Source organism: Ralstonia sp. Ralssp135 (genome assembly GCF_047304345.1).
GTDB lineage: Bacteria > Pseudomonadota > Gammaproteobacteria > Burkholderiales > Burkholderiaceae > Ralstonia > Ralstonia chuxiongensis.
Map to the genome: position 1 here is coordinate 1 of NZ_JBGLYZ010000031.1, position 54,798 is coordinate 54,798.

The 54,798-nt window shown below is 65.2% G+C and carries 56 protein-coding genes (1 of these 56 only partly in view); 24 read left to right on the forward strand and 32 right to left on the reverse strand.

Features of this window, described 5'->3' with window-relative positions; translation table 11 throughout:
* A partial coding sequence (locus ACCD03_RS19020) for a lycopene cyclase family protein (RefSeq protein WP_413412544.1) occupies window positions 1-232 on the reverse strand: 232 nt, incomplete at its 3' end.
* A gap of 351 nt (window positions 233-583) precedes the next feature.
* Here ACCD03_RS19020 and ACCD03_RS19025 point away from each other — a divergent pair.
* Window positions 584-2,008: a coniferyl aldehyde dehydrogenase gene (locus ACCD03_RS19025; protein WP_413412545.1), complete on the forward strand. Its 1,425-nt coding sequence runs from the start codon at window positions 584-586 to the stop codon at window positions 2,006-2,008.
* A 26-nt stretch (window positions 2,009-2,034) separates the two neighbouring features.
* Here the strand turns inward: ACCD03_RS19025 and ACCD03_RS19030 are convergent, their stop codons facing one another.
* On the reverse strand, window positions 2,035-2,643 hold the full coding sequence (locus ACCD03_RS19030; protein ID WP_413412546.1) for a LysE family translocator: 609 nt from the start codon (window positions 2,641-2,643) through the stop codon (window positions 2,035-2,037).
* A gap of 105 nt (window positions 2,644-2,748) precedes the next feature.
* Between ACCD03_RS19030 and ACCD03_RS19035 the strand changes: the two genes are divergently transcribed.
* Window positions 2,749-3,633, forward strand: a complete 885-nt coding sequence (locus tag ACCD03_RS19035) for a LysR family transcriptional regulator (protein WP_413412547.1) — start codon at window positions 2,749-2,751, stop codon at window positions 3,631-3,633.
* Window positions 3,634-3,647: 14 nt separating this feature from the next.
* Here the strand turns inward: ACCD03_RS19035 and ACCD03_RS19040 are convergent, their stop codons facing one another.
* The 4 genes from ACCD03_RS19040 to ACCD03_RS19055 form a co-directional block, all read right to left on the reverse strand.
* Complete coding sequence (locus ACCD03_RS19040; RefSeq protein WP_413412548.1) at window positions 3,648-4,304, reverse strand: VOC family protein; 657 nt, start codon at window positions 4,302-4,304, stop codon at window positions 3,648-3,650.
* A 117-nt stretch (window positions 4,305-4,421) separates the two neighbouring features.
* A complete protein-coding gene (locus tag ACCD03_RS19045) occupies window positions 4,422-4,706 on the reverse strand; it encodes a hypothetical protein (RefSeq protein ID WP_015856032.1) in 285 nt (94 codons plus the stop codon).
* Between the two features lie 457 nt (window positions 4,707-5,163).
* Window positions 5,164-5,385 carry a hypothetical protein gene (locus ACCD03_RS19050; protein ID WP_413412549.1) on the reverse strand — a complete coding sequence of 74 codons (222 nt, stop codon included), beginning with the start codon at window positions 5,383-5,385 and terminating at the stop codon, window positions 5,164-5,166.
* Between the two features lie 109 nt (window positions 5,386-5,494).
* A complete protein-coding gene (locus ACCD03_RS19055; protein ID WP_413412550.1) occupies window positions 5,495-5,938 on the reverse strand; it encodes an acyl-CoA thioesterase in 444 nt (147 codons plus the stop codon).
* A 184-nt stretch (window positions 5,939-6,122) separates the two neighbouring features.
* On the opposite strand from ACCD03_RS19055, the gene ACCD03_RS19060 reads away from it, so the two are divergent.
* Window positions 6,123-6,557, forward strand: coding sequence for a universal stress protein (locus ACCD03_RS19060; RefSeq protein ID WP_252692177.1), 435 nt, complete (start codon window positions 6,123-6,125; stop codon window positions 6,555-6,557).
* A gap of 42 nt (window positions 6,558-6,599) precedes the next feature.
* On the opposite strand, the gene ACCD03_RS19065 is transcribed toward ACCD03_RS19060, so the two are convergent.
* On the reverse strand, window positions 6,600-7,394 hold the full coding sequence (locus ACCD03_RS19065) for an IclR family transcriptional regulator (RefSeq protein WP_413412551.1): 795 nt from the start codon (window positions 7,392-7,394) through the stop codon (window positions 6,600-6,602).
* A 195-nt stretch (window positions 7,395-7,589) separates the two neighbouring features.
* Here ACCD03_RS19065 and ACCD03_RS19070 point away from each other — a divergent pair, with 195 nt between their 5' ends.
* The 8 genes from ACCD03_RS19070 to ACCD03_RS19105 all read left to right on the forward strand — a co-directional run bounded on the left by ACCD03_RS19070 (window position 7,590) and on the right by ACCD03_RS19105 (window position 14,459).
* Entirely contained in the window at window positions 7,590-8,354 is a 765-nt protein-coding gene (locus tag ACCD03_RS19070) for an ABC transporter substrate-binding protein (protein ID WP_147218707.1), read from the forward strand.
* Between the two features lie 20 nt (window positions 8,355-8,374).
* The gene (gene ehuD / locus ACCD03_RS19075; protein ID WP_252692180.1) at window positions 8,375-9,046 is read left to right on the forward strand and encodes an ectoine/hydroxyectoine ABC transporter permease subunit EhuD; all 672 of its coding nucleotides are present in this window, start codon (window positions 8,375-8,377) and stop codon (window positions 9,044-9,046) included.
* A gap of 2 nt (window positions 9,047-9,048) precedes the next feature.
* A complete protein-coding gene (locus ACCD03_RS19080; RefSeq protein WP_252692508.1) occupies window positions 9,049-9,810 on the forward strand; it encodes an amino acid ABC transporter ATP-binding protein in 762 nt (253 codons plus the stop codon).
* Complete coding sequence (locus ACCD03_RS19085; RefSeq protein WP_413412552.1) at window positions 9,807-11,117, forward strand: NAD(P)/FAD-dependent oxidoreductase; 1,311 nt, start codon at window positions 9,807-9,809, stop codon at window positions 11,115-11,117. Before ACCD03_RS19080 ends, ACCD03_RS19085 begins: the two co-directional genes overlap by 4 nt.
* A gap of 75 nt (window positions 11,118-11,192) precedes the next feature.
* Window positions 11,193-11,582, forward strand: coding sequence for a hypothetical protein (locus ACCD03_RS19090; protein WP_413412553.1), 390 nt, complete (start codon window positions 11,193-11,195; stop codon window positions 11,580-11,582).
* Window positions 11,583-11,670: 88 nt separating this feature from the next.
* Window positions 11,671-12,459 (forward strand): hypothetical protein, encoded by a 789-nt coding sequence (locus ACCD03_RS19095; protein WP_413412554.1) that lies wholly within the window; start codon window positions 11,671-11,673, stop codon window positions 12,457-12,459.
* Between the two features lie 18 nt (window positions 12,460-12,477).
* Window positions 12,478-13,143 carry a response regulator transcription factor gene (locus ACCD03_RS19100; RefSeq protein WP_413412555.1) on the forward strand — a complete coding sequence of 222 codons (666 nt, stop codon included), beginning with the start codon at window positions 12,478-12,480 and terminating at the stop codon, window positions 13,141-13,143.
* The gene (locus tag ACCD03_RS19105) at window positions 13,119-14,459 is read left to right on the forward strand and encodes an ATP-binding protein (protein ID WP_413412556.1); all 1,341 of its coding nucleotides are present in this window, start codon (window positions 13,119-13,121) and stop codon (window positions 14,457-14,459) included. The genes ACCD03_RS19100 and ACCD03_RS19105 overlap by 25 nt, the downstream gene beginning before the upstream one ends.
* Before the next feature lie 18 nt (window positions 14,460-14,477).
* Here ACCD03_RS19105 and ACCD03_RS19110 read toward each other — a convergent pair whose 3' ends face one another.
* Together ACCD03_RS19110 and ACCD03_RS19115 are read right to left on the reverse strand one after the other, a co-directional pair.
* Complete coding sequence (locus tag ACCD03_RS19110) at window positions 14,478-15,341, reverse strand: DMT family transporter (protein WP_413412557.1); 864 nt, start codon at window positions 15,339-15,341, stop codon at window positions 14,478-14,480.
* 351 nt (window positions 15,342-15,692) lie between these two features.
* Window positions 15,693-15,965 (reverse strand): metal/formaldehyde-sensitive transcriptional repressor, encoded by a 273-nt coding sequence (locus ACCD03_RS19115; RefSeq protein WP_024977127.1) that lies wholly within the window; start codon window positions 15,963-15,965, stop codon window positions 15,693-15,695.
* Window positions 15,966-16,063: 98 nt separating this feature from the next.
* Between ACCD03_RS19115 and ACCD03_RS19120 the strand changes: the two genes are divergently transcribed.
* On the forward strand, window positions 16,064-17,179 hold the full coding sequence (locus tag ACCD03_RS19120) for a nickel/cobalt efflux protein RcnA (RefSeq protein ID WP_413412558.1): 1,116 nt from the start codon (window positions 16,064-16,066) through the stop codon (window positions 17,177-17,179).
* Between the two features lie 213 nt (window positions 17,180-17,392).
* Window positions 17,393-17,701: a hypothetical protein gene (locus tag ACCD03_RS19125; protein WP_045205343.1), complete on the forward strand. Its 309-nt coding sequence runs from the start codon at window positions 17,393-17,395 to the stop codon at window positions 17,699-17,701.
* 57 nt (window positions 17,702-17,758) lie between these two features.
* Here the strand turns inward: ACCD03_RS19125 and ACCD03_RS19130 are convergent, their stop codons facing one another.
* Window positions 17,759-18,655 (reverse strand): LysR family transcriptional regulator, encoded by an 897-nt coding sequence (locus tag ACCD03_RS19130; protein ID WP_413412559.1) that lies wholly within the window; start codon window positions 18,653-18,655, stop codon window positions 17,759-17,761.
* A gap of 95 nt (window positions 18,656-18,750) precedes the next feature.
* Between ACCD03_RS19130 and tam the strand changes: the two genes are divergently transcribed.
* Window positions 18,751-19,527 (forward strand): trans-aconitate 2-methyltransferase, encoded by a 777-nt coding sequence (gene tam, locus ACCD03_RS19135; protein ID WP_413412560.1) that lies wholly within the window; start codon window positions 18,751-18,753, stop codon window positions 19,525-19,527.
* Window positions 19,528-19,612: 85 nt separating this feature from the next.
* Here the strand turns inward: tam and ACCD03_RS19140 are convergent, their stop codons facing one another.
* Together ACCD03_RS19140 and argC are read right to left on the reverse strand one after the other, a co-directional pair.
* The gene (locus ACCD03_RS19140; RefSeq protein ID WP_413412561.1) at window positions 19,613-20,449 is read right to left on the reverse strand and encodes a bifunctional allantoicase/(S)-ureidoglycine aminohydrolase; all 837 of its coding nucleotides are present in this window, start codon (window positions 20,447-20,449) and stop codon (window positions 19,613-19,615) included.
* A gap of 165 nt (window positions 20,450-20,614) precedes the next feature.
* The gene (gene argC, locus ACCD03_RS19145; protein WP_413412562.1) at window positions 20,615-21,547 is read right to left on the reverse strand and encodes an N-acetyl-gamma-glutamyl-phosphate reductase; all 933 of its coding nucleotides are present in this window, start codon (window positions 21,545-21,547) and stop codon (window positions 20,615-20,617) included.
* A 118-nt stretch (window positions 21,548-21,665) separates the two neighbouring features.
* On the opposite strand from argC, the gene ACCD03_RS19150 reads away from it, so the two are divergent.
* Both ACCD03_RS19150 and ACCD03_RS19155 read left to right on the forward strand, forming a co-directional pair.
* On the forward strand, window positions 21,666-22,550 hold the full coding sequence (locus tag ACCD03_RS19150) for a LysR family transcriptional regulator (protein WP_413412563.1): 885 nt from the start codon (window positions 21,666-21,668) through the stop codon (window positions 22,548-22,550).
* A 176-nt stretch (window positions 22,551-22,726) separates the two neighbouring features.
* Window positions 22,727-24,028, forward strand: a complete 1,302-nt coding sequence (locus ACCD03_RS19155; protein ID WP_413412564.1) for an MFS transporter — start codon at window positions 22,727-22,729, stop codon at window positions 24,026-24,028.
* 4 nt (window positions 24,029-24,032) lie between these two features.
* On the opposite strand, the gene ACCD03_RS19160 is transcribed toward ACCD03_RS19155, so the two are convergent.
* The 5 genes from ACCD03_RS19160 to ACCD03_RS19180 form a co-directional block, all read right to left on the reverse strand.
* Window positions 24,033-24,464 carry a hypothetical protein gene (locus ACCD03_RS19160; protein WP_045205217.1) on the reverse strand — a complete coding sequence of 144 codons (432 nt, stop codon included), beginning with the start codon at window positions 24,462-24,464 and terminating at the stop codon, window positions 24,033-24,035.
* 48 nt (window positions 24,465-24,512) lie between these two features.
* Entirely contained in the window at window positions 24,513-24,950 is a 438-nt protein-coding gene (locus ACCD03_RS19165) for a carboxymuconolactone decarboxylase family protein (protein WP_413412565.1), read from the reverse strand.
* A gap of 79 nt (window positions 24,951-25,029) precedes the next feature.
* Window positions 25,030-26,487: a PLP-dependent aminotransferase family protein gene (locus tag ACCD03_RS19170; protein ID WP_413412566.1), complete on the reverse strand. Its 1,458-nt coding sequence runs from the start codon at window positions 26,485-26,487 to the stop codon at window positions 25,030-25,032.
* A gap of 73 nt (window positions 26,488-26,560) precedes the next feature.
* Window positions 26,561-27,775, reverse strand: a complete 1,215-nt coding sequence (locus tag ACCD03_RS19175; RefSeq protein WP_413412567.1) for an NnrS family protein — start codon at window positions 27,773-27,775, stop codon at window positions 26,561-26,563.
* Window positions 27,776-27,795: 20 nt separating this feature from the next.
* Window positions 27,796-29,001: a globin domain-containing protein gene (locus ACCD03_RS19180; RefSeq protein WP_413412568.1), complete on the reverse strand. Its 1,206-nt coding sequence runs from the start codon at window positions 28,999-29,001 to the stop codon at window positions 27,796-27,798.
* A 230-nt stretch (window positions 29,002-29,231) separates the two neighbouring features.
* Between ACCD03_RS19180 and ACCD03_RS19185 the strand changes: the two genes are divergently transcribed.
* The 3 genes from ACCD03_RS19185 to ACCD03_RS19195 all read left to right on the forward strand — a co-directional run bounded on the left by ACCD03_RS19185 (window position 29,232) and on the right by ACCD03_RS19195 (window position 32,079).
* Entirely contained in the window at window positions 29,232-29,711 is a 480-nt protein-coding gene (locus ACCD03_RS19185; RefSeq protein WP_325653872.1) for an Rrf2 family transcriptional regulator, read from the forward strand.
* A gap of 134 nt (window positions 29,712-29,845) precedes the next feature.
* Entirely contained in the window at window positions 29,846-30,172 is a 327-nt protein-coding gene (locus ACCD03_RS19190; RefSeq protein ID WP_325653870.1) for a DUF2795 domain-containing protein, read from the forward strand.
* Between the two features lie 245 nt (window positions 30,173-30,417).
* A complete protein-coding gene (locus ACCD03_RS19195) occupies window positions 30,418-32,079 on the forward strand; it encodes an S-layer protein (protein WP_325653868.1) in 1,662 nt (553 codons plus the stop codon).
* 30 nt (window positions 32,080-32,109) lie between these two features.
* Here ACCD03_RS19195 and ACCD03_RS19200 read toward each other — a convergent pair whose 3' ends face one another.
* Together ACCD03_RS19200 and ACCD03_RS19205 are read right to left on the reverse strand one after the other, a co-directional pair.
* A complete protein-coding gene (locus tag ACCD03_RS19200; protein ID WP_045205226.1) occupies window positions 32,110-33,561 on the reverse strand; it encodes a sensor histidine kinase in 1,452 nt (483 codons plus the stop codon).
* Window positions 33,539-34,219 (reverse strand): response regulator, encoded by a 681-nt coding sequence (locus ACCD03_RS19205; RefSeq protein WP_045205227.1) that lies wholly within the window; start codon window positions 34,217-34,219, stop codon window positions 33,539-33,541. Before ACCD03_RS19205 ends, ACCD03_RS19200 begins: the two co-directional genes overlap by 23 nt.
* 147 nt (window positions 34,220-34,366) lie before the next feature.
* Between ACCD03_RS19205 and ACCD03_RS19210 the strand changes: the two genes are divergently transcribed.
* On the forward strand, window positions 34,367-35,416 hold the full coding sequence (locus tag ACCD03_RS19210) for an ABC transporter substrate-binding protein (protein ID WP_413412569.1): 1,050 nt from the start codon (window positions 34,367-34,369) through the stop codon (window positions 35,414-35,416).
* 18 nt (window positions 35,417-35,434) lie between these two features.
* Here ACCD03_RS19210 and ACCD03_RS19215 read toward each other — a convergent pair whose 3' ends face one another.
* Entirely contained in the window at window positions 35,435-36,562 is a 1,128-nt protein-coding gene (locus ACCD03_RS19215) for a porin (protein ID WP_045205229.1), read from the reverse strand.
* Between the two features lie 291 nt (window positions 36,563-36,853).
* On the opposite strand from ACCD03_RS19215, the gene ACCD03_RS19220 reads away from it, so the two are divergent.
* Window positions 36,854-37,288, forward strand: a complete 435-nt coding sequence (locus ACCD03_RS19220; protein ID WP_045205230.1) for a PaaI family thioesterase — start codon at window positions 36,854-36,856, stop codon at window positions 37,286-37,288.
* Window positions 37,289-37,311: 23 nt separating this feature from the next.
* A complete protein-coding gene (locus tag ACCD03_RS19225; RefSeq protein ID WP_045205231.1) occupies window positions 37,312-37,911 on the forward strand; it encodes a hydrolase in 600 nt (199 codons plus the stop codon).
* Window positions 37,912-37,915: 4 nt separating this feature from the next.
* Here the strand turns inward: ACCD03_RS19225 and ACCD03_RS19230 are convergent, their stop codons facing one another.
* Complete coding sequence (locus ACCD03_RS19230; protein WP_045205232.1) at window positions 37,916-38,761, reverse strand: helix-turn-helix transcriptional regulator; 846 nt, start codon at window positions 38,759-38,761, stop codon at window positions 37,916-37,918.
* Window positions 38,762-38,886: 125 nt separating this feature from the next.
* Between ACCD03_RS19230 and ACCD03_RS19235 the strand changes: the two genes are divergently transcribed.
* Both ACCD03_RS19235 and ACCD03_RS19240 read left to right on the forward strand, forming a co-directional pair.
* On the forward strand, window positions 38,887-40,353 hold the full coding sequence (locus tag ACCD03_RS19235; RefSeq protein ID WP_413412570.1) for an MFS transporter: 1,467 nt from the start codon (window positions 38,887-38,889) through the stop codon (window positions 40,351-40,353).
* 131 nt (window positions 40,354-40,484) lie between these two features.
* Window positions 40,485-41,264, forward strand: a complete 780-nt coding sequence (locus tag ACCD03_RS19240) for an aquaporin (RefSeq protein ID WP_045205234.1) — start codon at window positions 40,485-40,487, stop codon at window positions 41,262-41,264.
* 10 nt (window positions 41,265-41,274) lie between these two features.
* Here ACCD03_RS19240 and ACCD03_RS19245 read toward each other — a convergent pair whose 3' ends face one another.
* The 11 genes from ACCD03_RS19245 to ACCD03_RS19295 all read right to left on the reverse strand — a co-directional run.
* Entirely contained in the window at window positions 41,275-41,922 is a 648-nt protein-coding gene (locus tag ACCD03_RS19245) for a response regulator (protein WP_413412571.1), read from the reverse strand.
* A 252-nt stretch (window positions 41,923-42,174) separates the two neighbouring features.
* Window positions 42,175-43,389: an EAL domain-containing protein gene (locus tag ACCD03_RS19250; RefSeq protein WP_413412590.1), complete on the reverse strand. Its 1,215-nt coding sequence runs from the start codon at window positions 43,387-43,389 to the stop codon at window positions 42,175-42,177.
* 943 nt (window positions 43,390-44,332) lie between these two features.
* Complete coding sequence (locus ACCD03_RS19255) at window positions 44,333-45,139, reverse strand: MetQ/NlpA family ABC transporter substrate-binding protein (protein WP_413412572.1); 807 nt, start codon at window positions 45,137-45,139, stop codon at window positions 44,333-44,335.
* A 132-nt stretch (window positions 45,140-45,271) separates the two neighbouring features.
* Entirely contained in the window at window positions 45,272-48,088 is a 2,817-nt protein-coding gene (locus tag ACCD03_RS19260; protein ID WP_413412573.1) for a DUF4118 domain-containing protein, read from the reverse strand.
* A gap of 648 nt (window positions 48,089-48,736) precedes the next feature.
* Window positions 48,737-49,351 (reverse strand): potassium-transporting ATPase subunit KdpC, encoded by a 615-nt coding sequence (gene kdpC, locus ACCD03_RS19265; protein ID WP_413412574.1) that lies wholly within the window; start codon window positions 49,349-49,351, stop codon window positions 48,737-48,739.
* 15 nt (window positions 49,352-49,366) lie between these two features.
* The gene (kdpB, locus tag ACCD03_RS19270) at window positions 49,367-51,583 is read right to left on the reverse strand and encodes a potassium-transporting ATPase subunit KdpB (RefSeq protein WP_413412575.1); all 2,217 of its coding nucleotides are present in this window, start codon (window positions 51,581-51,583) and stop codon (window positions 49,367-49,369) included.
* A 40-nt stretch (window positions 51,584-51,623) separates the two neighbouring features.
* Window positions 51,624-53,396: a potassium-transporting ATPase subunit KdpA gene (kdpA, locus tag ACCD03_RS19275; protein ID WP_413412576.1), complete on the reverse strand. Its 1,773-nt coding sequence runs from the start codon at window positions 53,394-53,396 to the stop codon at window positions 51,624-51,626.
* Between the two features lie 19 nt (window positions 53,397-53,415).
* On the reverse strand, window positions 53,416-53,505 hold the full coding sequence (gene kdpF, locus ACCD03_RS19280; RefSeq protein WP_004628487.1) for a K(+)-transporting ATPase subunit F: 90 nt from the start codon (window positions 53,503-53,505) through the stop codon (window positions 53,416-53,418).
* The gene (locus tag ACCD03_RS19285) at window positions 53,502-53,627 is read right to left on the reverse strand and encodes a hypothetical protein (RefSeq protein WP_004628489.1); all 126 of its coding nucleotides are present in this window, start codon (window positions 53,625-53,627) and stop codon (window positions 53,502-53,504) included. The genes kdpF and ACCD03_RS19285 overlap by 4 nt, the downstream gene beginning before the upstream one ends.
* Before the next feature lie 32 nt (window positions 53,628-53,659).
* Window positions 53,660-54,466, reverse strand: a complete 807-nt coding sequence (locus tag ACCD03_RS19290) for a TorF family putative porin (RefSeq protein WP_413412577.1) — start codon at window positions 54,464-54,466, stop codon at window positions 53,660-53,662.
* Window positions 54,467-54,696: 230 nt separating this feature from the next.
* Window positions 54,697-54,798 carry the end of an SGNH/GDSL hydrolase family protein gene (locus ACCD03_RS19295; RefSeq protein ID WP_413412578.1) on the reverse strand. It continues 918 nt past the right edge of the window, so only the last 102 of its 1,020 coding nucleotides appear in the window; its start codon lies off the right edge, out of view — the gene reads right to left on this strand; the stop codon is at window positions 54,697-54,699.

The window sequence follows — 54,798 nt, forward strand, 5'->3', positions numbered from 1 at the left end:
CTTGCGGCACGGTCTGGAACCCATAGTTGCGTTTGTTTTTGAACGGCAGCGACGCCGCGCATCCGGCTGGCACCCAGACGGAAAGATGATGATCGTGCGGCCCAGCTTCCAGCAGCGCGACGGTCACGTCCGGGTCTTCGGTCAGCCGACTGGCCAGCGCGCAACCGGCTGAGCCTGCGCCGACGATGACGTAGTCAAAAGTGAGCGCGGATGTCTGCGATTCGGTGGCCATGGGTGTCTCCGGATGGTTTTCTAATGGGCGAGCGACGCCGCCGGCTTATTGCCGGTCACGAACTCACATCCTAGGCGTGCCGGGTTGTTTCAAACGACCGGGCTTACCCGCATTAGAGGCATCGTTCGATGTCATGCAACAAGGCGACGGGAGGCAGCCCCCAAAACCTTAAGCCGACGCCAACGGCGGAATATTGCGGCGCAGCAATTCCACGCTGACATACGGTTGCGTGCGCCCACGCAGGCCGGGCATGCCGCACACGGCGAGGCCGTATCAGGCCGTCGCAAGGGCGGCTGGCGACCATACTGCTTTGCAATTGCGCCGATCCGCCAACCTTGCCAGGAGCCCCCCATGCAACCTGCCGATCTGCCTGCTCCGCACCTGCTTCGCATGCAGCAGACCTTTGAGGCCATGCGCGCTGCCCATCAGGCCGACATGCTGCCTGCCTGGCCTGTGCGCCGAGACCGCCTGATGCGCCTCAAGCGCCTCGTCATGGACAACCGCGACGCCATCGCCCAGGCCGTCAGCGCAGACTTCGGCAACCGCTCGCGGCAAGAGACTGACCTACTGGAGATCTTCCCGAGCGTGGACGGCATCAAGCACGCGCTGTCGCACGGCAAGCGCTGGATGCGCGTGCAGCGCCGGGGCGTGAGCCTGTGGTTCCGGCCCGCCAGCACGCGGCTGATTCCGCAACCGCTGGGCGTGGCGGGCATCGTCGTGCCCTGGAATTACCCGATCTATCTGACCATCGGGCCGCTGGTGTCTGCGCTGGCGGCAGGCAACCGCGCAATGGTCAAGCTGTCGGAATACACGCCGCGCTTTTCCGCCCTGTTTGCCGACCTGGTCGAGCGCAACTTTGCCGCCGATGAAGTGCGCGTCATCAATGGCGATGCGGCAGTGGCCGAGGCGTTCTCGCGGCTGCCGTTCGATCACTTGTTGTTCACCGGCTCCACCAACGTCGGCCACCACGTCATGCGCGCCGCGGCCGACAACCTCACGCCGGTCACGCTGGAGCTGGGCGGCAAATCGCCCACGATCATCGGGCCGGATGCGGATTTCGACCGCGCGGTGGAGCGCACGCTGGTCGGCAAGCTGCTCAATGCAGGGCAGACCTGCGTGGCGCCCGACTACGTATTGCTGCCCGCCGGCACCGAGCAGCGCTTCATCAATGCGGCGCGCAAGCTGGTCGGCAAGATGTACCCCGACATGGCGCGTAACCGCGACTACACGACGCTCATCAGCCCACGCCACTTCCAGCGCATGGCCGGCTTGGCCGACGAGGCGCGCGAGCAGGGCGCGCAGGTGCTGCCGCTGACCAACGCCGTGTCCGACGCAGGCACGCGCCAGTTCCCGCCTGCGCTCATCACGGGCGGCACCGAGGCAATGCGCGTGATGCAGGAAGAAATCTTCGGCCCGCTGCTGCCGCTGGTGCCGTATCGCACGCTGGACGAAGCGCTGGACTACATCAACGCCCGGCCACGGCCGCTGGCGCTGTACCTGTTCGAGCGCAACGGCGCCACGGTCGACCGCGTTATGTCCGGCACGATTGCCGGCGGCGTGTGCATCAACGAGACGCTACTGCACGTAGCGCAAGACGACCTGCCCTTTGGCGGCGTGGGCGCCAGTGGCATGGGCGCGTACCACGGCATCCACGGGTTCGAGCGGTTCTCGAAGATGAAGCCGGTGTTCCGGCAATCGGCCATCAACGGTCTGGGCCTGTTCCGTGCGCCGTACGGCAAGACGTTCGAGACGATGATGAAGCTCTTGGTGCGCTGATCGACCGGCACCCAATCACCACCCAATCACGGCTGCCACATCGGCATGATCGAGACGGCCAGGAGCACGCCCAGCACCGCATTGAGCACACGCCACTGGCGCGGCGTCTTCAACAGCCGCGCCAGCACGATCCCGGCCGCGCACCACAGCGACAGCGACGCCAGCGCAGCCAACCCAAATGTCGCGCCCAGCAGCGCCGCCAGTTGCAGCGGGCCGCTCGCCAGCATTGCGAACGAAGCCGCCGCACCCAACGCCATCGCCCAGCCCTTGGGGTTCAGCCACAGCAGGCAGGCACCGCCCAGCAGCGTGGTCGGCACCGTGGCGGCGGCATTGAGATTGGGCGGACCGCTACGCGCTACCTTCCACGCCAGCCACAGCAGATAGGCTGAACCCGCCGCCTTCATCACCAGCAGCAGCCCCGGCGCAGCCATCAGCAACCCGGCCAAGCCCGCTGCCGCACCCGCTGCCAACGAAGCCAGCCCGACGGCTATGCCCACCATGAGCGGAATCGAGCGCCGAAACCCAAATTGCGACCCCGAGGCTGTCGCCAGCGTCGTGGCCCCGCCCGGCGACACCGTAGACACCACGGCAAACAACACCAGCGGCGCGATGGAGGAAAACGCTTCGACGGCCATGGGCGGCACTCCTCGGTTGATGGCGGATGGCCCACTGTAGAGCGCGCAAAACCATTAGCAAATCGAAGGTTTTTGATGCAATCCATTAGCATCTAGAATGCCTCGATGGCCAAGAACCTCGACATCACCCTCGTCCGCACCTTCATTGCCGTGGCGGAAAACGCCAGCATGACGGTGGCCGCCAACGCGCTGCACCTCACGCAGGGCGCCATCAGCCAGCAGATCAAGCGGCTCGAAGATGCCTTCGAATGCCGCCTGTTCGAGCGCGACGGCCGGCGGCTGGAACTCACCCACGCGGGCGAACGGTTCCTAGGTCGCGCCAAACGCCTGCTCGCCCTCAACGACGAAATCTGGGCCGACATGGCCGCGCGTCCGCTGCAGGGCCCGGTGCGCCTGGGCGTGCCTTATGACTTGGTCGGCACCGTTTTCCCGCCGATCTTCAAAGCGTTTACCGAAGCGTGGCCGTCGGTGGAATTGACCATCGTGTGCGGGACGTCGCCCGAGCTGGCGGAGAGCATTGCGCGCGGTGAGCTGGACGTCGCCGTGGTCGAAGCGCCGGTGGATGAGGCCACGGGCGAATGCCTGTGCGTGGAGCGTCTTGTGTGGGTCGGCCCCCGCGGCGGCAACGTGCATGCGAAACGACCGCTGCCGCTATCGATGGTGGACGAGAGCTGCGCCTTCCGCGCCCGTGTGCTCAAGGCGCTCGGCGAGCAGGGCATTGAATGGCGCACGGTGTTCGAGAGCGGCAACATTGAAGCGACCACCGCCACGGTGCGCACCGGGCTTGCCGTCACGGCATGGCTGACGCCGACGGTGCCGGCGGACCTCGACATCCTCGGCCCCGAAGCCGGCCTGCCGGAACTGCCGATGTTTGCGATCAGCCTGCTGCTGCCTGCGCAAGGCGCGAGTGCGGCGGCGCTGGCATTGGCGCAGTGCGTGCGCGACGGGTTCTCTACGCGGCAGCGTGTGGCGGAGCGGCGCGCCGCCTGACCCATGGCTGGCGGTTACAGGCCGCCGCCTTCGATCTGCACCCGCCCTTTCGGCGTATCGAGCACGAGCGTCAATCCCGGCCGCGCCGCATCGGTCAATTTGACAGATCGGTTCTCCGGTTCGGAAGCATCCCACCCCAGCCCCTGAAGCTTTGCGCGGATGGCCTGCATCTCTGGATGTGCGATTTGGAATTGGTTCAGGCGCAGCCCCACGTCCTGCATCCGGTCGACCGGGCTTTGGCCGCCTGCCCAGTCGATGAGTGCAGGCCAGCATCCGCCCGCCTCCGCTTCACCGTCGCTGCGGTGAAAGAAGTGCCATCGCAAATCGCCACGCGTCACTTCAAGCAATTCGTGCTGCGGTGATTCGCTCGCGTTGCGCGCCAGATCAGGAACGCTCGCGACCCAGCCGAACAACCGGGGCGCCGCTTCCAATGAGCCTTCCCGCGTCAGGCGGTCCAGCGCAAACCAGCGCGTCCTGTTGGGCGGCGCAGCCTCTGGGTCGATGGCGATGAACTCCAGAAAGACGCCGGGCGCAATCCGCGTGACGAGGTTGTGCGTGCCCATCAAGGGATGCTTGCCGCCTGCGGGCAGCGCCACGCCAAACCGCTGCGCGGCATAGGCCTGCGCCTGCTCAAGTGTTTGCGCGACGAAGGCAATGTGATCGAGCTTCAAGATGGCTCCCGCTGTATCCGGCTCAAATGTGAGGGCCCAGCATGCCACAGCGCATTCCACGGCGTTGCAGCGTGGTGCCGGCATCCCCGCCCGTCTCGGGGATGGGTCCAACTGTTCTTATGCGGCGGAAACCCGCCGGCGCTCAATGGCGGCCAACACCTCCCACGTGTGCGGATCCACGTCGCTCCCCCCGAGCGACATCGACAGATACGCGTCGATGGCATCGATAAAGCCTTTCACGAATGCCGGCGGATACGCGTGTTCCGAAAAGTACGTGAGCTGCTCGCGCAGCCTGCCGGGCCGGCAATGGCCAGGGTCGCGCATGACGCTGTGCGTGCGGCACAGAAACGCGCGTGCTGACACCGCGCCATCCAAATAGAGGCGGTTTTTGGTCAGCGACATGCGGCACCTCCCGGTTGTGTGGGAAGCCTGCAGCGCCAAGGTGGAGGGGAAGGGTAAGACGCGGGGCGATGCCCGCTGAGTGCGGTAGCCATGTGGCCTCCGGGGATAGGTTGATGGAGGCTCGCCGCTCGCTGCTAAACGAGGGTGGCGGGCCTGACGACGGCGTTAGCAGACCGGCCCTATCCCAGCTACCGGCAGACCCGAAGGTCTCACCGCCCGGCCCGCCATAAAACACATAGGCGTGCACAAGCACCGGACACAAAAATGCCGCGCGGAGGCGGCTGTCCGTCTGGGAAAAAGGGGTGGGCTGCTAAACCCAGTCACCGTTGGTGCGGTGACGGTGGGGATTATATGTGCCCATATGGCGGCAAGGACTCGCCTCGAACGCACGGCACCAAAAAACAAAAACCCCGCCAACCGCCGGGGTCCCCCAAATCCTTTTGAGCCTGCAAGCCAATCAGGCCTGCGGCGCAGCCCCATCTTCAGGAGGTGCCTCGGCGCCTTCGGCCTTGGCTTCGTCCTTCTTCTCGATCATCTCTTCCAGCGCGCCCGCGCCCTTGAAACCGGCGACTGCGGCAACTGCCTTGGTCAGCAGGCCGGCATCCGGATCGACTTTCTCGGCGGCTTCAACGGCGGCGACGGCGCCGGCGATCTTGCCCACTTCATCCAACAGTCCCATGGTCACCTCCGCGTGATTGAACGGGAGAGCCATCTTCCCACCGGCAAGCGGTGGAAGTGCAATCAAAGTTAAAAATTTTCTGCGGGCGGACGTTTGCGTACAGCGCGCATCACTCCGCTTCTGCGCCGGCAGGGGCGGCGGTGAGCGCGGCAAGGCGTTGGCGGGCGCTGTCGGTAATGGGGCTCGATTGGCGCGTGGCAACGTCGATCTGCACGATCACCGATTGCGACGTGGCGGCGCAGCGGCCGTTCTGGAAGATGGCCTGCTCCAGCTTGACCGAGCTGCGCCCGACGCTTGCCACGCGCGTGCCGATCTGCACGGAGCCGGGCCAGAGAATCTCGCTGCGGAAGTCGAGCACAAGCTGCGCGATGACGAACTCGCAGCCGGGCGCGGCCAGCGGATTGTCGGGGGAGAACAGCATCTCTACGCGGCCGGTTTCCAGGTATGTGGCGAAGACGGCGTTGTTGATGTGGCCCTGGCGGTCGGTGTCGCCGTAGCGGAGCTTGTCGGTCGAGTGCAGCGGGTAATCGGAAAGGGAGGGCGTGGTCGTCATGTGGGGCGCGAAATCTGGGTCAACCTGCGCATTCTGCCTGCCTTCCTGTGCAAACGCTGACCGGGTGACCGCACCACAGCGCTTCCGTTGACTCGTATCAACGCGTGGCTTTCAGCAGCGCTTACGTTGGAAGCAGACGCCGGCCGCGCACGCTGCGCGGCCGCAGACATGGCAAGGAGGCCACATGAAGACCCTGGTACTGGCAACGGACGGATCGGCCTATTCCGATGCGGCAGCGCGCTGCATTGCCGATAAGACCCTCTTCGGCAGCGATGTGACGGTGCACGTCGTGCACTGCATGCCGGATCTCTCGGGCGACATCAAGTCGCTCGTCGGCAAGGCAGAGGTCGACGCTTGGTACGCGGAGGAAAGCACCGGCGCCATGGCATCGGTCTGCGCGATCCTGGGTGCGGCTGGCGTGCCGTTCGAGCGGCACGCACTGGTGGGCTTTCCGCCGGAGCGCATCGTGCAGCACGCACAAAATGCAGGAGCCGCGGCCATCGTCATGGGCTCGCACGGGCGCGGCGTGTTCGTCGAGGCGCTGATGGGCTCGGTGGCAGGGCGGGTGCTCGCGCATGCCGAATGCCCGGTGCTGCTGGTGAAGGCGCCCAAGGCTTGAAGGTGGCGGGCGGCGCGCTGCTCAACTCCGCCGCGCGCCGCGCTATCCCAGCGCCCGCACCGACGTGCTGATCGCCCGCGCGCATTGCAGCAGCGCGGGGCCCAGCTTCGTTTCCATCTCTTCCGCCGTCCACCGCCCGGTGGGCGCAACAAGGTGGATTGCCCCCAGCGGTCGCCCGTTGCTGCTGACGACGGGCGCGGCGATGGTCATATCGCCGAGGAACAGTTCTTCGCAGTTGGTGGCGTAGCCGCGCTGGCGCGCCAGGCGCAGCGTTTCCATGATGTCGGCCACGTCGGTGCGCGTGTGCATGGTGTGTGCCACGCGCTGCGACGCCTCGACGATGGCTTGCGCTTCGGGCATCGGCAGGGCGCTCAGGTAGGCCCGGCCCGACGCGGTGCAATACATCGGGATACGGCTGCCAATGGGCATATGCACCGGCACAAAGTGCGCACTCACAAAGCGGGCGACGTACACCATCTCGTCCTGATCAGGCTCGGTCAGGCACGAGGTTTCGGTGGTCATCTTGGTGAGTTCGGCCAGGAACGGATTGGCCACGTCGATGAGCGTGTCGGCGGCCAAGTAGTTGAAGCCGATCTTCATGACCGCCGGGGTGAGCTGGTAGCGGCGTGTCTGCGGATGCTTGCGCAGGTAACCAAGCTGCTCGAGCGTGTAGACCATGCGCTGCGCGGAGCTTTTGTTGATGCCGGCCGCAGCGGCCACGTCGGCAATCGTCATGGTGCGGCGCTGCGCGTTGAAGGCGCCCAGCACGGCCAGCCCTTTTTCCAACGACTGGTTGAACAGCAGGTCGGGGGCGTCGGCAGATTCAGCGTCGGTCATGACAAGTGGCGGCTCAGTGGCAAATCAATGGTCAAAGAATCGCATATCGATTCGTATACGTCGATTAGTGGTTTTCCATAGTTATTAATCGATTCGATACATTCGAATATTGGCACAAGCATTGCATTACGTTGAGCCATTCCCCGTGCATGCGCGTTCGGGGTGCGTCTTTTTTCCGTTGCCTGGAGGATTGCCATGTCTGTTGTCACCACCTTCCGTCGCGCTGCACTGGCGTTGTGCATGCTCGGCACCGCATCGTTTGCCTGGGCGCAGGGCGCGCCGGCCACCTACAACGTCGGCGCCACAGCCACGGGCGTGCCGTTCACGTTTCTGGACGTGAAGACGAATTCCATCCAGGGGATGATGGTCGACACCGTCACGGCCGTGGGCAAGGCGGGCGGCTTCAACGTGAACGTGCAGCAGACGGTGTTCTCGGCGCTCATTCCGTCGCTCACATCCAACAAGATCGACATCATCTCGGCGGCGATGCTCAAGACGCCGGCGCGTGCGCAGGTGGTGGATTTCTCCGACCCGGTCTACTCGTACGGCGAAGGCCTGATCGTCAAGGCTGACGACGCCAAGAACTACGCCACGCTCGATGACCTGAAAGGCGAGGTCGTGGGCGCGCAGGTCGGCACGGTGTTCCTCGACATGCTCAACAAGAAGGGCATCTTCAAGGAAGTGCGCAGCTACGACTCGGTGGCCGACATGACGCGCGACCTGGCGCTGGGCCGCATCAAGGCCGGCCTGGGCGACCAGCCGATCATCGCGTACCAGATTCGTCAGAACGCCTTCCAGGGCGTGAAGCTTGCTGCCGGCTACAAACCCGCCAACGTGGGCGATGTGTGCCTGGTGGTGCGCAAGGGCGATACCGAAACGCTCAACCGCCTCAACAAGGCCATCGCCAAGATCAAGGCAGACGGCACGCTGGATGCCATCGTGAAGAAGTGGGGCATCTGATTCCGAATCGGTGATGCGCCATGAGTGTTGCAACGTTTCTTGAGAACGCGCAGGACTTCCTGCCGATCCTGCTGAAAGGGGCGGTGGTCACGGTTGAGGTGACCGTGCTGTCGTTCCTGCTCAGCAGCGTGATCGGCCTGGGGCTCGCGCTGATGCGTCTGTCGCCCGTCAAGGCCGTGTCTACGGCCGGGGCGACCATCGTCAACATCATTCGCGGGCTGCCGATCATCGTGCAGCTCTTCTACATCTACTTCGTGCTGCCGGACATCGGCATTCAGCTCACGGCGTTCCAGGCGGGCGTGATCGGGCTGGGCATTGCGTATTCGGCGTATCAGGCCGAGAACTTCCGCGCCGGCATCGAAGCGGTCGACCCCGGCCAGCGTGAAGCGGCGCAAGCAATGGGCATGCGCGGCACGCTCATCATGCGGCGCGTGATCCTGCCGCAGGCGTTTCGCATTGCGCTGCCGCCGTACGGCAACACGCTGGTGATGATGCTCAAGGATTCTTCGCTGGTGTCCACCATCACGGTGGCGGAAATGACGCGTGCGGGGCAGCTCATCGCCTCGTCCACGTTCCAGAACATGACGGTCTACACGCTGGTGGCGCTTCTGTATCTGGTGATGAGCCTGCCGCTGGTGTTCGGCCTGCGCAAGCTTGAACATCGCCTGGGCGCAGGGAGGGCCAAACGATGAGCATGATCGAGATCCGCGATCTGCAGAAACACTTTGGCGAGCACCACGTGCTGCGCGGCGTGAGCCTGCATGTGGACAAGGGCGAGGTCGTCTGCCTGATCGGCCCGTCTGGGTCGGGCAAGTCGACCGTCCTGCGCTGCATCAACGGGCTGGAGTCGTACGACGGCGGCGAGATCCGGGCCTTTGGCGAACGCGTCGATCAACACAGCAAAACCATCCACACGCTGCGCAGCCGCATGGGCATGGTGTTCCAGCGTTTCAATCTGTTCCCGCATCGCAGCGTGCTGGAAAACGTGATGGAAGGTCCCGTCTACGTCAAGGGCGAACGCCCCGAAGCCGCGCGCGCCAAGGCGATGGCGCTGCTGGAGAAGGTGGGCCTCGCCGCCAAGGCGCAGGCGTATCCGGCGCAGCTCTCCGGCGGCCAGCAGCAGCGCGTGGCGATTGCGCGCGCGCTGGCGATGGAGCCCGAGGCGATGCTGTTTGACGAGCCCACATCTGCGCTCGACCCCGAACTTGTCGGCGATGTGCTGGAGGTGATGCGCGCCCTGGCCCGCGAAGGCATGACGATGATCGTCGTGACGCACGAGATGGGTTTTGCGCGCGAGGTGGCGGACCGCGTGTGCTTTTTGCACAGCGGCACCATCGTCGAGGAAGGCCCAGCCGCGCAGGTCCTGGGCGCCCCGCGTCAGCCGCGCACGCAGGACTTTCTGCGCCGCGTGCTGCACAAACCCGCCGATGCTCCAGCCGGAGACCTCGTGCCATGACGCAGCAGCAACTCGACATGGCTGCAAACGGCGAGCCGCTGCCGCCGTCGCTGTGGGCCGCCACGGCGCCGGCTGCGCCGCCCACGCCTGCGTTGATGGAATCGATCACCACCGATGTGCTCGTCATCGGCGGTGGATACACGGGGCTTTCTACCGCGCTGCATCTGGCCGAGCGCGGCACGCAGGTCACGGTGCTGGAGGCCAACGATCCGGGCTGGGGTGCCTCCGGGCGCAACGGCGGGCAGGTCAACCCGACGCTCAAGCATGACCCCGATGAATTGGTGAGCCTGTTCGGCGCGGCGCGTGCCGAACCGTTGATCGACGCCGTCTCGCGCTCCGCCGATCTGGTGTTCGATCTGATCGACCGGCACCGCATCGACTGCCAGCCCGTGCGTGCGGGTTGGCTGCAGCTTTCCTATTCGGACAAGGCCGTGCCGGCGCTGCATGCGCGCGCAAGGCAGTGGGAAAAGCGCGGCGTGCCGGTGGAAATGCTGGACCGCGCCGCCGTCGCGCGCCGGGTCGGCACCGAGGCATTTGCAGGCGCATGGCTCGACGGCCGCGCGGGCGGCATTCAGCCGATGGCGTATGCGCGCGGTTTGGTGCGCACCGCACAGCAAGCCGGCGCCGCCGTGCACGGGCAGACCGCCGTGACCGCGCTGGAGCGGCAGGGCGCGGAGTGGATCGCTGCCACCAGCACCGGCGCCGTGGTGCGTGCACAGCGCGTGGTAATCGCCACGAACGGCTACACCGGCCCGCTGTGGCCCGGCCTGGCACAGACGGTGCTTTCTGCCAACAGCTTCATCGTTGCGACCAAGCCGCTCAAGACGGCGGATGCACAAGCCATCCTGGCGCGCGGCGAAACGGCTTCCACATCGCAACGGCTGCTGCTGTATTTCCGCAAAGATGCAGCCGGGCGCCTGCTGATGGGTGGACGCGGCTTCTTTTCCGAGCCGCGCAACGCGCAGGATTTCGCACACCTCGAACGCTCACTGGAGCTGCTCTTTCCACAACTCGGCCCTCTGGAATACGAGTACCGCTGGGCGGGCCGCATCGCCATCACGCGCGATTTCATGCCGCACATCCACGAGCCCGCGCCTGGCGTCACGATGGCGTTGGGCTGCAACGGGCGCGGCATCGCGCTGTGCACCAGTCTTGGCCAGCACATCGCCGCGCGGCTTGCGGGCAGTGGAGAGGCGTTTCCGTATCCCGTGTCGCCCATCACGCCAATCCCGCTGCATGGGTTGCAGCGCTTCTACATTGCGGCGGGCGTGGCGTGGTACAGCCTGCTCGACAAGCTCGGCGGCTGAGCGCGCATTGCCGCCACAGGCCGATGCGGCATGGTCTAGGATGAAGAATCTTTTTCGTCACATCCTGGGGGACCCATGTCGCATCGCCGCCGTCTTGCACTCGCCTTCACGGGTGCTGCGCTGTTTGCTGCCGCCACGCCTTCCTTCGCCTATTTCCGTAACGTGCTGGCCAGCACCATCATCGGCTCGATGAGCCCGACGGAGTTGAAGTCGTTCACCAAGGCCATCGGCGATGTGCTGAAGAGCACCGCAGACAACACGCCTGCGCAATGGACATCACCCGCCAAAGGCAGGCAACCCGCCATTGACGCGACCATCACGCCGCTGGAATCCAAGACCGACGCAGGGCAATCGTGCCGCCGTTTGCAGAGCGAGCTGGCACGCGGCAGCAGCAAGGAACAGTGGACGGCATGGCTGTGCAAGCAGCCAAGCGGGGAATGGAAGTTGCGGCGGCTGGCGCAGTAAGGCATCGGCCACCGGGCGGCTATGGGTCCTCTAAGTCTGCCTCGGCAGACTGGTGCGGAATCTCCCTCCACCTCTCTGGAGAATCCGCATGACCCTCTCCACACATACGCATACGCGCGAGCCCGCCGCCTCGCGCAGCAAATTGCCCGAAATCACCCTGGCGTTCTGGATCATGAAGATCAGCGCCACCACGCTGGGGGAAACCGCGGGCGATCTGCTCTCGATGACGCTCAAGATCGGCTACGCCGCCAGCTCGGTGCTGCTGATCGGCGTCTTTCTCGTCACGCTGGGTGCGCAACTGCGGAGCAAGACGTATCACCCGCTGCTGTACTGGGCGGTGATCCTTGCCACCAGCACGGCGGGCACCACGCTGTCGGATTTCATGGACCGCACGTTGGGCCTGGGCTATGCCACCGGCGCCGCCATCCTCGCCAGCCTGCTGTGCGCAGTGCTCATCTACTGGAAGGTGACGCAGAAATCGTTGTCGGTCACGCATGTACGCAGCAGCGGGCAGGAATTGCTGTACTGGTGCGCCATCCTCGTGTCCAACACGCTGGGCACGGCGCTGGGCGACTTCCTGGCCGATTCGTCAGGGCTGGGTTTTGCGGGCGGTGCGCTGCTCATTGCGGGGGCGATTGCGCTGATTGCGGCGGCGTATTATCTGACCGGCATTTCGCGCGTGGCGCTGTTCTGGATGGCCTTTGTGCTGACCCGGCCCCTGGGCGCCACGGGCGGCGATTTGCTGACCAAACCCGTCAGCGCGGGCGGGCTGAACCTCGGCACGGCGGGCGCATCGGCCGTGCTCCTGGCGATCCTTCTCATCACGATTGCCATTACGAGTTGGCAGGCGCGGCGTGGCGCGCTGCAATCTGCCTGACCGTTCACCAGACACTGCATGCGAGTGCTCCTCGTTGAAGACGACCCGATGATTGGCGCGGCCGTGCAAGCCGCGCTGCAAGACGCCGCCTATGCGGTGGACTGGGTACGCAACGGCCAGACGGCGCTGGACGTGGCCGCGCATCAACACTACGACCTGCTGCTGCTCGATCTCGGCCTGCCAGGAAAGGACGGCCACGCGGTGCTCGGCAGCCTGCGCGCCCGCGACAACGCTGTGCCTGTGCTGATCCTGACCGCGCGCGATGCGGTGGATGAGCGCGTGCGCGGCCTCGACGGTGGCGCGGATGACTACATCCTCAAGCCCTTCGAGATGGTTGAGCTGCTCGCCCGCATGCGCGCCGTCCTGCGACGCAAGGGCGGAGCAGCGAGCCCCGTGCTCACCAATGGCGTGCTCACGCTCGACCCCGCCGCACACGAAGCGCGTATGGGCGATGCCGAGCCGATCCGCCTGTCCGCGCGCGAGTTCGCGTTGCTGCAGGCGCTCATGCTGCGGCCTGGCGCCATCCTCTCGCGCACGGAGCTGGAAGAGCGCATCTACGGCTGGGGCCATGAGGTGGCGAGCAACGCGGTCGAATTCCTTATCCACGCACTGCGCAAGAAACTCGGCCCGCAGGCCATCAAGAACGTCAGGGGAGTGGGATGGATGGTGCCCAAGGCGCAATGACAGCGACCGCGTCCACGGCAGCATCCGTGCAGCGGCGGCTGTCGGTGTGGCTGTCGGTGATCATCGTGGCGGTGGCCGTGCTGGCCGGCGGCTTTGCCTTTGCCTCGGCTTTTCGTGAAGCGTATGAATTGCAGGACGACGTCTTGCGCCAGGTGGGGGCGATGTTCGACCCCGCGCATCTGCCGGCCCCCGGCAACCCGGCCGATGCGCCCAAGGTCTCGGACAAGGAAGCCCGCGTGATCGTCCAGGTGTTGCCGCCGGCCGGCGTTGCGCCCGCGGCCAACTTGCCCGTGCTGGCAGACGGCATGCAGACCGCACGCCTGGGCAAGCGCGACTACCGCGTGTGGGTCCGCACACTCGCCAACGGCCAGCGTATCGCCGTGGCGCAGGAGACCGCGGTGCGCGACGAAACCGCCCGCGACAGCGCTCTGCGCACGTTGATGCCGTTCCTGATCCTCGTGCCGATCCTGCTGCTGGCCGTAGCCCACGTGCTGCGCAAGATGTTCGCGCCCATCAAGCGGCTCGCGCATGAGGTGGACCAACGTGACGAGCGGCAACTGCACGCGATTGCGCCCGAAGCGGTGCCCGATGAGGTGCGCCCGTTTGTGGTGGCCATCAACCGACTGCTTGCGCGCGTGCAACAGTCAATGGATGCACAGCACCGCTTTGTCGCCGATGCCGCGCACGAGTTGCGCACGCCGCTGTCCGCACTGTCGCTGCAGGCCGAACGGCTCGGCCAAGCCGCCATGTCGCCCGATGCGCAGGAGCGGCTCGGCACACTGCGCCAGGGCATCGAACGTAGCCGCGGGCTGCTCGAACAACTGCTGGCCCTGGCACGCGCGCAAGAGGCCACTGGCGTGCCGACGGCCACCGTCTCCGTCCAGCGCGTGTTCCGCAGCGTGCTCGAAGACCTCATGCCGCTGGCCGACGCCAAGCAGCTCGACGTGGGCGTCACCTCTGAAGCCGATGCGCACGTACATGCCAACGAACTCGATCTCTTCGTCGTGGTACGCAACCTCGTGGACAACGCCATCCGCTACACGCCGGAAGGCGGACGCATCGACCTGTCGGTGGCCAATGACGCGCGCGTTGTGTCGATTGCCGTGCAGGACACCGGCCCCGGCATCCCCACCGACGAGCACGCGCGCGTGTTTGACCCGTTCTACCGTGTGCTCGGCAACGAGGCGACCGGCTCGGGGCTTGGGTTGTCGATCGTGGGCACCGTGGTGCGACGACTCGGCGGAGAGGTCGAACTGGGCGAGGCCGATGGTGGTGTCAGCGGGTTGCGGGTGACGGTGCGGTTGCCGACCGCCTAGTGGCAACCGCACACCGATCTACCGCCGCGCCCGAAGCACCACCGCCAACCCCAGCAGAATCATGGCCATTCCCGCCATTGCAACGGGCGCAAGGCGATGCCCCAGCACAAGATCATCCAGCAGCGCCGTGACCACCGGCACGAGGTAGAACAGGCTTGTCACGTTGACGAGATTGCCGCGCTGCATGAGCCGGTAGAACAGCAACTGCGCCCCCACCGACATCACCACGCCCATCCACAACAAGGCCGCGATGCCCGGCAGGCTGGGCGTGAATGTTAGTGATTGCGCGGGCTGCGCGATGGCAAACCCCACGCACAGCACGAGGCTCACTGCGTTCTGCAGCGGCAGCGTATCGATGGGCGACTGGTTCAGCCTCTTCTGGCCGATGGCGCCAACCGTCATGCTAAGGAGGGCGGCCAGCGCATAGCCGAGACCGGCCAGCGGCACCTGCTGCGCATCGGCCCCGCCTACCACGAGCGATAGGCCGCCCAGCGCGAGCATCAGCCCCGCCATCCGGCGAGCAGACCACGTGCGCTCGGTCGCCAGCAGCGTGAGCAGCGGCTGCACGCCGAGCACTGTGGCCAGCAGCCCGGGCGTGAGGCCGCGGTCCAGCGCGAGCAGATAACAGATCGAATAGCCGCCGGTCAGCAACGCACCGGTGACCGCCACCTTCAGGCGTGACCCCGGCGCCGGCCACCACCGCCCCCGCCGGAGGCCAAGCCCCGCCAGCACCAAAGACGCGAGCGCAAAGCGCCCAACCAGAAACGCGAACGCCGGGACATGCTGCACCCCGATCTCCGCAAAGATTGCGCCGTTGCTCCACAGCAGCACGAATAGAACCGTCGCGCCGGACCCTGCTAGCGCGGCTTGCATGGAACGCATACCACTCACCTGTCGAAAAGAGATGTCGGGTTCCGGCGCGCAGGCGAGCGCCTGCCTCGGGCGTGTGCCCGAGCCCAGTTCAGGTCAACCGGAAACGAAGCGGCTGAGAATCAGCCGAGAGCGGGCGGAGGCGGCGGCGGCTGTGCGCCGATCGCGTCGTAGCCCCAAGACACGACAGGAGGAGGGAAGGGCCCGGGCTGCACGCACACGTCATCCACGCGGGCGCGATGGCCGGCGGCGAGGAGGGTGGCGAGAAGTCGGGACATGAAGACGAAGAATCGAAGAATCAGAATTGGCCGATGGCGTTCGAGCAGCGTATCGGCATCGCACGCGTGGCGCAAGGGCGGCGGGCTACTTCAGGTACGACTTGATCACTTGCATCACCGTGTCGAGATCTTCCTGGCGCTGCGCCTCGGCGGGCTCCTTCACCACGTGATCCGTCAGGTGGCCTTCGATGACCGCCGCCATCAGCCCGTTGACCGCGCCGCGAATGGCCGCAATCTGCTGCAGGATTGCCGTGCAATCGCCCTCTTCGGCGAGTTGTTTTTCCAACGCAGCGGCTTGCCCCTGGATACGCCGCACGCGCGCCAGCAGCTTGGCTTTGTCGCGAATCGTATGGGCCATGGATCGGGTATCGAGGTGGTGTGAATGACGCCGGAGGGTAGCATTACTATACTAGGGGGGAGTATATTTCGCCTACCCGAATTTATCGACTGCCATCCATGACCGCGTTCACCACCCTGCTGCAGCAAGGCAACGCTTGGCTGTTCGTTCCCAGTGCGATCCTGCTGGGTGCGCTTCACGGCCTGGAGCCTGGGCATTCCAAGACGATGATGGCGGCGTTCATCGTCGCCATCCGCGGCACGCTCACGCAGGCGGTCTTGCTGGGGCTGTCGGCCACCGTGTCGCACACGGCGGTGGTGTGGGCGGTGGCCATGGCAGGCCTGTACTTCGGCCGCAACTGGAACGCAGAAACCACCGAGCCGTATTTTCAGGTGGTGTCTGCCGTGCTGATCGTGGCCGTGGCAGCGTGGATGATGTGGCGCACCTGGCGCAGCACCCACGCGGCGCACGACCACGACCATCATCACCATGATCACGATCATGGCCATGACGAGGTTCAGCGCATCGACACCGGCCATGGCGTCGTGCAGTTGGCGATTTTCGAAGACGGCGTGCCGCCACGCTTTCGGCTAACGCGGGAAGGCACACGCGGCACCGCATGGTCGGCCGAGCAGGTGCAGATCGTGACCGAGCGCCCCGACGGCAGCCGGCAAACCTTCCGCTTCGTCCAGCGCGACGGCTTTCTGGAATCGGAGCAAGCCATTCCCGAGCCGCACGCATTTGTGGCGCGCCTGTCGCTTGGGCACGAACACCATCGGCATGACTACGACGTCACGTTCACCGAGCATGACCACGACCACGGCGGGCTCGATGTATCGTCGGCCGAACACCAGGACGCCCACGAACGCGCGCACGCCAACGACATCCGCCGCCGCTTCGCCAACCGTGAAGTGACCACGGGCCAAATCATCGTGTTCGGGCTCACCGGCGGGCTGATTCCATGCCCGGCGTCGATCACCGTGCTGCTGTTGTGCCTGCAGCTCAAGAAGATCACCTTGGGCGCAGCGCTGGTGCTGTGCTTCAGCATCGGGCTGGCGCTCACGCTGGTGGCCTCCGGCGCGCTGGCGGCGCTGAGCGTGAAACACGTCTCCCGCCGCTGGGGCGGCTTTGGTGAGTTCGCACGCAAGGCGCCGTACTTCTCGGGCGTGCTGATTGCCCTGGTGGGGCTGTATGTGGGGTGGCAGGGCGTGCACGGGCTGATGCAACTGCCGTAGCAGCGGCCACGCTTTTTTCGCAAGGGCTGCATCCATTGCCGCACGGGCTGCGTATCTGTAGGTACAGGCTGGTGCGGCAATTTTTTCGTCGATGCAGTGTCAGGTTTGCATGCGCACCGCGACCAACCTGTGGGATCCAGGCGGCCACGCTCCGCCAGCGATCCGATTGGGTTGCCGCCTCCGGCGGCACGTTCACCGCTCGAGGAGTTCATCATGCACACCCGCCGCATTTCCCTGGCCTTGCTTGCCACGCTTTCCGCTTCTGCCGCACTGTTCATCGCGCAGCCGGCCTCGGCCGCGCAGGCCAAGTACGATCCGTACACACAAGGCGCCGTCGACAAGACGGACCCGTTCACGCAAGGTGCAGACCGGCAGGCTGATACTTACGGCTATCTGTCGTGGAAGTACGATCGCTTCGATCCGTATGCGCAAGGCGCGGATCGGCAAGCCAGCGCACATGATGTGCTCGCATGGCGCGGCGATACGAGCTACCCCGGCGGCACGGACGGCGCACGCGCGTGAATGGCTGCGCATGGCATGAGAGGGCCGCTAAGAAACACGGCCCCTTCTGCGCCGGCATCACGTTGAGGGCGTTGCCCCCTCGACGATCCGGTCATATAGCGCACGCGCCGCAGGCGACAGTTGCGCCGCCTTGCGCGTAACGAGCACCAGCGTGCGCGACACTTCCGGCTCGACCAGTTCCACCGTGCGGATCATCGGATACGCATTCTTCTGAATCGCGAGCCGCGGCACCACCGCCGCGCCCAGCCCTTGCGCCACCAGCCCGAGCGCTGTTGAACTGCGCTGCACTTCGTAGAACGAATGCAGCGTCACGCCGCTCGCCTTGAGCGCGCCGTCGAGCAGGCTGCGGTTGCCGCTGACCTCGCCGGCAAAGATGAGCGGGTAGCGCTGCAAGGCTTGCCATCGGATGCGGCGGCGCTTGGCCAACGGATGATCGTCTCGGCAGACAAGGACATACGGATCGCTCGTCAGCGGCACGCTCACCAACTCTGGATGCTGGTCGCCCGCAATGCTGATGCCGAACTCGGCCTCACGACGCAGCACCGCTTGCAGCACAGACGCCGATGCATGGTCGAGAATCTTCACGCGATCGTGCGGGCGGTGCTCGGAGAACGCGCGCAAGATGCGCGGCAGATATTGCACGCCCACGGTCGGCACGCACGCGATCGTGATGTCGCCGCGCTGGCTCAGTCCGGTCTCGCGAATCTCCGTGAGCGCATCGGACAGCTCGTTGAGCAGACGCCGCGCCTGCGGCAGAAAGCGTTCACCGATTTCCGTCAGCTCGGTCCGGCGCGTGGTGCGCTCCACCAGCGCGACGCCCAGAAACGCCTCCAACTTGCGCAGGCGCTGCGTGATCGCAGTCTGCGTCACGTGCAGCGTTTCAGCGGCTTGCGTAAAGCTGCCGCACTCCGCAATCGCCACGAATGCCTGCACGCCCAGCGTATCGATTTTCATCAGCGTAGTGAATCAATCCGGAAATTGAATTCATTTTACTGATCGATCAGGAAGCCCGACACTCCGCGCATCGGCAAACAACAAAGGAGCGCGTCGTGACGACACACGATTGGTACGCAAAGCAGTACGTGCAATTTGAAGACGAGCGCACGCGACCCGTCCGGGACCTGCTGGCCGCTGTGCCGCCTACGCCCATCCATATCGCCATCGACATTGGCTGCGGGCCGGGCAATTCGACGGAAGCGCTGATGGCGCGTGCGCCCGCCGCAGCCGTTCGCGGCACCGACGCCTCGGCCGACATGATTCAGGCCGCACGCAAGCGCCTGCCCGAGGTACGCTTCGATGTCGCCGACATTGCTGCGTGGGATGAGCCCGGCGCGTACGACTTGATCCTCGCCAATGCGGTGCTGCAATGGCTGCCAGCGCATGAAACGCTGTTTCCGAAGCTCGTGGGCAAGCTTGCTGCGGGTGGCCACCTGGCCGTGCAGATGCCGGACAACCTCGATGAACCGGCGCACCGCCTGATGCGCGAAGTGGCCGCTGCGGGACCGTGGGCCGGCAAGCTCAAGGGTGTGGAGCGCACGGAGCGCTTCGATGCGCGCTGCTATTACGCGCTGCTCGCGCCGTTGTGCTCGCGCGTCGACGTGTGGCGCACCACGTACATGCACCCGCTGCAAGGCGGCGCGGACGCGGTGGTGGAATGGTTCAAGGGCAGCGCGTTGCGGCCGTTCCTGGCAGCGTTGAGCGAGGACGATCGCCCCGCGTTCCTATCGCGCTATCGCGATGCGATCGCCCAGGCCTATCCGGCGTTCGAGGATGACACGGTGCTGCTGCCGTTCCCGCGGCTGTTCATCGTCGCCACCCGCAAATAGGGGGAACCCCAAAACCGGAAACACCAGTCATGAAAAAAGCCCGCCGGTACCGCCAGCGGGCTTTTTTGTCCGACCTCTGGTTCGCTTAACGCGACGGGCTCAGGGTCAGGTTCATGTGACGGTTCACATCCTTGTACAGCAGATAACGGAAGCGGCCGGGGCCACCCGAATAACAGGCTTGCGGGCAGAACGCGCGCAGCCACATGAAATCACCGGCTTCCACCTCGACCCAGTCCTGGTTCAGGCGATAGACAGCCTTGCCTTCGAGCACATACAGGCCGTGTTCCATCACGTGGGTTTCGGCAAACGGAATCACGCCGCCCGGCTCAAACGTCACGATGTTTACGTGCATGTCGTGGCGCATGTCGCTCATGTCGACAAAGCGCGTCGTCACCCACGCGCCGTTGGTGCCCGGCATCGGGATCGGCTCGACGTCCTGTTCATTGGTGACGAAGGCTTCCGGCAGCGGAATGCCATCGACGACCTGGTAATGCTTGCGGATCCAGTGGAAGCGCACCGCGGCATCGCTGACGTTGTGCAGCGTCCAGTCGGCGCCCGGCGGAATGAACGCGTAGCCGCCCGGCGTGAGCGTGTGCTTCGTGCCCTGCAGCGTCAGCTCGGCCTCGCCTTCAACGATGAACAGCACGGCTTCGGCGTTCTTGTCCTGCTCGGGCTTGTCGCTGCCGCCGCCCGGGTTCACTTCGACGATGTACTGCGAGAAGGTCTCGGCAAAACCCGAGAGTGGGCGGGCGATCACCCACAGGCGCGTGTTGGTCCAGAACGGCAGCCAGCTCGTGACGATGTCGCGCATCACCCCCTTGGGGATCACCGCGTACGCCTCGGTGAACATCGCGCGATCGGTCAGCAGATCCGTCTGCGGCGGATGGCCGCCATGCGGCGCGTAATACGTGGTCTTAGACATATTGCATTCAGGCAATGGGTTGGTCCGGCCCCGGGCACAAACAGCATCGGGCAGTTCGTACACGAGCGGCGTTGACGATAGCGAAGTCGCTCACAATCGACCAATTAAATGTGGCGATGACTTCCATTCGATTTGCCACTACCCGCCGGACCTGCCATGCGCAAATCAGTGCGCCAGCATCAGGTCCAGGTTTTGTACCGCCGCGCCTGAGGCGCCCTTGCCAAGGTTGTCGAACACCGCCGTGAGCAAGACTTGATCGTGCTGGTTGGCGAACACACCCAGGCGCATGTCGTTGGTGCCGTTGAGCGCCTGGGGGTCCAGATGCGGCAAGGCGGACGACACCTGCAGCGGCATCACGTCCACATGCTGCGCGCCGGCGTAATGGTCGGCCAGACACGCGTGCAGCGCGGCCGCATCAATGCCAGCGTTGAGCAGGCGCAGTTCCAGCGGCACCGTCAGCACGATGCCCTGGCGATATGCACCGTAGGCCGGGACGAACATCGGCCGCTGCGTGAGCCCCGCGTGCAGCTGGATCTCCGGCGTGTGCTTGTGCGCCAAACCCAGCCCGTACACCTGGAACGGCAAGGCATTTGCTGCATCCGGCCCCTCGTAGGTTTCCACCGCCGCCCGGCCACCACCCGAATAGCCGGACACGGCATGAATGCTGATCGGGTAATCCGCCGGCACGAGGCCCGCCTGCACGAGCGGGCGCAGCAGCCCGATCGCGCCGGTCGGGTAGCAGCCGGGATTGGTCACGCGCGACGCTGTGGCAACACGTTGGGCTTGCCCTTCGCTGATCTCCGGAAAGCCGTACACCCAGCCCGGCGTGGTGCGATGCGCGGAGCTGGCGTCGATCACGCGCACGCTCGGGTTGACGACGGCCGCCACCGCCTCGCGCGCAGCCGCATCGGGCAGGCACAGGATGGCGATATCGCAGGCGTTGATGGCCTCGGCCCGGCGTTGCGCATCTTTGCGGGCCTCTGCGGGAAGCGTGAGCAGTTTCAGGTCCTGCCGCTCCACACGGCCACGCAGGCGCTCGTGAATCTGCAGACCAGTGGTGCCTTGGTCGCCATCAATGAAGACGAGGGGAGTGGACATGGCGGGGCGCTCCAATAGAAGAAAGAAGAGGGCGGTGAATGCGCCCCCCCATCTTCGAGCGCGACCTAGAATATGAAAAGTTGAATTTCCCAACCGTCACATTCAGCTTTTCTGAATCATGCGAGAAATCAGCCTGGACCGCCTGCGCACACTCGTGGAAGTGGCCGACCGCGGATCGTTTGCCGACGCGGCGCGGGCACTGCATCTGGCAGCGCCCACCGTGAGCCTGCACATCGCCGAGCTGGAAGATCGCGTAGGCGCGCAACTCCTCTCACGCAAACGCGGGCAGGTGCAGCCCACCGCCATTGGCGAGGTGATGGTGGAACGCGCGCGCAAGCTGCTCGCCGATGCCGAACAGGCGCTGGACGACATCCAGCGGCAGGTGCTGGGCCTGAGCGGGCGCGTGCGGCTGGGCGCTTCCACGGGCGCCATCGCACATCTGTTGCCACAGGCACTGGAGGCGCTGCGGCAAGACCACCCCGGCATCGACGTGCAGGTGGCGGTGCTCACCTCGCAGGAAACGCTGGTGGGGCTCGCCGATGGGGCCTTGGATATTGGCCTGGTGGCGCTGCCGCAATCGCAGGTGGCCGGCCTCGCCATCAAACCGTGGCGGCGCGACCCAGTCATGGCGTTCCTGCCGGCGCACTGGCCGAGCCCGGAACGCATCACGCCCGCGTGGCTGTCTGCACAACCGCTGATCCTGAACGACGCCACCACACGACTCTCGCGCCAGACGACAGAATGGTTCGCGGCGGCTGGTCATCACCCCGTGCCGCGCATCCAGCTCAACTACAACGACGCTATCAAGAGCTTGGTCGCCGCCGGTTATGGCGCAACGCTGCTGCCGCACGAGGCCTCGGCCGCGCTGTCGGATGCACGTATCACCATGCGGCCGCTCCGGCCCGCCTTGTGGCGAGAGCTTGGCATCGCGCACCGGGCCGGTCACGTAGAGCGATCGACCCAGCATGTGCTCGACGTGCTTTGGATGCTCCGGGCGAAATAGCCCATTGCTCGCCTCGAAACCGTGACGAGGCGGAGAATCCCGCTTGAATAAAGTTTGACTTCTTGTGTCGCGGCAACTATCTTAAGATATGTTTTATGACACAACACGGCGTGCCAGCCGGCCGAATCCGGCTCCAGCCTGCGCGCGCCGCCTCCTCCCTTTCTTCGCTCGCCCTCATGCCTTTACTTGATTCCTCGCGCGAGCGCCGGTTGCTCTGGCTGCTCGCGCTCACGCAGTTCACCGTCATCATGGATTTCATGGTGATGATGCCGCTTGGTCCGCAGATCATGCATACGTTTGGCATCGGTCCGGCGGCGTTCGCCACGGCCGTGTCGGTGTATTCGCTGTGCTCGGGTGCTTCCGGCCTGCTGGCCGCCACCTATGTCGACCGCTTTGACCGGCGCCGCCTGCTGCTGACCGTCTACGGCCTCTTCACGTTGGCCAACCTGGCCTGCGCGCTGTCGGGCAGCTACGGCATGCTGCTGTTTGCCCGCGCATTTGCGGGCGTCACGGGCGGCGTGCTTGGGTCGATCATCATGGCCGTGCTGTCAGACGTGGTGCCGCCCGCACGGCGCGGTGCCGCCACTGGTGTAGTGATGTCGTCGTTTGCGCTGGCAGCCATGGCGGGCGTGCCGGTGGGCATTGCCATTGGCGCACACTTCGGCTGGTCGGCGCCGTTCTTCCTGCTGACGGCGCTTACGGTACTGATCTGGCTGGGCGCACGGCAGACCATACCGCCGCTGGCCGAACATCTGGCAGGCAAGCGCAGCCAGACGTTGGGCGAGATCCTCTCCGGCCTGTGGCAATTGCTCACCAACCCGCGCCACCTGCGGGCCTTTGTGCTGACCTTCGTGATGATGGGCTCGCACATGATGGTGATTCCGTTCATCTCGCCGGTGCTGGTGGCCAACCACGGCGTGTCGCCCGAAAACCTGTCATGGCTGTATGTGGCCGGCGGCGCGGCGTCGTTCTTCAGCTCGCGCGCCGTGGGTAAGCTGGCCGACCGTTACGGCCGCCGCCGCGTGTTCGTGGGCGCCGCACTGCTGGCGTTCATCCCGGTGCTGGTGATGACGCATCTGCCTGACTGGCCCTTCATCGGCATGCTGCTGTTCTTCCCGTTCTTCATGGTGATCCTCTCCAGCCGCATGGTGCCGATGCAAGCGCTGATGACGACGGTGCCCGCCCCGCAGGTGCGCGGCGCGTTCCTGTCGGCCAACAGCGCAGTGATGTCGGTGGGTACCGGCGTAGGTGCGTGGGTCGGCGGGCTGCTGCTGTCCGGCGGCGCGGGTGGCCGCATCGAAGGCTATGGCCTCAACGGCTGGCTGGCAGTGGCGGCGGGGTTGTTCTGCGTGTTCTGGGTGAGCCAGGTGAAGGGATCGGATGCGCATGGCGACCCGTCGCTGGCTGCCTCTCCGGCATCCGCCGGAGCGTCCGGTCCGCAAACGGCGCCGCAAGCCCCGCAGGCGGAGAAGGCCTGAGCGGTTACTCGGCTTCCAGCACCATCTTCAGCTTCACCAGGTCACGCTGCACCCATTCGGCATCGGCGTCGAACTGTGCGTCGTCCATGTTCGGTTGCTGAAACAGCGTGAGCGAGACGGTCGTGCCCGCGCCGTTGCGCACCACGCGCAGCGGCACGTAGACGATTGACCCGTCCGGCAGGCGGACCCAGTGATCGGCAATGCCAAACTCGTTGGGCGGGCTGAAGCGGATGAACACGCTGCCTTCGTCGCTGTTGGGTGCGGCTTTCGCAATCCACTCGTCGGGGGCCGCGCCCGAACCCTGCGTGCCGGGCGCGAGCCCTTCCGACAGACCGGTCGCCCAGATCGGAAAGTTCAGCGGCTCGGCCAGGAACATGGCCACGTCATCGAAGTGACGCTCGACATTCACGCTTAAGGTGCGGACGTTGTGCAGCATGTGGCCTCCGTGTGCGGCGCGCGCCGTGCGAGGCAGTATATGCGGCGCTCAGGCGGGCAGCTTGCGAAAGCTGATGGCCAGGCGGTTCCACGTGTTGATGGTGCTCACCAGCAGCGTGAGGTCGACCAGCTCGGCATCGGAGAACAGCGCGCGCACGGCCTGCCAGACCTCATCGGGCACGCGCGTTTGTGCGACGAGGGTGACGGCTTCTGTCCACGCCAGCGCGGCGCGTTCGCGGTCGGTGAAGAACGGCGTTTCATGCCAGACGGACACGGTGGCCAGGCGGCGATCGTCTTCGCCGCCCTTGCGGGCATCGGCGGTGTGCAGGTCGACGCAGTAGGCGCAGCCGTTGATTTGCGAGGCCCGCAGGCGCACGAGTTCAGTCAGCGGTTTTTCCAGCGTGCTTTTGCCCAGCGCTTTTTCCAGGCCCATGACGGCCTGGATGGCGGCGGGATTGCTTTGGTAGAAGTCGAGGCGGGGTTCCATGAGATGGCTCCTGTGCTTGAAAACTGGAGCCAGTCTAGGTGTCGTAGTGGCACCTTGAAATCGCCAATCCCAGCGAATATCAGGTAGCCACTCTGACTAGCACTTCCGCCAGCTTGCCAAGGCCCGCGTCGATCTCCGCAACGTTTACATGGCCGTAGCCGATCAGCAATCCGGGCTGCGGCGGCCGCGCCACATGCATCCTGGCCGTGCCGTATAGCCCGACGCCCACGCTCTCCGCCAGCTTGACCAACTCGGCTTCTGCCAACGGCGCTTGCAACTGCGCTGCCATGTGAATGCCCGCCGCCGACGGCACGGGCGCCAGCCAAGGTGCCAGCGGGCCACGCAGATGCCGCAGCAGCGCATTGCGTCGTGCAGCGTATTCCTTGTGCATGCGGCGCAGATACTTGCCGAAATCGCCGTCGAGCATGAACTTGGCGAGCGCCGCCTGCATGAGCGATTCACTGTGCCAGTCGGCCACCTGCTTGGCGTGCCGCAGCGGCGCCACCAACGAAGCGGGCGGCACCACGTAGCCGATGCGCAGCTCCGGAAAGATCGTTTTGGAGAACGTGCCCACGTAAGCCACGCAACCGGCGACGTCCAGGCTCTTGAGCGATTCCATGGGACGGCCGTCGAAGCGGAATTCGCTGTCGTAATCGTCTTCGATGATCAGCGCGTCATGGCGCTGCGCCCAGTCGAGCAGTTGCGCGCGGCGCGCCAGGCTCATTGGCATGCCCAGCGGAAATTGGTGCGACGGCGTTACGTAGACGAGCTTGGCGTGCTTCGGCAGCGCATCGACGACCAGGCCTTCTGCGTCTACCGGCACCGGCACGACCTTGGCACCCAGCGCCTGCAGCGCAATGCGCGCGGGCGGGTAACCCGGGTCTTCGATCGCCACCGTATCCCCGGGGCGCACGAGCACCCGGGCGATGAGGTCAATGGCCTGCTGCGCGCCCTGCGTGACGACAATATCGGCCCACGCGCAAACCACCGCACGGCTGAATGCGAGATAGCGCGAAATGGCCAGACGCAACGCCTGGTCGCCCGCAGGATCCTGATAGCCGCCGCGCCCGCGCGCCTGCTGGCGCAGCGCATGCGAAACACAACGCCGCCACACGTCGAACGGAAACAGACGCTTCTCCGTCACGCCGCCCACAAAGTCGTAGACGAGGTTCGGGCGCGGCTGGGGCAGCACCCCCGGCATGTTGTTCCAGGGCGTGTCGAAGGTGCGCACGGCTGGCGTGGGCGAGGCGAGTTGCGCCGCAGGCGAGGCGGCCGGCGTGCGGGCGCGCAACCCTTCGGTGGCTTCGGCCACGAAGGTGCCAGAGCCGGCGCGCGGCTGTAGATAGCCCTCGGCGATGAGGCGTTCGAATACGTCGAGCGTGGTCTTGCGCGACACGCCAATCTGCAGCGCGAGGTCGCGCGTGGAGGGCAGGCGCTCGCCCGGCACGAGCCGACCATCGAGGATGGCGGTGCGGAGTTGTCGATAGAGCTGGCCGGCAAGGTCGTGCCGGCCGTGGATCGTCAAATGGACATCCATCGTGGGCGCAGTGTGCAAAGGGGCTGCGCCATTCTACGGAAGCCGCCGGGGGCGGAAAGGGCAGGGGTGAAGCTCAGCCTTCCCGGCCGTCAGCGCGCGGCGCCATCAGCCACGGCGTGTAGCGCCACAGGTACGCCACAAACGCCGCCACCCACAGCACGCTCGCGCCACCGATCCACACCTCGCGCGGCAGCAAGGCGGGGCCGGCCACACGCACGAGTGCAGCCAGCGCAACAGCGGCGTAGGCGAAATTCTCGGCCCGGCCCGTACGCAGCATCCGGCCGGTGTGGCCCAGCGCAGTGCGCGTGATCATTGCGATGATGGCGCCGCCGATGGCTCCTGCCGTGAGCGCATGCAGCGCGGTGGAACGGTCGCCCCAACCGAGCGCTGCGGCAGCCAACATGGCAAAGCCGATGGGCAGGAAGGCATACGCCACATGCAGGATGGAGACGATGGGCGTGCGCAGCGTGCGGCGCGTGTCCCAGCCGGCCCAGCGGACGGCCTGCACGACTGCTGCCGCCGCAAACACGATGGCCGGAACGATGCCTTGAAGCGGCGTCGCCAACATGGCAACGGCGAGCGCAGTCGCCGGCACGATAGCGCGCTCGGCCCAAACAACGCGGCGCACCTGCACGCCAGGGACGGCGTTGGACGTAAACATCGGGATGACGCGCCCGCCAATCACCGTGACGAACAAGCAGACCAGCCCAGCGGCCGCATCGAGGCAACGCAGTGCGGCCAGCGGCGCGTCCAGAGCCAGCGCCGCATGGAACGCCGCGTTGACGGCACCGAGCACCAGCAGCGCGATCGCCAGGCCGTAGTTGCGGGCGCTTTTTGCGCGCCGCAGAACGCGCAGGAACGCCACGCCGCACGCCGGCAGAAACGCCACATCCGCCGCCACGGCCAGCGGAACAGGGCCCGTCCACATCAGCACACGCGCAGCCAGCCACAGCGCAGCCAGCGCGGCGAGCTGCGCGCCTTGTGGCGTCTGCAGGCCCGTCCAGTTCTTGCCCGCTGTGAAAAGGAAACCGACCACCACCGCTGCCGCAAAGCCGAACACCATCTCGTGCGCATGCCAGAACAGCGGTGCCATGGTGGAAGGGCCCTGCGCCGACGGCAGCACGCCCAGCAGCAACGCTGCCCACAACGCCATGCCCAAGGCGGCAAAGGCGGCTGCAAGCAGGTAAAAGGGTCGGAAGCCGAGCGCGAAAACAGCCCGCCCCGTGTAAGGCAAACGGCTTGCCGGGTCGGGCTTGCCGATGGTGAGCAACGGGGCTTGGCGGGGCATGGTGATTTCCGTGGTTCAGGTCAGAGGATGTCGTCCAGCAGATCGGGGCCGAACACTTCGCGGTGGATGCGCTCCGACGGCACGCCGCTGGCGAGCAGCGCTGCACGCTGCGCCTGCATGAACGGCAGCGGGCCGCAGAGATAGAAGTCCGCTTCCGTGCCGTTGTCGCGCACGAACGTGTCGACCGTCATGCGGCCGGGCTGGGCCGGGCGCTGCGCGAATTCCGCGTCTTCGCCAGACTCCAGGAATACGTGCGCCTCGAATGCAGGCAGCGCTTGTGCAGCTCGCTCCAGATCGTCGGCGTGGGCAACATGCGAGGCCGTGCGACTGGCGTGGCTGAATACGATCTTGCGCGCGCTGTTCTGCTGCGCGAGCGTGTTGAGTGCCGAGATCATGGGCGTGATGCCAACACCGGCCGACATCAGCACGATCGGGTTGTCGGTTGCCAGTTGCGGCACGAAGTCGCCGTAGGGTTGGCTGACCAGCAGCACGTCGCCTTCGCGCGCATTGGCGTGCAGCCAGCTCGACACGGTGCCCGCCGGGCGATCGGCATCACCCGCATCGCGCTTGACCGAGATGCGCCAGGTGCGGCCATTCGGCGCGTCCGACAGGCTGTACTGACGCTGCTGCAGCGCGCCCGGCGCCAGCTCCACTTGCACCGAGATGTATTGACCTGGCAGGAAATCGGCCAGCGGTGCATCACCCACGGCTTCGAGCGTGAGCGAGACGACGTCTTCGGCCTGCTGACGGCGCTCCACAATACGCACCGGCTGACGATGGTCGGGGCCGCTGCCGGTGTGCTGATACAGGCGCGCTTCCGCCGCAATCAGCTCGGCCGCGAGCAGCCAATAGGCTTCGTCCCAGGCGGCAAGCAGGTCGGGCGTGGCGGCATCGCCCAGCACGTCGGCAATCGCACCCAACAGGTGACGCGCGACGATCGGGTAGTGGCTCGGCTTGATGCCCACAGCGGCATGCTTGTGCACGATGCGGTTGACCACGGGCGCCAGCGCCGCGTTGTTGCCATGGTTGGCGGCGTACGCAAACACCGCCGAAGCCAGCGACTGCTGCTGCGACCCATTGGCCTGGTTGCCCATGTTGAACACGTTGGTCAGCTCGGAGTGGCTGGCGAACATGTTGCGATAGAAGGTCTGGGTGATGGTCAAGCCGTGCTCGCGCAGCACCGGAACGCTGGCATCGATGTAGGGCTTGGACTTGTCGGACAGCATGCTGGACTCCAAATATGCGTGAAATATGCAACAAATAAGACGGGGGGCGCCGTCACGCTTTGTTCTGGATGGCCTGGGGCTCAGGCAACCGCTTGCATTGGATTCTATTAAACGTATATTTGTGATGCAACAAATTGACCTGCGGCAAACCGGCGCATCTTGTAGGCAACTTCCCGATAAGATGTTCCTCTTATGAATGTTTTTACCTGCGGCAAACCCGCACGCCCGCCATGCGACTGACCGACTACACCGACTACGCCCTGCGCACGCTGATCTACGTGGCCGTGCACCCGGACGAACTCGTCACGATCCAGCGCATTGCGGATGCCTTCGACATTCCCAAGAACCACCTCATCAAGATCGTCCAGCAGCTTGGGCAGGACGGCTTCCTGCACACCGTGCGGGGGCGCGCTGGCGGCATCACTCTTGGCCGCCCTGCGGCCGAAATCAACCTCGGCGATGTGGTGCGCGCCACCGAGCCCGACTTCCGCATGGTCGAGTGCTTCCACGGCGACGACAACCACTGCGTCATCACGCGCGTGTGCGGCTTGCGTGGCGTGCTGCACGCGGCGTTGCGGGCGTACTTTGAAGTGCTCGATGGCTACACGCTGGAGGATCTGGTCGACAAGCCGAACGCGGTCAGCCGGGCGTTGGGAGAGGCGCCGCTGCCGATGCCGCGCCCTCGCGCCAAGCTTGCATCGCGCACGTAGCCCGCGCGCCGCTTCTGACCCGCGTTTCTTTTTGCCTTCGTCGCACATTTGCGCAGGCATGTTCGCTGCTGCAAAACGGTTGCGGGCCGCGCCATTTCCGGTGACGGCCCAGTCAACCGACCAGCGGAGGTGTCATGAAACCGACTCGCGACAAGAGCAAGCACGCGTCGCACTCGAAATCGACGTCCCAAAGCAAGCGCAGCGGCGCATCCGACAAGGAGCGTGGCGGACACGCCAGCCACGGCAGCGCCGGCAAATCGTCTGAACGTGCCGGAGCCAAGTCGCACGAGCGCGGCGCACAGGGCGGCAGCGGGCGTGAACACGCAACGCATTCGCCGATCGGCATTCAAAAGGCCCTGAAGGGCGCGTCTTACCCCGCCAAGAAGCAGGAGTTGATGAAGACCGCGCAGGCCAACGGCGCAGACGACAGCACGCTCAAGACGCTGCGCGATACGCCCTGACGCCGAGACAAATCGCAATGAACGCGGCCCCTTTTTGGGGCCGTTTTCTTTGCGCGCTGTTTGCGTGCCCCACCGATTCGCTTTGGGCCACGCCGCTTCCTGTTTTCGTGCCGCTTCGTCACTAAATTTTCATGGTTTTTCGCCAAGATTCGGCCACGCAAACGTTTTAGTCGTGCAAGAGCCGCCCACATGCATGGGTGGCCGGAGGCGTTTGCCCGACCTCATCGAATCGACAGGAAACCACAATGCTTTCGACCAAGAAAACGCTGCTCGTGATTGCGGTGCCGGCATGCATGACCCTCGGCCTGTACGCGTGCGGCGGCAGTAACGACCCCGCGCCCACGAGCACAGCAGGCACCTCGCCGGCACCGACCACGCCCACGACGCCGACACAGCCCGCCAAGCCGCAAGGCATGTGGACGACGGGCGATCTGCACGTGCACACGGCAGAGTCCGTCGATGCCGTCACGCCGCTGTCCACGGTGCTCGACCACGCGTTCAACCTCAACAGCCTCGATTGGATGGCCGTATCGAACCACCTGCGCCCGTCGCCGCGCGACGCCACGGGCGCCACGCTCACGGGCGGCTCCATTGCCGCGTCCGCTGGGATCGCCAAGTACGAGATGCCGGCCATTGCGCAGGCGCAGGCGGCAGGCAAGTACGCCGGCAAGCTGATCTTCTCGGCTGCCGAATGGGACATGCCGACGCACGACCACCTGAACGTCGGCATCTTTGATGGCACCGACAAGCTGCAGACGTCGGCCAAGGGCCTGAACAAGTTCGAATACTTCTTCACGCAGCAGTCCGCATCGCTGTTTGACCCGAACGATGTGACCGCGTGGCAGCAGGAAGGCCCGCGCGCCGGCACCACGCATACCGATGTGGTCAATGCCTTCAAGTGGCTGAAGACGAATTACCCGAACACCAGCTACGGCCTGATCAACCACCCGTCGCGCAACCCGGGCAAGTACACGGTGGCGGACTTCCGCGAGTTCAACGACACCGCGCCCGACGTCATGTTCGGCATCGAAGGCATGGTCGGCAACCAGATGGAGCCCGACCGCGGCGGCTATACCAGCGCCTACATCGACGCCAACCTGAAGAACCGCACCTACGGCGGCGTCGACTACGTGGTCGCGCAGGTCGGCGGCATCTGGGATGCGCTGCTCGGCGAAGGCCGCCGCGTCTGGAACTTTGCCGATTCTGACCACCACTTTGAAGTGGACGCCACGCAGCAGTTCAGCAGCGGCTATTACCCCGGCGAATACGCCAAGACCTACATCTGGCTGCCGGGCACCAGCACCGACCTGAAGACGCTGCTGGCGGCCATGCGCTCGGGCAAGTCGTTCGGCGTGTTTGGCGACCTCATCAACGCGCTGGACTTCAGTGCGGGTACCGCGGCCGCGTCAGCCGACATGGGCGGCACGCTCTCGGCCAAGGCCGGCGACAAGGTGACGATCACCATCCGCTTCAAGAGCCCCGATCACAACAACTACGAGTACCCACTGGGCAGCGGCTTCAAGGTCAACATGCGCCCGGTGGTCGACCACGTTGATCTGATTGCGGGCGACGTGACGGGCAAGGCCGCATCGGGCACGCCAGCCTATGCCAAGGACACCAATGACTCCACCAAGGTCATCGCCACGTTCACGAAGGCAGACTGGAAGGTCGACGCTGACGGCTACAACAGCATCACGTACACCTACACAGCGGCCAAGAATCAGTACTTCCGCCTGCGCGGCACCAACCTCGGCATGAACGTGTCGGGCGAAACCAGCAACGGCAACCCGCTGCCCGACCAGAAGACCGTGGTGACGGAGAACGCCGCGCGCTTCAACGCCATCAACGATCGCAACTACAACGATCTGTGGTTCTACTCGAACCCGGTGTTTGTGTCGGTGCAATAAATGCCGAAGCAGTAAGGCAGGGGCGGTGACTTACGCTGCGGCGGGCGCACTCGTTCGCCGCAGCCAAACCGTCACCGCCAGCCCGGCGCCGCCCGGCCCGGGCGCCAGCGCAATCTGACCGCCCATGCGATCCACGATCTGACGCACGATCGCCAGACCCAGGCCGCTGCCCTGGGTCTGCGTGCCTTCCAGACGCGTGAAGCGCTCGAACACGCGTGTGTACGCCTCGGGCGGAATGCCGGGGCCGTTGTCGGTCACGGTCAGCATGGCCCAACCGTAGTCCGCCGACACCTGCACCGTCACGCGGCCGCCTTCCTGCGTGTAACGCACGGCGTTGTCGACCAGGTTGAACAGCAGGGCGGCGATCAGCGTTCGGTTGCCTGACGTCCAGACGGGCTGCTCGGCAGGCTCGATCCCCAGATCGATCCGACGGCCATCGGCCAGCAGCGCGAGGTCCTCCAACACGGTGCGCGCCACTTGCGAGAGGTCGACCGCCTCGCTCGTCGCGGCCGATGCTTCGGCCTGAGACAGCAGCAGCAAGTCGTTGATGAGATCCGCCAGGTTGCGTGTGCTGGTTCGCGCGGCCTTCAGGACTTCGTGCAGCGCAGCATCTGCGTTGGTTTGCGCCGCTACCTGCATCTGCGTATCGAGAATCGCCAGTGGCGTGCGCATCTGGTGCGCAGCATCGGCAATGAAGCGCTTCTGCGTGAGGGCGTTGTCGGCAATGCGCTGCAGATATTGGTTGAACGCCCCGGCAATCGGCTGCAGCTCGTGCTGCAAGCCAGCGGGATCTAGCGGCGCAAGGTCGGTAGGCGCACGTGCCGACACATTGCCGGCCAATCGCAAGATCGGCCGCAGCTCGAGCGTCAGGCCGATGAGGATCATCGCCAGCGCCAGTCCCACCAGCGCGAGCTGGCGCACGGTGCCAGGCCACCATAGCTGGCGGATCATCGCGTCACGACCGTTCATGGTTTGCGCGACGCGCGTGACGACGCGCTCGGTGCGGCCGGCGTCGTACATGGTGCGCACCACTGCGGCCACGTGCACGGGCTGGCCTTCCACGGTATCGGTGTAGGTGCCGGCATCGGCCAGGCCCGCCGCGTCAAATGCGGGGCGCGTGCCAAAGTCGAGCCGCCCGGCCAGCAGGCGCCCGTGCTCGGTGCTGACTTGGTACGCCACCTGGTCGCGCACCGGTGTTTCCGGCGCGGCAAACACGGCCAGCGCGGCCGGCGGCACCGACACACGCAGGCGGCCGTCATCCCATTCGATCTGGCCGCTGATCATCTGTGCGGCCGTGTCGAGCGCATGGAAGTGCACGAGATCGGCGTTATGGCGTGCGGCGGCCAAGTCGAGCCAGCCATCGGCCGCCACATAGACGACCAGCGGCAATGCCAGCCACAACACCAGCCGCGCACGCAGGCTGCGCGCCCGCGTCGGGGCGGACTGCGCTGGCGCTTGGTCAGGACTGCGCGGTGGAGGCATCGCGCAGCAGGTAACCGAGGCCGCGCAGCGTGACGATGGTGGCGGCGGAATGCTCCAGCTTCTTGCGCAGGCGGTGGATGTAGATCTCGATGGCCTCGGGGCTGGCTTCGTCGTCCATCCCGAACACGCCGTTCACCAGCGCCGGTTTGGACACCGTGCGCCCGAGCTTCAGCATCAGGATTTCAAGCACGGTGTGCTCACGTGCTGGCAGCACCAGCGGCTGCCCGGCAAGGTTGAAGGTGCGGCTGCCGGTGTGGTAAGTCAGGTCGCCACATTGCAGTTCGACGGACTGATCAGGCGCGCTGCGCCGCACCAGCACCTGGATGCGCGCAATCAGCTCGCGAATCTCGAACGGCTTGACGAGGTAGTCATCGGCGCCGGCGCCCAGGCAGGCAACCTTGTCGTCGATCCCGCCGCTGGCCGTGAGAATCAGCACCGGCACCGGGTTGCGCCGGCCGCGCAAACGTTGCAATACACCTTGCCCTGACAACGTGGGCAATTGCAGGTCGAGCAGCACCACATCGTAGTGTTGCGTAAGCAACAGCGTGTCGGCGGATTCGCCATCGGTGGCGTGATCCACGGTGAAATGGGCGCGGCGCAGGGCTTCAGAGAGCCAGTGCGCCAGCGGGGCGTTGTCTTCGATCAGGAGCAGCTTCATGCGAAAACAGCGCGTCCGAAAAATGAAAGCTATTTGTGGGTTGCCGCTTCCTAGAATGGTGGCGGCTGCCTACGCGCGCCGGAGGCGTCATTCACCAGATCCGGACCGCGCGATACTGATATCTACAAAAGAGCCGGAGACAACTCAATGGGTGTTTTTACCTGCAGGAGCGCTCGCGCACGCGGCGTCCGGGGCTGGGTCACGCCGTGGCTCGCTGCCCTTCTGGCCGTGGCAACTTCGCATGCCCTTGCACAAGACCCGGCGCACCTGACGCTCATGGTCAGCGGCACCGCCAAGATGATCTACCTGCCCGCTACGCTAGCGCAGCGCCTGGGCTATTTCCGTGACGAAGGGCTCGATGTGGAACTGGTCTCGCAGCCCGCCGGCGTCGATGCGGAGAGCGAACTGCTCACCGGCTTTGCGCAAGGCGTGGTCGGCTTTTATGACCACACCATCGACCTGCAGGCCAAGGGCAAGGAAGTGCGTGCCATTGTCGTATTCAGCCAAGTGCCGGGCGAAGCAGAAGTCGTGTCGACACGGTTGCCGGCGACAGTGCAATCGATGCATGACCTGCGTGGCCGCACGCTGGGCGTGACGGGCCTGGGCGCATCCACCAGCTTTCTCACGCGTTATCTGATGGCGCAGCAGGGGCTGTCGGCCGGCGACTACACCATGCTGCCAGTCGGCGCCGAACGCAGCTTCGTCACCGCGCTGCGCAGCGGCCGCATCGATGCCGGCATGACCACCGACCCGACGGTCTCACGCCTCGTGCACAGCGGCGAAGCGCGCGTGCTGCTCGACCTGCGCACGCTGGAGAGCACGCGTGCCGCGCTGGGCGGTTCGTATCCGGCCGCGTGTCTGTACTTGCAGACCGAATGGCTGGAAGCGCATCCGGACGTCGCCGCCAAACTGGCCCGCGCATTCGTGCACACCCTGCGCTACATGCGCACGCACGGTGCTGAAGACATTGCCGCCCGCATGCCGCCTGAATTCCGGCGCGATCATCCAGAGCTGTACACAAAAGCGCTTGCCGCCGCGTTGCCCACTTTCAGCACCGACGGACGCATGCCGGACGACGGCCCACCCACCGTCCTGCGCGTCCTCGCCGCCAGCAATGCCAACGCGCGCGACAAGCACATCGACCTCTCGCGCACCTACACCAACAAGTTTGTCGATCAGGTGCGCGAGCGCCGCTAGCTCAAACCAAACACTCGCTTAGAAGCGCGTGCGCATACCGACACCAAACTCCGTCTGGCTGTTGTGGCCGTTGGTGCCGCCCACGATGTACTGATCCTTGAGCTTCATGTAGTCCGCCGCCACGTAGAACTCCGTGCGCTTGGACACGTGGTAGAACACCGAGCCGTACAGCGTGTTCTTGCGGCCGCTGCCCGCTGCGGTGGCGCCCACCACGCTGGCGTACGCATTGAGCGTGTTGCCATCTGCGCTGAAGGCAGCGTTGTCAGCCTTCATGATCTGGTAGCCGATTTCATAGTCGAACGCGCCTTGAGGAGCGATCTTCAGCGACAGCGTGTAGGCGTCGTCCTTGCGATTGCCCAGCGCGGCTGGCTGCTCGCCGGTGTAGTGGAAGTAACCGGCGTTGACACGGAACATGCCCATGATCACGTTGCCGCCCAGCGAGTACGAACGGTCCATGAAGCCGCCCACCTTGGCCTGTTGCGCGAAGCCTGCCAGATGGAAGTTGTCGCCGTTGTAGCCCAGTGCGAGCGACTCGGTGGTGCCTTGCGTGAACTGGCCCGGCACTTCGCCAAACTGATAGCCCAGGGCCGTCAGGAAGCGGCCGCCCCACATCTTCTTCCACACCACGCCGTTGTTCATGCGCGTGCCGGTGGCGCTGCCTGCGTAGAAGATCAGCTGCTTGAAGTTGTTGGTGTTGGTGTAGCCACCTTCTTCCAGACCGACTTTCTCGCTGGTGTACGGGTCGCCGTAGATGGCAGAGATATCGCGCGCAATCGCGTTCTGGCGACCGAAGGTCAGCTTGCCCAGCGATTGGCTCGACAGGCCCACCCAAGCGTCACGATTGAACAGCACGCCCGGGGTGTCCATGTTGCCGGTCGGCGTTTCGTATTCCGACTCCAGTTTGAAGATGGCCGACGTGCCGCCGCCCAAGTCTTCCTTGCCGGTCAGGCCCCAGCGGCTGCCCGAGAACCAGGGAATCTGGAAGCCGGTGGTGCGCGCGCCTGAAGCGTTGGTGTTGTTGACGGTGCTGATGGTGGTGTCGATCAGGCCGTAGAGCGTCACGTTCGACTGGGCATGAGCGGCGCCGGTGGCCAGCGTGGCCGCTGCGGCTGCAGTTGCCGCAAGGGCAAACTTGATGCGGGACATTGAAGTCTCCTTCCTTTGTGGGTGATGGTGTCCGGTCGTGATGCCGGCTTCGGGAAACGCGCAACGGCAGTGGGTCAGACCGCCCGATGCAATCGCTGGGCGAGCGTAGAAGGGGGCACCTTTCTGGAGCCTTTCGCGTCGGTGTGCGCGCAACGCTAGGGTCTACCCGCATTGGGACGTGCGCAGAGGCGGGGGTTGTTGCGTCGTCCAGTGCAACGCATTGCAGCCCTGGCAATCGGGCTCGCGGTAGAGTGTCGAGTCACCTCACCTCAACGCCACCAGACTCCTCCCATGCATCCGTCCCAAATGACCGGCCTGCAATTGCTGCAGGCCATGTCGCACGGCGATCTGCCACGCGCATCCATCAGCGAGACCATCCCGATGACGATGGACCTCATCGAAGCGGGCACGGTGCACTTCGGTGCCCGAGCCGACAAACGCCACCTCAATCCGCTGGGCGGTGTGCATGGCGGCTTTGCGGCGACGGTGCTCGACTCCGTGACGGGCTGCGCCGTGCATTCGATGCTCGAAGCCGGCGTCGGCTACGGCACGGTCGATTTGAACGTAAAGATGGTGAAGGCAGTGCCGGTGGACACGCCACTGGTGGCCGTTGGACGCGTGCTGCATGTCTCGCGCACGATCGGCGTGTCGGAGGGCACGCTCAAAACGCAGGACGGCACATTGCTGGCGCACGCCACGGCAACGTGTGTCATCCGTCGTCCGTAACCCCGATTCGTCTGGAGCATTTGATGCCTGAACCGCTGCAAACCCTGTCTGCCTTGTCTGCGAAAACCACCGCGCTGGTGTTGATCGACCTGCAACGCGGCATCCTGCCGTTTGCCCAGGGGCCGCACTCGGCAGATCAGGTATTGGGCGCGTCTGCCAGGCTCGCCAAGCGCTTTCGCGAGCTGGGTGCACCCGTGGTGCTGGTGCGCGTGGGGTGGGCGCCAGACTACGCCGATGCGCCGCGCCAGCCTGTCGACCGCCCCGCGCCCACACAGCCCGGTGGCCTGCCGCCGCAATGGTGGGAACAACCCGCCGAGCTGGAAGTGGCGCCCACCGACATCCAGATCACCAAGCGCCAGTGGGGCGCGTTCTACGGTACCGAACTCGATCTGCAATTGCGCCGTCGCGGCATCGCCACCATCGTGCTGGGCGGCATCTCGACGCACGTGGGGGTGGAATCGACCGCGCGTGCCGCGTGGGAGCACGGCTACGCGCTGGTGCTGGCCGAAGACGCGATGAGTTCGAACGATGCGGCGATGCATCGATCCTCGGTGGAAAACGTGTTCCCGCGACTGGGCCGCGTGCGCGATACCGACACGATCCTCGCGGCGCTGACGGCCTGAACGTTCAGGCGCCGTCCTCGACCGGCACGTACAGCACCATACGCAGGCGCGGGTCTTCCATCACCGGCAGGCCAATGTAGTCGTAGCGGACGACCTTGCCGGCAGGCGTGCGGATCAGCTTGTGCTCCGCGCGCTGGGCGCGCACCTCGTGCTGCCGCCACCAGGTATCGAACTCGCGGCTGCTCGTGCGCAGCCGGTCGACCAACGCGACGAGCACCGGGTCGTCTGCGTGCGGGTCGTACACCGCGCGAAACTTCGCCAGCATGCGCCGCGCCTCGTTCTCCCACTCGACAAAACGCTCGCGCGCATTGGCGTACAAAAACATGTAGACCAGCGAGTTGCGGTCTTCCGGCGGCATCGTGCCGAAATCCATGAAGAGCTGCGAGGTCGCCTCGTTCCAGCACAGCAGCTCGGTGCGGTAGCTACGCACGTGGGCGGGCAAGACCATGCCGGCGACGGCCCGGCGCAAGACATCGGGCACCGCTTCGGCCGCCGAACGCCCGGGGGTCCCAACTCCGGGCCCCGTGAAAACCGATTCGGCACGCGCCAGGCCGCGCATGTGCGCCCGTTCATCTGAAGACAGCTTCAACGCACGCCCGATCGCCTCGATGGTCGCCACGGAAGGCCGCACGTCGCGCCCCTGCTCGATGCGCACATACCAATCGATGCTGATGTTGGCGAGCTGTGCGACTTCTTCCCGGCGCAGGCCGGCGGTGCGGCGGCGCCCGCTGCCCTCGGGCAGCCCCACGTCCTGCGGGCGCAGGTGGCTGCGGCGGCTGCGCAGGAACTCGCCCAGCTCGTTACGGGGCGCGGCAGGGAAGGAGGCAAGGTCGGCGGTGAAATCGTCCATGAGGGGCATTACACACGACAGCGCGTGAAGGTGGGAGGGACAACCCAATCCTAGGTTAATCCTAGCTCTGCATCGAATCGGCTCGCGCACCTACGCTGCGTTCATCCCTCTTTCCGGAGCCGATCGTGACTCACATTTCTTCTGCTTCCTCAGTATCGGAACCTCGCCGCTGGCTCGCCTTCGGTGTGATGGTGACGGCGCAATTCATGTTCATCGTCGACGCGTTCATCGCGAATGTGGCGATCCCGAGCATCCGCACAAGCCTGCACGCCACGCCCGCGCAACTGGAGGCGGTGCTGGCGGTGTACCAGCTTGGCTACGCGATTCTGCTCATCACGGGCGGCCGTCTGGGTGATCTGTTCGGGCGCAGGCGCGTGTTCCTGCTGGGCCTCGTCGCCTTTACCGCCACCTCGGCCGGTTGCGGGCTGGCGGGTAGCGCGGCAGCGCTCATTGCATGGCGTTTCGCGCAGGGCCTGTCGGCCGCGATGATGGTGCCGCAGGTGCTGGCGAGCGTGCAGGCGCTCTTTGCCGGCACCGAGCGTGACCGCGCGCTGTCGATCTTCGGCCTGGTGATGGGCACCGGCGGCGCGGCCGGGCTGCTGGTGGGCGGCGCACTCACCAGCGCCGACATCGCCGGGCTGGGCTGGCGCGCGGCCTTCCTGATCAATGTGCCGGTCGGGTTGGCTGCCGCGCTGCTGGGCTGGCGCTGGATTCCGCACCCGAGCGCCAACGCAGCGAAGGTGCATCTCGATACCGCCGGCGTGGCGTGGATGGCCGTGAGCGTGGCCGCCGTGCTGGTGCCGCTGCTGTTCGGCCGCGAACTGCACTGGCCGGTGTGGGCGCTCGCACTGCTTGTCGTAGGCGTACTCGGCATGGCCACGTTCCAGCAACTGGAAGCCCGTGTCGATCGTGCCGGCGGTACGCCGCTGCTGCCGCCCACCTTGCTGCAGCATCGCGCCTTCATGACGGGCCTGACGGCGTCGGCGCTGCACTACATCGGGATGATGGCGTTCTTCCTGGTGCTGACGCTGTATCTGCAGAACGGGCGGCAGCTTTCCGCGGTGCGCATGGGAGCCGCCATCCTGCCGCTGGCCATCACGTTTTTGATCACGTCGCGAGTGGCCAATGCGCTGGTACGGCGCTATGGCGTTCGCGCCCTGCTGGCAGGCCTCGGCCTGATGGCGCTGGGCCTGCTGGTGCTGCTGTCGGGTTTCGGGACGGAGTGGGCGCACCCTGCCACGCCGAGCATGATGCGCATCGGCATTGCCGTGGCGCTGTACGGAGCGGGGCAGGGGCTGGTCGTCGTCCCGCTGATCGGCTTGGTGCTGACGGGCGTAGCGCGTACGCAGGCAGGCGCGGCAGCGGGGCTGCTGATTACCGCACAGCAACTGGCAGGCGCACTGGGCGTCGCCTGCATCGGCGGGTTGTATTTCACCTTTGCCGCTGCCGGCGGCGCCAACGGCATGGCGCACGGCACGATGGCGGGCTGCATCGCCATGCTGGCAGCGCTCGGTGCAGCGGCCGTCGGCTTTGCGCGGCTGGGTGCACAGCAGCGGCAACTGGCCGCGGCTGGCGCGGCAAGCCCGGCCTGAGCAGCCCCGCATCAATCGCACCATTCGATACTCGGACGCGCGACACAAGCGCGCCCGTGTGCATTGATCGGCCCCAACGGAGGTTCCAAACTCCCGCGCGATGCGCTTGGCATCGTTCCTCTTCTTTCCTCATGGCCACTGTGTCCCACCTTCGCGCCGCGGCTTCGACCACGTCCGCTGCACCATCCCTGGCGCGCCGCATCGTCGCGGAGGGGCTCGGTACGGCCTTGTTGATTGCGGTGGTAATCGGCACCGGCATCCACGCAAGCCGGCTCTCCGGCGGCGATGCCACGTGGACGCTGCTGGCGCAATCGCTGGCCGGTGGCGCCGGCTTGCTGGCGTTGCTGACGGTGTTCGCGCCGGTGTCGGGTGCGCACCTGAACCCGGCGGTCACCCTGTCGGCGTTGCTGCGGGGCGGTCTGCGTGGGCATGAAGCGCTGGCCTATCTGGCTGCACAGGCCGTGGGCGCCACGCTGGGTGTGGCCGCCGCGCACGTCATGTTTGGCATGCCGGCATGGGCGCCGGGCACGCATGCCGCCACCGGCCTCGCACTGTGGTGGAGCGAAGCACTGGCAACGTTCGGGCTGATCGGCGTGGGCGTCGCATGCGGGCGTCACGCGCCGAAGCAATTGCCGTTCGTGGTGGCCGCCTATATCGCTGCGGGGTATTGGTTCACGTCGTCGTCATCGCTGGCCAACCCGGCGTTGGCCTTTGCCTGCGCACTGACCGACGGCCCCTCCGGCATCCGCCCCGGCGATGTCCCGGGCTACATGCTGGCGCAACTCGCCGGCGCGCTACTGGCAACGCCGTTGTTCAGTTGGCTGATGGGCGTGGAAGCCGCACCCGCGCAGGCATCCGGCGCCGCCATCGCGCCGGCTCAAGCCGTGCCGATGCACCGCCAGGCAAGCTGAGGGTGGGCGCTCAGCGGAGCGCTGTCAGCCCGCGGGCGCGGGCGTACTGAAAGAGATCGATCTCGCGCGCCAGGCCCAGCTTGCGCAGCGCCACGGTCTTTTGCGTGCTGACGGTCTTCACGCTCGAACCGAGCATGAGCGCTATGTCGGACACGGCCGTGCCGCCGGCATACAGGCGCAGGACTTCGCGCTCGCGCGCGCTCAGTCGCTCGCACACATCTCGTTCATTGGAACCAAGGCCCGTCTCTTCCAGGATGCGCGGGCTGTCATACCGCACGCCGCGGGCGGCCGCCATGACAGCGTGCCCGACATGAACGAAGTCATCGCTCTTGCTGACGATGCCGGCCACACCAATCTGCCGCATGGCGCGCAAGAGGGCGGGGTTGCGGACCATCGTGCAGACCACGATGGCGCGCTTCTGGTGCTGCTTGCGCAAGCGCGCCAGCAACTGCATGCCATCGAAGGCGGGTTCGCCACCCAGGTTGTAGTCGGTCACGATGACGTTGCAGTCGATTTGCGTAAGCACCTGCATCAGCTCTCGCCCGTCGTGTGCCTGTGCCACGACCTGCTGCTGTGGAAACTGCGCAATGGCCGCCGCCAGCCCCATAAGAATCACCGGATGATCGTCTGCCATCACGATCGAGAGGACAGAGCACATACGCACGCCGTCAGGTCAGGTGCGTCGCCAGCGATGAGGTGTCCAGCGTGGCGAGCAGCAAGGTGGAAGGGATCGGAGCCGTCATGGGAGTCAGAAGCGCCGCTGAAAGGAGCCGGTACCTTACTCACCAGATATGCCGCGCGGGATCAGACTTTTCTGACTTTGGCTCCGCGTAACCTTTCGGGGCAGAAGCTGCTTCTATCTGGGTTGAGAGAAACTGAATGGCCCTGCGGTATTCGCGCTTATTCGCGCTTACGCTGCCGCCTGCACGTGCGCAAGAAACGCGGTGACAGACAGCGGTGCCGCCCACAGATAGCCTTGCCCGGTCGCACAGCCCAGCGCGCGCAACGTCTGGCGCTGCGCTTCAGTTTCCACCCCTTCGGCAATGCACTCGAGATGCAGCGTGCGCGCCAGCTCGATCATCGTGCGGCAGATCACGCCGCGCTGGCTGGTCTGGTCCACCGCAGCCGTAAACGAGCGATCGATCTTCAGAATGGTGAAGGGCAGGTCGGCGAGCAGCTTGAGCGTGGCAATGCCCACACCAAAATCGTCGATGGCCAGGGGATGGCCCAGCAGGCGCAGGCGGTTGAGTGCGATGGTGAGCTGCGTGGCATCGTGCACGGGCGAATCCTCCGTCAGCTCGATGGCGATGGCCGCCGGCGCAATACGCGCCTCGCGCACGATGGCGTCGATGCGGTCTACGGTGCCGGCCCGGCTCAGCGTCTGCGCAGACGCATTCACACCGATCGAAACGGGATACGCATGCGCGGCCAGCGCGTGCTGCACGCGCACGCAATGCTCCAGCACATGGAAGAACAGGCCATCAGCCAGCCCGAGCGCTTCCAGGCGCGGCACGAACGCCGCTGGCGACACACGCCCATGCACCGGATGCATCCAGCGGCAGAGCGCCTCGGCGCCGGCAATCTGGTTGGTGGCCAGATCGTGCTGGGGTTGGAATACGACCTCGATCTGTTCAGGCGTTTCTTGGATGAGCGCGGCCAGCTCGTCGTCGGAGAACTGCGGCAAGACAGCGGCTGCAGCCGGTGCCCCGTCCCGCTCCCGCGCAGCGGCTTCCTCCAGCAGCGGCAGCACGTGCGCCGGGCGCAGCGGCTTCTGCACGCCGTGCGTGCGCGTCAAGCCGATCGCATCGGCCAGGCTGATGTGCGACTCGACGATCGGCGCATCCATCGCGCTGACCCACGCCCACACAGGCGCCTGTCGCGGAAAGACGCAGCCGCCGCGCAAGTGCATCTGCTCCATCAGCTCTGGGCCGTTCATGCCGGGCATGTCGATGTCGCACAGCACGAGATCGACGTGGCAGAGCTGGAGAAGGTAGAGCGCCTCGCGGCCGTCGCAGGCGGTCAGGATCTGCTGCACGCCCAGCGTATGGAGCAGTTGCCGGGCGGCGGCCCGTTGCACCGGATGGTCGTCCACCACCAGCACGGCGAGTTGCGCGAAACCTTCCATCGGCCAGTCCTTCTTGTTGTCGGTATCGGGGCGAGGCGCATCCCGTTTGCGCTGTGTGACGCCACCGTCAGCCGCCATTGAAGCACCGGCCGGGGGCGTTGTCAGGTGGAGTCAGCGTGCGGCGCCGGAAAAAACAAAGCCCGCGCAGCTTTTCAACTGCGCGGGCCTTGAGAGATTCCCCCAACCTTTTGAGCTTCCGACGCCGGTGTCGACAGCGTCGGGATGGAAGAAATCGTGCCCGAAAAAAATGAAGCCCGCAACAGGGGCGGGCTCAAAAGGGGGGGAGTGCTCTCTAAAGAGAGAGCAAGGTGAAGTTTAGTGGAGGGGGTGAAGTCAGACTGTCCGGGGTTGGCCGAAAGGCTTGTAGGACAAAAGCTGACGATATTTCGCGATGTTAGCCGCACAAAGCAGGCGGTTGCGCGCACATTCGCTGCGCTAACGTGATTCAAGCAACGCTTTGGTTCTTTCGCGCCGACAGACGTGTAGGTGTTCGAGGGGCGACTCGAAGCGCACGCTTGAAAAATCCTTGCTCGTTGCTATCGGGCAACGCTGCCGAGGAAAACACGTAGAAAAGTTGAGAATTCAGGGTAGCCGGGACCGGCCGAGATGCAAGGCGGCCGGAAGAACAGCAAAAGCCGCGCGCCAAAGAAAAAAGCCCGAGCACCAGGTGCTCGGGCCACAATCCACCAAGGAGGGTGGAGGAGACAGTTCCTACTATAGCGAATCGTTTGTTGCGTTGCAATAACGTAGAACTACTTAATGTAACGAGAAGCTACAAGCGTTGCCGCAGCGCCACGTGTGACGAAAACGATTGCACTTGTCACACAATGACGCAGCGCAGCAAAACGATGCGGTGCGCTCAAAATCTAGTCTGCCTGCCGGCACGCAGTGCTTCACTCTCGCACCAATCCGCGAAAGTAACCGCTGACTTAGCACCCGCTGCTTAAAACGCCGGCAGGATCGCGCCCTTGAACTGCGTGTCGATGAACTTGCGCACGTCTTCCGATTGGTAGGCGCGCACCAGCGTCTTCACCCACGGCTGGTTCTTGTCTTTTTCGCGCACGGCGATCAGGTTCGCGTACGGTCCCTGGCGATCTTCCAGTGCGATGGCGTCCTTGGCCGGCGTCAGGCCATTCTTGACCGCGTAGTCGGTGTTGATCGAAGCGGCGTCCAGGTCATCCAGCGAGCGCGGCAATTGCGCCGAGTCCAGCTCGATCAGCTTGATCTTCTTCGGGTTCTCCACCACGTCACGCGGTGTCGCATTGTTGCCGTTCGTGCCGGCGCCCGCCTTGAGCTTGATCACGCCCGCCTTCTGCAGCAGAAGCAGCGCGCGGTTGCCATTGGACGGATCGTTCTGGATACCGACCTTGGCGCCTTCCTTGAGCTGCGCGAGCGATTTGATCTTCTTCGAGTAAAAGCCCATCGGCGCCACATAGGTCAGGCCCACGTTGACGATCTTGTAGCCGCGCGCCTTGATCTGGCCGTCGAGGAAGGGCTGGTGCTGGAAGCCGTTGGCATCCAGGTCGCCCGAATCGAGTGCGGGGTTGGGCTGGGCGTAATCGTTGAACTCGATGATCTTGACGTCCAGGCCGTCCTTCTTGGCGACCTTCTGCACGACTTCCCAGATTTGCGCGTCGGGGCCGCTCATGGTGCCGAGCTTGATCTGCTTGGTGTCGGCGCTGGCGGCAGTGGCAACAGCAAAGGCGATGGCCGGTACGGCCACGCGCGCAAGGCGGGAGAACAGAGACATGGAGAAACCTCGTGGATCTTGTCGTGAATGAAATCGCCCGCGGGTAGCGGGCGGTGTGACGCAATCGTGTCACGCATGCGCGCACGACAGAACGACATTTTCGGCATGTCCATATGCCCAAGAACGGTGCAGCTAGGCGATGGGCTCGCCGTCTTCCACGGGCGGGGGTTCAGCGGCGGGCAGGGCGACGACGAAGCACGCGCCGCCATCGGCCGGTGCCTCCACCCAGATGCGGCCGTGATGCGCGCTCACGATCCCCTCGCACACAGCCAGACCCAGGCCGACGCCGGTGGTGGCCGATTCCTTCTCACCGCGCGTGAACTTCTCGAAGATGGTTTGCACCGAGCCCGCCGGCACGCCAGGGCCGTGGTCGCGCACACGCAGGCGCAGTTCATCGCCGCGTGCGTCGTCGTGGACGATCTCGCCGGAGATGCGCACCTCGGTGCCGGCCGGCGCAAACTTGCCCGCGTTCTCCAGCAGGTTCGACAGCACGCGCTCCATCAGCGGTCCGTCGCAGCGGATGAGCGGCAGGGCTGCGAGGTTATCCACAACCACACGATGATCGGGCAGCGGAATCGCCTGCAGCGCCGCGCCAACAAGCTCTTCCATCGATTGCCATTCCAGCCGCAGCTTGACGTCCTGGTTCTGCAGGCGCGCCATGTCGAGCAGGTTGGTGACCATCGTGCGCATGCGCTGCGCCTGCTGGCCGATGGCGGTGGCAGCCTCAGCTTGCAGCGCGGGCAGGGGCGGCTGCGCGCGCAGCAGCGTCTCGGCCATCCCTACCAGGCCCGTGAGCGGCGTGCGCAAATCGTGCGACACGGCGGCCAGCAGTGAATTGCGCAGCCGCTCCGATTCCATACGCACCAAGGCGTCGCGGGCGACTTCCACGTAGTGCACGCGCTCAATGGCAATGGCGATGAGCGTGGCGCAGGCGTCGATCTGGCGGCGGTTGTCGGGCTGCGCAAGCACATGGAAGGTTTCGGGCTCGACGGCCAGCACGCCGCGAATGGCCATCGGCGCTTTCAGGGGCAGATACAGCACCGAGCCCGACGGCAGCGTGTGCGTGCCCGTGCCGGCAGGCTGGCCGTGCTGGTACGTCCAATCGGCCAGCACGCGGTCGAGGTTCGGCATGCCCGACGGTGCATCGGTGGTGCCTTCCGACTTGGCGACTTGCGGTGCGCCGAGCCGCCCGTCCAGCCCAACGAAGAAGAACGCGCAGCGCCCGCCAAAGGTTGCGTTGACGAAGCGCCCACCGATGCTGACGATCTGATCCAGCGTGAGCGCGGCGGACAGTTCACGCGCGGCCTCATACAACGCATGCGCGGCGGCCTCGCGCTGCACCGCCACTTCGGCCTGTTCACGCAGGCCTGCCGTCAACTGGCCCACCAGCATGCCCACGGCCAGCATCACCGCAAAGGTCAGCAGGTACTGCACGTCGCTCACGGCAAAGGAATAACGTGGCGGCACGAAAAAGAAATCGAACAGCGCCACCGACAGCACCGACGCCAGCGCCGCCGGGCCGCGCCCATGGCGCATCGCTACCGCCACCACGGCGGCCAGGAACAGCATGACGATGTTGGCCAGATCGAACACCGGCCGCACCAGGCTGGAGAGCGCCGTCGCAATCCCGACGTACACGCACGCGGCCACGTAAGCCGGCTTGAGCCACCCGGCCTGTGCATCGGCAGCGCGCTGGGCTTCGCTGCGCACATCAGCACGGCCGACCTCGGCTGCGCGCGGCGTGAGCTGGATATGCGCCGGGTCGGCCGCGGCGCGAATCACGTCGACCTCGGGGCAATGCCGCGCCAGCGCCTCGGCAAAGTCACCGCTGGGCAGCCGGCGCTCCAGCCCGATCGCCAGCCGCAGCGCAACGACGATGGCCCGCGCCGATCGCCAGCGCTTCTCGGGCGGGCGCCCGATCACGGCCTTGGTGATGTTGTGGCGGCGGATATAACCGGTGATGGCCTCGACGGCATTGGTGCCGGCCAGCGTTTCCACGCGCGCGCCTGCGTCTTCGGCCAGCTTGAGCAACGCATGCAGGCGTTCGGCGCGGGCATCGGCCGCACGCAAATGCGGCATCACCACGGCCACGGCATGCCAATCGCATTCAAGCTGCGCGGCCAGGCGCGCAGCACTGCGGATCACCTGCTCGCTGTCGCCCTGCGGGTCCAGGCAGGCGACGACGGTCTCGCGCGTGCGCCAGACGTTTTCAATGCGGCGCGCGCGGCGGTAGGCCTGCACGTCGTCGTCCACGCGGTCGGCGGTGCGGCGCAGGGCGAGTTCGCGCAGGGCGATGAGGTTGCCCTTGCGGAAGAAATTGCGCGCCGCGTGCTGGGCCTGCTCGGGCATGTAGACCTTGCCCTCGGCCAGGCGGCGCAGCAGTTCATCGGCGGGCAGATCGACGAGGATGACTTCGTTGGCGGCATCGAACACCGCGTCGGGCACCGTTTCCCACACGCGGATGCCGGTGATGCTGCCCACCGCCTCGTTCAGGCTGTCGAGATGCTGGACGTTGACGGTGGTCCAGACGTCGATGCCGGCGGCAAGCAAATCCTCGATGTCCTGCCAGCGCTTGGGGTGGCGCGACCCCGCCACGTTCGAGTGCGCAAGCTCATCGACGAGGATGAGCGCGGGCTTTCGCGCCAGCGCGGCATCGAGGTCGAACTCGGGCAGCGTGCGGCCCTTGTATTCGATCTGGCGGGTGGGGAGGTGTTCAAGGTCGGCGACCAGCGCGGCGGTTTCAGCGCGGCCGTGGGTTTCGACCAGGCCGATGATGACGTCGATGCCCGTTGCGCGGGCGGCCTTTGCTGCTGCCAGCATCGCGTAGGTCTTGCCTACGCCGGCTGAGGCGCCGAAGTAGATGCGGAGTTTGCCGCGGGCGGACTGCTCTTGGCCGGATTGGAGCTCGGCTAGGAGTTGGTCTGGGTTCGGGCGTTGGTCTGCTGGCATGGCTTGTATTTTGGGTGCTTTTTGTTCTTGTGGTGCATCCCTTGTTTCATCCCCTGCCGGGGCTGACTCACTTTCTTTGTCTTGCCAAAGAAAGTAAGCAAAGAAAGGCGCGCCCGAGATGGCGAAAGATTCCTTGAATTTATGTCGCAGAGAGGGGAAGGGAAAAACTCGCTGCGCTCAGACAGTTTCCCTTCCTTTTTCCTCTCTGCAACAGAAATTCAAGGCGCCATCTAGGGCAGGGTACGGCCACACCATCGAAGTACGGGCGCAGTAGTGGGTGCACAGCAAGGCGCAAGGCAGGGCAGTAAGACCCGGTGGAGATAGCAAGCGAAGCGAAGCCGCACACCGCAACAAACGAAACTCCAACAGGCCACACAAACCACCGGTTTGGCCGTTGACGTTCCTGCCCTTGATGGCGCCTTGAATTTTCGTAAGCGGGCGGAAAAAAGGTGGGGAACTGTCTGAGCGCAGCGAGTTTTCCCCACCTCCGCCCGGTTACGCAAATTCAAGGAATCTTTCGCCATCTCGGGCGCGCCTTTCTTTTGCTTACTTTTCTTTGGCAAGACAAAGAAAAGTGAGTCGTGCCCGGCAGGGTACGAAAGGGGGATGGACCACCAACATCAAAGTCAAAGCCAGTGGCCACAACCCTCACTTCAAATCATCCAACGCCAAATTCAACTCCAACACATTCACCGTAGCCTCCCCAAACACCCCAAGAATCGGCCCCTTGGTGTTCTCAGCCACCGCCTTCTTCACCAGCTCAGTCGACAGATGCCGCGCACGCGCCACGCGCTCAACCTGGTACGCCGCAGCAGCCGGACTGATCTGCGGGTCCAGCCCGCTGGCAGATGCCGTCACAAGGTCCGCCGGAATCGGCGCCGTGTTCGTCGGGTCCGCTGCCTTGAGGGCAGCAATGCGTGCCTTGGCTGCCTCCGTCAACGCGGGGTTGCTCGGCCCCAGGTTGGAGCCACCAGAAGCCTGCGCGTTATACGCGTTCGGCGCAGTCGCCGAGATCCGCCCCCAGAAATACTCCGGCGACTCAAAGTTCTGCCCGATCAACGACGAGCCCACCGCCTTGCCATTGCGCTCGATGATCGAGCCTCCGGCCTGCGCCGGAAACATCGCCTTGCCAATGCCCGTCACCACCACCGGATACAACACGCCGGTAATAAGCGACAGCCCAATGAAGACCGCCAGCGCCGCACGCAGCAGCCCACCTTGTTGCGGCACATCGGCCTGCACGTTTTGTGTTGTGGTTGCCATGAATGCACTCCTTCCTTAAACCCAGCCCATTGCGGCCAGGAACATGTCGATGATCTTGATGCCCGGGAAGGGCAGCAGCAGGCCGCCCAGGCCGTAGACCAAGAGGTTCCGGCGCAGCAGCGCAGCCGCCCCCAGCGCGCGGTATTTCACGCCCTTGAGTGCCAGCGGAATCAGGAACACGATGATCAGCGCGTTGAAGATCACCGCGCTCATCACGGCCGATGCGGGCGTGGCCAGGTGCATCACGTTCAGCGCAGCCAGTTGCGGATACGTGGTCGCAAATGCGGCCGGGATGATGGCGAAGTACTTCGCCACGTCATTGGCGATCGAGAACGTGGTGAGCGAGCCGCGCGTCATCAGCATCTGCTTGCCGATCTCGACAATCTGGATCAGCTTGGTGGGGCTGGAATCCAGGTCGACCATGTTGCCGGCCTCCTTGGCGGCCTGCGTGCCGCTGTTCATGGCGACGGCCACGTCGGCCTGCGCCAGCGCGGGCGCATCATTGGTGCCGTCACCGGTCATGGCAACGAGGCGGCCTTGCGCTTGCTGCTCGCGGATGAGCGCAAGCTTGGTCTCGGGCGTGGCTTCGGCAATAAAGTCGTCAACACCCGCTTCCGCAGCGATGGAGGCGGCGGTGAGGCGGTTGTCGCCGGTGATCATCACCGTCTTGATGCCCATCTGGCGCAGCTCGGCAAAGCGCTCACGAATGCCCGCCTTCACGATGTCTTTCAGCTCCACCACGCCGAGCACGCGGTCGTTGTCGGACACCACCAGCGGCGTGCCGCCTTGGCGCGCGACGTCGTCCACGGCGGTGGACACGGCATCGGGAAACTTGCCGGCCAGCAACGTCACATGCGTGCGAATGGCATCTGCCGCACCCTTGCGGATCTGACGAGCGTCGCCTGCATACGAAACGTTGATACCACTCATGCGCGTTTGCGCAGAGAAGGCGACGTACACGGGCTGCGTCTTCGCAAGCGCCGCTTCATCGATGGAAGCCTCGCCCAGGTTGCGTGCCAGCGTGACGATGCTGCGGCCTTCCGGCGTTTCATCGGCCAGAGACGACAGCCATGCCGCCTCGGCCAACTGCTTGGCCGACACGCCCGGCGCGGGAATGAAGCGCGACGCCTGACGGTTGCCGTGCGTGATCGTGCCGGTCTTGTCGAGCAGCAGCACATCCACATCACCGGCAGCCTCCACGGCGCGGCCCGACGTGGCGATCACGTTGGCCTGCATCATGCGGCTCATGCCCGCCACGCCAATGGCCGACAGCAACCCGCCGATGGTGGTCGGAATCAAACACACCAGCAGCGCGACCAGCACGGTAATGGTGATGGGCGAGCCAGCCTTCATCGCGTCCACCGAGAAGATCGAGTACGGCAGCAGCGTGACGGTCGCCAGCATCAGGATGATGGTCAGGCTCACCAGCAGGATCGTCAGCGCCAGCTCGTTGGGGGTCTTCTGGCGCTTGGCGCCTTCCACCATCGAGATCATCCGATCAAGGAAGCTCTCGCCGGGGTTGGCGGTGATGCGCACGATGATCCAGTCCGACAGCACGCGCGTGCCGCCCGTCACGGACGAGAAATCCCCGCCCGATTCGCGAATGACCGGCGCCGATTCGCCCGTGATGGCGCTTTCGTCCACCGAGGCCACGCCTTCGATCACCTCGCCATCGCCGGGCACCATGTCGCCGGCTTCGATCAGCACGATGTCACCACGACGCAGGGCGGTGGCGGTGCGCGCCTCCACGCGGTCCCTGCGATGCGGGTCTGCCAGCACCTTGGCCTGCACGGTGGTCTTGATGCCGCGCAGCGATGCGGCCTGCTGCTTGCTGCGGCCCTCGGCCAGCGCCTCGGCAAAGTTGGCAAACAGCACCGTGAACCACAGCCACACCGACACAGCGAGGATGAAGCCCGCGGGCGCTTCGGCCTGGCCGCGCAGCGCCATCACCCACAGGATGGTGGTCAGGATGCTGCCGATATAGACGACAAACATCACCGGGTTCTTGGCCTGCGCGCGCGGCGACAGCTTGCGGAAGCTATCCACAATGGCGGGCTTGACCAGCGCCGACGAGAACATCGACAGCTTGCGCACATCCTTGGCAGATAGCGTCGTGTGCGTGCTGCGCGCGTGCGGCTCGGCGGCTGCGGCAGTGCCAGTGCCGGCACTGGGCTCAAGCTTGTGCTTGACCGTACGCACGGCAGGTTCGGATTCGGGATAACGGATAGCCATAAGGCACCTGTTGATATTGGGTAGACGACTCGCCTTGCGCTTAGCGTGCAAGGTGTTCCGCAATGGGGCCGAGCGCGAGGGCCGGGATGTACGTGAGCGCGCCCACCAGCAGCACCGAGCCGATCAGCAGCACCACAAACAGCGGCCCATGCGTGGGCAGCGTGCCGGCCGTCACGGGCAGGCGCTTCTTGGCGGCAAACGTGCCTGCCATGGCCAGCACCGGCACGATGATCCAGAAGCGGCCCAGCCACATGCAGATGCCCAGCGCCACGTTGTAGAACGGCGTATTGGCAGACAGGCCCGCAAACGCGCTGCCGTTGTTGTTGGCGGCAGAAGAAAAGGCGTACAGCACTTCAGAGAAGCCGTGCGTGCCGGGGTTGAAGATGCCCGCCTTGCCCTGCGTCACCACCACGGCCACGGCCGTGCCCACGAGCACCAGCAGCGGCGTGACGAGGATAGCGATGGAGGTCATCTTCATCTCGAACACCTCGATCTTCTTGCCGAGGTATTCCGGCGTGCGGCCGATCATCAAACCGGCAATGAACACGGCCAGGATGGCGTACACCAGCATGCCGTACAGGCCCGAGCCCACACCGCCAAACACCACTTCGCCCAGTTGCATCAGGAACATCGGCACGAAGCCGCCCAGCGCGGTCAGCGAGTCATGCATGGCATTGACGGCACCGCACGAAGCCGCCGTGGTGATCGTGGCAAACAACGACGAAGCCACGATGCCGAAGCGCGTTTCCTTGCCTTCCATGTTGCCCACGGCCTGGTCGATGCCGAGGTTGGCGAGCATCGGGTTGGCGTGCAGCTCTGACCAAGCCAGGAACGTAGCAAGCGCCACGAACAACACCGTCATCGCGGCGAGCACGGCCCAGCCTTGCCGGCCATCGCCCACCATGCCCCCAAACGTAAAGCACAGCGCCGCCGGGATGATGAAGATCGCCAGCATCTGCACGAAGTTGGTCAGCGCGTTGGGGTTCTCGTACGGGTGTGCGGAGTTGGCGTTGAAGAAGCCGCCACCGTTGGTGCCCAGCATCTTGATCGCCTCTTGCGACGCGACCGGGCCCATGGGCAGGGTCTGCGTTTGCGTGGTGGCTTTCTCGGTGACAGGGTTGCCTTGCGCATCCTTGAGCGGGTTGCCCTGCGCATCCATCTTCGGGTTGTCGTACGTGGTGGCGGTGACGGTGGTCACCTCCTTGTAGCCATCGAAGTTCTGGATCACGCCCTGGCTCACGAAGAACACCGACACCAGGATCGACAGCGGCAGCAGCACGTAGACCGTGGCGCGCGTGAAGTCGACCCAGAAGTTGCCGATGGTGTTGGCCGAGTGGCGCGCAAAGCCGCGAATGAGTGCAATCACCACCGCAATGCCGGTCGCCGCAGACAGAAAGTTCTGCACCGCCAGGCCGAGCATCTGCGTGAGATAGCTCATCGTGCTTTCGCCCGAATAGCCTTGCCAGTTGGTGTTGCTCACAAAGCTGATGGCCGTGTTGAAGGACGAATCCGGCGTGATGGCAGCAAAGCCCTGCGGGTTGAGCGGCAGCCACTGCTGCGCGCGCTGCAGCGCATACACCGCCAGCGCGCCCAGCACGTTGACGACGATAACGGCCAGCGCATAGCGCTTCCAGCCCATTTCAGCCTGCGGGTTGACGCCGGCCACGCGATAGAACAACCGCTCGATGGGGCCGAGCCAGTGTGTGCGCGATGGCTTGTCACCAAACACGCCGGTCATATACGCGCCCAGCGGTTTGGCCAGAACCAGCAGCACGACCAGATAGATCGCCAGCTGGAGGAGGAACGCATTCATGGTGTGCCTCGCATTGTTGTTAGAAGCGTTCGGGCCACAGCAGGGCCACGAACAGATAGACGAGCAGAACCACCGTGATGGCCCCGGACAGCACATAGAGCCAGGTCATTGCTGTTTCTCCATCGCGTGCGTGGTGGGTTGGTCTTTGGTGGCAAGCCGGCCGGAGAGGGCGAGCAATCCGCCCACTGCCAGGGCCAGCACCGCAAGGCCGGCGAGATAAACGAGGTCCATATGCGCTCCCCTTTTCCTTCAGGTCGTGATGGTCAGAACGTCTTGGTCACCGCCAGCAGCGCGGTGGCCTTGCCCATGTAATTGCCGCGCGTGTTGGTGTAGGCGGCGCGCGCAGCGTTGGTATCGATGTACGCAAGCGATGCCGTCCAGCCGCTGCCGAAGTCTTTCGTCACGCCCACCTTCCAGTCGGCATACGACGTGCGCACCACTTGGTGCGGCACTTGTTGATAGCCCACGTGCAGGTTCAGCGTCAGGCCCCAGAAGCCGGTGTCGAAGTTGCCCGACAGATCGAAGTACTGGCTGTGGTGGCTATCTGCAAAACCGAACAGGTTGGAGAACGCGTGCGAGTACTTGAACGAGACCGGCCCGTAGCCGATCTGTGCATAACCCTCGGTGGTGTGCGGGCGGGTGTAGCCGCTTGGGTAGCTGCCCGGGTAGTAGTACTGCAGCACGCCCACATCAATGGGCACGTCCTTCATCAGCTCGGTCTTGTAGCCGCCGTAGAAATCCATCTCGATGGGGGCGGACACGTTGGGGTTGGAATCCCCCAGCCAACTGATCGACGAGTTCCAGTTGCCCACGTAGAAGCCGTTGGGCAGCGCGTAATCCACCCCGCCCTGAATGGCGGGCTTGTTGTTGGTCTGCATGAGACCGCGATAGCGGTACTGGCTGGCCAACGTGACGTTGGCCGTGAGCGGACTGGCAGGCGCGGCCGGGGTGGCAACAGGCGCCGGCGCAGCGTCAGTGGACTGCGCAAATGCGGCCGCGCTGGACAGTGCTGCGGCACAGAAGACAACGCCACCGATGACGGTGGCGTGCAAAGAAACCTTGGCTTGCATGGACCTTTCCCTTGTTTTTTTGGGTGCCGCACGGCCCGGCGCAGGTGCGCGTCAACGGGGGCCGGATGCGGCGTGCAGGCAGGCTCCCGTCACAGGGCCTGCGTGCAGTGCAACAGTAGGGAAAGGGGGGTAAAAACGGGGTAAAGGTTGGGGGGAGGGGTGTAAACGCCGTGTAAACGTCTGCCTTGGCAGCCGGCTGCCCGCCAGTCAGTGATCGGTTATCCGCACGCTCAATGTCCAAGACCGCTCTTGGCGATCTGCTGTTCCACGAATTGGGCGAACAGGGCATGCATGCGTGTCGTCGGGTGCAGGTTGTCGGCAAACATGTATGT

Excerpts from the sequence above, each read along its gene's own strand:
- ACCD03_RS19055 (WP_413412550.1), bottom strand. The coding sequence starts at position 5,938 with ATGACGACCACGCCCTCCCTTTCCGATTACCCGCTGCACTCGACCGAC.
- ACCD03_RS19260 (WP_413412573.1), bottom strand. The coding sequence starts at position 48,088 with ATGCCAGCAGACCAACGCCCGAACCCAGACCAACTCCTAGCCGAGCTC.
- ACCD03_RS19080 (WP_252692508.1), top strand. The coding sequence starts at position 9,049 with ATGATCGAGATCCGCGATCTGCAGAAACACTTTGGCGAGCACCACGTG.
- ACCD03_RS19290 (WP_413412577.1), bottom strand. The coding sequence starts at position 54,466 with ATGCAAGCCAAGGTTTCTTTGCACGCCACCGTCATCGGTGGCGTTGTC.
- ACCD03_RS19050 (WP_413412549.1), bottom strand. The coding sequence starts at position 5,385 with ATGGGACTGTTGGATGAAGTGGGCAAGATCGCCGGCGCCGTCGCCGCC.
- ACCD03_RS19285 (WP_004628489.1), bottom strand. The coding sequence starts at position 53,627 with ATGGACCTCGTTTATCTCGCCGGCCTTGCGGTGCTGGCCCTGGCAGTG.
- ACCD03_RS19250 (WP_413412590.1), bottom strand. The coding sequence starts at position 43,389 with ATGGAAGGTTTCGCGCAACTCGCCGTGCTGGTGGTGGACGACCATCCG.
- ACCD03_RS19215 (WP_045205229.1), bottom strand. The coding sequence starts at position 36,562 with ATGTCCCGCATCAAGTTTGCCCTTGCGGCAACTGCAGCCGCAGCGGCC.
- ACCD03_RS19085 (WP_413412552.1), top strand. The coding sequence starts at position 9,807 with ATGACGCAGCAGCAACTCGACATGGCTGCAAACGGCGAGCCGCTGCCG.
- ACCD03_RS19060 (WP_252692177.1), top strand. The coding sequence starts at position 6,123 with ATGAAGACCCTGGTACTGGCAACGGACGGATCGGCCTATTCCGATGCG.
- kdpC (WP_413412574.1), bottom strand. The coding sequence starts at position 49,351 with ATGGCAACCACAACACAAAACGTGCAGGCCGATGTGCCGCAACAAGGT.
- ACCD03_RS19030 (WP_413412546.1), bottom strand. The coding sequence starts at position 2,643 with ATGGCCGTCGAAGCGTTTTCCTCCATCGCGCCGCTGGTGTTGTTTGCC.
- ACCD03_RS19140 (WP_413412561.1), bottom strand. The coding sequence starts at position 20,449 with ATGTCTAAGACCACGTATTACGCGCCGCATGGCGGCCATCCGCCGCAG.
- ACCD03_RS19165 (WP_413412565.1), bottom strand. The coding sequence starts at position 24,950 with ATGGAACCCCGCCTCGACTTCTACCAAAGCAATCCCGCCGCCATCCAG.
- ACCD03_RS19195 (WP_325653868.1), top strand. The coding sequence starts at position 30,418 with ATGCTTTCGACCAAGAAAACGCTGCTCGTGATTGCGGTGCCGGCATGC.
- argC (WP_413412562.1), bottom strand. The coding sequence starts at position 21,547 with ATGTCCACTCCCCTCGTCTTCATTGATGGCGACCAAGGCACCACTGGT.
- ACCD03_RS19205 (WP_045205227.1), bottom strand. The coding sequence starts at position 34,219 with ATGAAGCTGCTCCTGATCGAAGACAACGCCCCGCTGGCGCACTGGCTC.
- ACCD03_RS19170 (WP_413412566.1), bottom strand. The coding sequence starts at position 26,487 with ATGGATGTCCATTTGACGATCCACGGCCGGCACGACCTTGCCGGCCAG.
- ACCD03_RS19115 (WP_024977127.1), bottom strand. The coding sequence starts at position 15,965 with ATGGCCCATACGATTCGCGACAAAGCCAAGCTGCTGGCGCGCGTGCGG.
- ACCD03_RS19110 (WP_413412557.1), bottom strand. The coding sequence starts at position 15,341 with ATGCGTTCCATGCAAGCCGCGCTAGCAGGGTCCGGCGCGACGGTTCTA.
- ACCD03_RS19070 (WP_147218707.1), top strand. The coding sequence starts at position 7,590 with ATGTCTGTTGTCACCACCTTCCGTCGCGCTGCACTGGCGTTGTGCATG.
- ACCD03_RS19220 (WP_045205230.1), top strand. The coding sequence starts at position 36,854 with ATGCATCCGTCCCAAATGACCGGCCTGCAATTGCTGCAGGCCATGTCG.
- ACCD03_RS19180 (WP_413412568.1), bottom strand. The coding sequence starts at position 29,001 with ATGCTGTCCGACAAGTCCAAGCCCTACATCGATGCCAGCGTTCCGGTG.
- ACCD03_RS19185 (WP_325653872.1), top strand. The coding sequence starts at position 29,232 with ATGCGACTGACCGACTACACCGACTACGCCCTGCGCACGCTGATCTAC.
- ACCD03_RS19175 (WP_413412567.1), bottom strand. The coding sequence starts at position 27,775 with ATGCCCCGCCAAGCCCCGTTGCTCACCATCGGCAAGCCCGACCCGGCA.
- kdpF (WP_004628487.1), bottom strand. The coding sequence starts at position 53,505 with ATGACCTGGCTCTATGTGCTGTCCGGGGCCATCACGGTGGTTCTGCTC.
- ACCD03_RS19120 (WP_413412558.1), top strand. The coding sequence starts at position 16,064 with ATGACCGCGTTCACCACCCTGCTGCAGCAAGGCAACGCTTGGCTGTTC.
- ACCD03_RS19230 (WP_045205232.1), bottom strand. The coding sequence starts at position 38,761 with ATGGACGATTTCACCGCCGACCTTGCCTCCTTCCCTGCCGCGCCCCGT.
- ACCD03_RS19090 (WP_413412553.1), top strand. The coding sequence starts at position 11,193 with ATGTCGCATCGCCGCCGTCTTGCACTCGCCTTCACGGGTGCTGCGCTG.
- ACCD03_RS19045 (WP_015856032.1), bottom strand. The coding sequence starts at position 4,706 with ATGTCGCTGACCAAAAACCGCCTCTATTTGGATGGCGCGGTGTCAGCA.
- ACCD03_RS19100 (WP_413412555.1), top strand. The coding sequence starts at position 12,478 with ATGCGAGTGCTCCTCGTTGAAGACGACCCGATGATTGGCGCGGCCGTG.
- ACCD03_RS19025 (WP_413412545.1), top strand. The coding sequence starts at position 584 with ATGCAACCTGCCGATCTGCCTGCTCCGCACCTGCTTCGCATGCAGCAG.
- ACCD03_RS19095 (WP_413412554.1), top strand. The coding sequence starts at position 11,671 with ATGACCCTCTCCACACATACGCATACGCGCGAGCCCGCCGCCTCGCGC.
- ACCD03_RS19130 (WP_413412559.1), bottom strand. The coding sequence starts at position 18,655 with ATGAAAATCGATACGCTGGGCGTGCAGGCATTCGTGGCGATTGCGGAG.
- ACCD03_RS19240 (WP_045205234.1), top strand. The coding sequence starts at position 40,485 with ATGGCCACTGTGTCCCACCTTCGCGCCGCGGCTTCGACCACGTCCGCT.
- ACCD03_RS19065 (WP_413412551.1), bottom strand. The coding sequence starts at position 7,394 with ATGACCGACGCTGAATCTGCCGACGCCCCCGACCTGCTGTTCAACCAG.
- ACCD03_RS19150 (WP_413412563.1), top strand. The coding sequence starts at position 21,666 with ATGCGAGAAATCAGCCTGGACCGCCTGCGCACACTCGTGGAAGTGGCC.
- ACCD03_RS19105 (WP_413412556.1), top strand. The coding sequence starts at position 13,119 with ATGGATGGTGCCCAAGGCGCAATGACAGCGACCGCGTCCACGGCAGCA.
- ACCD03_RS19035 (WP_413412547.1), top strand. The coding sequence starts at position 2,749 with ATGGCCAAGAACCTCGACATCACCCTCGTCCGCACCTTCATTGCCGTG.
- kdpA (WP_413412576.1), bottom strand. The coding sequence starts at position 53,396 with ATGAATGCGTTCCTCCTCCAGCTGGCGATCTATCTGGTCGTGCTGCTG.
- ACCD03_RS19200 (WP_045205226.1), bottom strand. The coding sequence starts at position 33,561 with ATGCCTCCACCGCGCAGTCCTGACCAAGCGCCAGCGCAGTCCGCCCCG.
- ACCD03_RS19255 (WP_413412572.1), bottom strand. The coding sequence starts at position 45,139 with ATGTCTCTGTTCTCCCGCCTTGCGCGCGTGGCCGTACCGGCCATCGCC.
- ACCD03_RS19225 (WP_045205231.1), top strand. The coding sequence starts at position 37,312 with ATGCCTGAACCGCTGCAAACCCTGTCTGCCTTGTCTGCGAAAACCACC.
- ACCD03_RS19190 (WP_325653870.1), top strand. The coding sequence starts at position 29,846 with ATGAAACCGACTCGCGACAAGAGCAAGCACGCGTCGCACTCGAAATCG.
- ACCD03_RS19155 (WP_413412564.1), top strand. The coding sequence starts at position 22,727 with ATGCCTTTACTTGATTCCTCGCGCGAGCGCCGGTTGCTCTGGCTGCTC.
- ACCD03_RS19245 (WP_413412571.1), bottom strand. The coding sequence starts at position 41,922 with ATGTGCTCTGTCCTCTCGATCGTGATGGCAGACGATCATCCGGTGATT.
- ACCD03_RS19210 (WP_413412569.1), top strand. The coding sequence starts at position 34,367 with ATGGGTGTTTTTACCTGCAGGAGCGCTCGCGCACGCGGCGTCCGGGGC.
- ehuD (WP_252692180.1), top strand. The coding sequence starts at position 8,375 with ATGAGTGTTGCAACGTTTCTTGAGAACGCGCAGGACTTCCTGCCGATC.
- ACCD03_RS19160 (WP_045205217.1), bottom strand. The coding sequence starts at position 24,464 with ATGCTGCACAACGTCCGCACCTTAAGCGTGAATGTCGAGCGTCACTTC.
- ACCD03_RS19125 (WP_045205343.1), top strand. The coding sequence starts at position 17,393 with ATGCACACCCGCCGCATTTCCCTGGCCTTGCTTGCCACGCTTTCCGCT.
- kdpB (WP_413412575.1), bottom strand. The coding sequence starts at position 51,583 with ATGGCTATCCGTTATCCCGAATCCGAACCTGCCGTGCGTACGGTCAAG.